Consider the following 48297-nt stretch of genomic DNA (forward strand, 5'->3'; position numbering starts at 1 on the left):
GCGGGAATAGCTCAGTTGGTAGAGCACGACCTTGCCAAGGTCGGGGTCGCGAGTTCGAGTCTCGTTTCCCGCTCCAAAATGTTTCATTCAATTTTGTCTTAATTATCCATAGCCCAATCATACGCTGCACCTCACCTCACCTCACCTCACTTCACATACATTGTATTAACTTCTTCAACAGAGTTATCCACAGATTCTGCTGTTTTTATATTCAGTTCATAAATTAACCACTTTAATTCCCTGCTTTATAACCATCTGATTTATTTGCATATATTTTTATGTGAAAACGTTATGTCGATCACTTGTGCTTTTTTTTGCACTTGATTGCCAAGGTGTTTTTATTTTTATACACAGGAAAAGTCTGGGTTTATTCATAATAAAAATAGTTGAAAAAAACTCTGCTTAATATTATGGCAATATTAGGCAAAAGCGGCATCAGGCATCTCGTGGCAGGCCTTTTTCAATCGCTCTCACCAGCCGTTTTTTCTGCGGCGATTGAACATCCCCAATCAGTGTAGACCGTCTTTTTAATTGTTGTGAAATTGCCCACTCAATATGTTCATCTAACATCGGATCAATGCCGCGGCGCGCTTCCAGTGCCAAAACAATATTATCGAGATAGGGCGCATTACCCAATGCTACCGAGATATTACGCAACCAGCGCAGGTGACCAATTCGCCGAATAGCAGAGCCTTCGGTTATCCGTAAAAACTTCTCTTCATTCCAGCTAAATAAATCCAGCAACTGTGGGGTGTGCAGCACTGCGCGAGGGCTGAAATCTTCTTCGTCAGTTAATTGGGAAAAGCGGTTCCACGGGCAGATAAGTTGGCAATCATCACAACCATAAATACGATTGCCCATCAGGGGACGAAACTCTTCCGGTATTGCGCCCTCCAACTCAATAGTCAGATAGGAAATGCAACGGCGGGCATCAACCGTATAGGGCGCGACGATAGCGCCGGTCGGGCAGGTGGTCATGCAAGCAACACAACGCCCGCATTGTTCTTCTTGGGGTTTATCGACCGGCAGCGGCAGATCAATGAGCAACTCACCCAAGAAGAACCAGGAACCGGCCTCACGATTTAAAATCAGTGAGTGCTTACCAACCCAGCCAATCCCGGCTTTAGCCGCCAGTGAACGCTCCATTATCGGGGCGGAATCGACAAACGGGCGGAAATTGATTTCCTGACCCGCAGGCTGCCCTGATTGGGTTTGCTGTTCGAGGCAATAACTTTGGATCTGGTCACCCAATTTCTTCAGACGTTGGCGTAATAATTTATGATAGTCGCGACCTAATGCATAACGGCTGACATAGCCGAGCTCTGAATTTTTTAATGTGCTGGCAAATGCGGCTTTGGCGGGCAGATAATTCATCCGTACGCTAATCACCCGCAAAGTGCCGGGTAATAATTCATGGGGCCGCGCGCGCAGCATACCGTGGCGGGCCATCCAGGCCATTTCGCCATGATATTGTTTATCAAGCCAAGCCTGTAACCGCGGTTCTTCCGCTGACAAATCTGTATCGCAGATACCGACTTGCTGGAAACCTAGCGATTGCCCCCATTGCTTGATATGTTGGGCTAATTGATTCAGATCGAGGGGGTGTGCCATGACGGACCATAGTAAGAAACAAATCGGTATCAGTTTACCACACTCTGTTTTTTCTGCGGACTGGGTGCGCCAGAATGAGGCGATTGCCGCAGCACACTTCTCTCTGAGCTTATTTGACCTGATGGTGAGAGCAGGAAATGCCGCATTTGAACTGGCGCGAAAACAATACCCCGCCGCGCGCCACTGGATGATTTTATGCGGTCACGGTAATAATGGTGGCGATGGCTACATTGTTGCCAGCCGGGCATTGGCCGCGGGTCTGAATGTTACACTGATTGCTTGCCCCGGCAATCGGCCCCTGCCCGCAGAAGCCCATCAGGCGCAATCTCAATGGCTGGCAGCGGGCGGCATGATTAATCAACCTGATATCTTATGGCCACAACATATCGATTTAATTATTGATGGTTTGCTCGGTATTGGCCTGCGCGCCGCGCCGCAAGGCGTTTATGCTACGCTGATTGACACAGCAAACCGCCACCGTGCAGCAAAAGTCGCCTTGGATATCCCGTCTGGGCTGAGCGCTGATAGCGGCGCGGCTCCTGGCTCAGTCATTCGCGCGGATCACACTTTAACTTTTGTCACCCTAAAGCCTGGTTTACTCACTGGGCAAGCCCGTGATTGGGTGGGGCATTTACACTGCAATGATTTAGGATTGACACCATGGCTGGCTGCTCAACCGGTCCAAATTGAGCGCCTGACCGCCGGTAATTTGCCGCAATGGCTGAAACCGCGTCGCCCTTGCGCCCATAAAGGTGAGCATGGGCGGTTATTGCTGGTGGGAGGCGATAAAGGGTTTGGCGGCGCGATTCGCATGGCGGGAGAAGCTGCGCTGCGTAGCGGCGCTGGGCTGGTGCGAGTACTCACTCACATTGAGCATGTGGCCCCGATTTTAGCTGCTCGTCCAGAGCTAATGGTGCAGGAGTTAACCGCTGAAACCTTGGCGCAAAGTATGAGTTGGGCTGATGTATTGGTGGTCGGGCCGGGGTTAGGGCAATCTGATTGGGGTCGAAATGCTCTGAATTTATTGCAACAAAGTGATAAACCAGCATTATGGGATGCTGATGCACTCAACTTGCTGGCATTAAATCCGCTGAAGCGTCAGAATCGGGTATTAACTCCTCATCCTGGCGAAGCTGCCCGCCTGCTCGGTTGTCGCGTTGCTGATATTGAGAGTGACCGCTTACTTTCTGCCCGTAACATCGTTAAACAATATGGTGGTGTGGTGGTCTTGAAAGGGGCTGGTACTCTTATTGCCAGTGAACAGGGCGAGATGGCGATTGCTGATGTCGGCAATGCGGGTATGGCCTCCGGCGGTATGGGGGATATTCTGTCCGGCATTATTGGGAGTTTGATAGCACAAAAGCTGGTGCTGTATGATGCCGCCTGTGCAGGTTGTGTTGTGCATGGCGTTGCCGCAGACAAACTGGCTGAAGTTCAAGGCACCCGGGGTTTACTGGCTACAGATTTGCTGTCAGTTATTCCGAAGTACGTTAATCCTGAGTTAGCAAAATAGATATCACAGAATGAAAGAACTCGTTTTACCTCTGCCTGATGAGGCAGCGACCGTTGCATTGGGGGGCACTTTGGCTCATGCCTTCGAGGGTGCCAGCGTTATTTATCTGTTCGGTGACTTAGGTGCCGGAAAAACAACTTTTAGCCGCGGTTTTCTTCAGGCCCTTGGCCATTCAGGGCATGTTAAAAGCCCGACTTATACCTTGGTTGAACCTTATGCGCTAGCCCCAAGGCCGGTTTACCATTTTGACCTGTACCGTCTGGCTGACCCCGAGGAGCTGGAGTTTATGGGCATTCGTGATTACTTTGATAAGCAGGCAATTTGTTTGGTGGAATGGCCACAACAAGGGGCTGGGTTCTTACCTCAAGCGGATGTCGAGCTGCATTTGGCTTATCAGGACGAGGGGCGCGAAGCCCACCTGGTGGCCCTTTCTGATGCCGGTGCGGATGTATTGCGCCGTTTAGCTGCTGTGCAAGGATAATTTGATAATGATGCATAGCTTTACGCGACTAATAAATAGCATTATGCGATTTAATTGCTTAACGCGACCAGGTTGTTGGACGAGAAAGACTTTCTGGCAACCATCATTGGCTGCCGTCATGCTGATTATGGCGAGTTTATTGGCTCTGCCTTCCGCATTTGCCGCCAAACTTACCGACATTAAGGTCAACAATGGCCCGACTGAAAGCAAAGTGACACTCAGTTTTGATGGTCAGCCGGTGTATGCTTTCTTTTCTTTAAATTCACCTGAGCGGGTGGTGCTTGATGTCCGTCAAAGCGGCAATCTTTCCGGATTACCCCTGGAATTCAGTGGGCAGAATCTGCTGAAAAGAATTCGCTCCAGTACCCCGAAAGATGAACAAAGCACCCGTTTGGTGCTGGAACTGACACAAAAAGTCAAAACTCGCGCGGTGACTCAGCAGTCGGGCAACAATTACACCGTGGTGATCACCATGACTGCGGCGGCGAGTGCGCCGGTGCGGCAAACGCAGCCCACATTAAGCCAAAATAATGCGCCGCTGAACCAAACCAATACGCCGAGCCCCAACGCCGGGCGGTTAACTGCACCGGCGACGAATGCGAATGCGGAATCACGGATCACCAGCGCTAATACCACGTCAGTAGCTAAAAATCCGTTTAACAACAAGCCGACTGTGGTGGTGAGCAGCGAGAACATCACGACGAACACTGCCCGGCCAATCAAAACCGCCCGCCAGACCAACACCGCCAGTGCGGCGAACAGCTCCCGTGTGGTGGTGGCGATTGATGCCGGTCACGGTGGTCAGGACCCCGGCGCTATTGGGCAAAATGGCTTGCAAGAGAAGAATGTCACTATCGCCATCGCCCGTCGGCTTGAAGCACTGCTTAACAGTGACCCGATGTTTAAACCGGTGTTGACCCGCAATGGCGATTATTTCATTTCGGTAATGGGCCGCTCTGATGTGGCGCGTAAGCAGGGCGCTAACGTGCTGGTCTCCGTCCATGCTGATGCGGCACCTAACCGCAGCGCAACCGGGGCGTCGGTGTGGGTATTGTCGAATCGCCGCGCCAACAGTGAAATGGGTAATTGGCTGGAGCAGCATGAGAAACAATCCGAACTGCTTGGTGGGGCCGGTGATGTGTTGGCCAACACCGCCTCTGACCCTTATTTAAGTCAGGCAGTGCTGGATTTACAATTCGGTCACTCACAGCGGGTAGGTTATGACGTCGCCACTAAGGTACTGAATGAGTTGCAAAGAGTGGGCGATATTCATAAACGTCGGCCGGAACACGCCAGTCTTGGGGTGTTACGTTCACCGGATATTCCGTCATTGTTAGTGGAAACCGGCTTTATCAGTAATAGTACGGAGGAGCGGCTGCTTGGCAGTAGCGCGTATCAGGAGAAAATTGCTCAAGCCATTTATAAAGGTTTGCGCAGTTATTTCCTCGCGCATCCGCTACAAGCCGACCCAAAGGTCGAAAACCGCCCGCTAATTGAAACAGCGGCGGTTGACTCTTCTTCACAGCGCTCAAGCGTTAGCCAGCCAGATCCGGTGGTCAGCAACATAGCAAATAGCCGCGGGTCATCTGCCGCCAAGCCGGTTGCGGCAGGTGCCGTTACGAAAAATAGAAGCCAGATTCATAAAGTCCAACGCGGTGAAACTTTATCCGGCATTGCCAGTCAATATGGCGTCAGCATGGCGGTGTTGCGGCAAAACAATACACTGAAAAATGATGTGGTCTGGGTGGGGCAGCGCTTGAAAGTCCCCGCCTCGGGCACCGCTGCGGCAGCCGCGCCAAAAGCAGTGGCGAAAGCCAAGCCGAGCAAAAGCCAGCAGGTTAAGCATCAGCCGGTTAAACATGAGGTAAAACGCGGCGATACGCTGTCGGCTATTGCGGCCCGATATGGTGTGTCGATGAGTGAGATTGAGCGGGCGAATAAGATAAAATCAGGCAATGTCCAACTGGGGCAAACCCTCACTATTCCACAGTCGTAAGCGAAAGGAACTGCTATGCCAATTCAGATTCTACCACCACAGCTTGCTAACCAAATTGCCGCCGGTGAAGTGGTAGAGCGGCCTGCGTCGGTGGTGAAAGAGTTGGTGGAAAATAGTTTGGATGCGGGTGCGACACGGATTGATATTGATATCGAACGTGGTGGCGCAAAACTGATTCGCATCCGTGATAATGGCTGCGGCATTGGTAAAGACGATTTGGCATTGGCATTAGCGCGCCATGCCACCAGTAAGATAAGCTCGCTGGAAGATTTGGAAGCCATCCTCAGTATGGGGTTTCGTGGCGAAGCATTAGCCAGTATCAGTTCAGTCTCGCGTCTGATGCTGACATCGCGCACAGCTGAACAAAATGAAGCCTGGCAGGCGTATGCTGAAGGCCGCGATATGGCGGTGACCATCAAACCTGCGGCTCATCCGGTCGGCAGCACCCTTGAAGTGCTGGATTTGTTTTATAATACGCCGGCCCGCCGCAAATTTATGCGCACCGAAAAAACCGAGTTTGGCCATATTGATGAAGTGGTGCGGCGCATTGCGCTGGCGCGCTTTGATGTGGCGATTAATCTCAGCCATAACGGTAAGTTAATGCGCCAGTATCGCGCCGCGCCTGACCCTTCCCAACATGAGCGCCGTCTGGCGAGTATCTGTGGCCCGGCATTTTTGCAGCATGCGCTGGCGATTTCCTGGCAGCACGGTGATTTGACGATTCGCGGTTGGGTAGCAGATCCGGCCGCCAGCCGCACACTGAGTGAAATGCAATATTGCTACGTCAATAACCGCATGATGCGCGACCGGCTGATTAACCACGCGATCCGCCAGGCTTATCAAGATTTGCTGAAAGACGACCAGCAACCCGCCTATGTATTGTATCTGGATATTGACCCACATCAGGTGGATGTCAATGTGCATCCAGCGAAACACGAAGTGCGTTTCCATCAAGCACGGCTGGTGCATGATTTTATTTATCAAGCGGTTACCACGGTTTTACAGCAAGCCGCAACCCCGGTTCTGAACATCAATGAAGAGGGTGAAGAAATCGACGCCCCGCGCTGGCAACCAGAAAATCGCGTGGCGGCAGGGGGGAATAAATATGCTCAACCGGAGCCGGCGAAAACTGCGCCAGTAACACGAGTTTCTTCTCCGGAGCGGGCCGCCACGACTGCGCGGCCAGTAGCTCGTGAACCCGCCCCGACTTATAACGCCGGCCAACCCTATCAAAAGCAACAAGGTGAATTATATCGCCAACTGGTACAGCCAGCCGTAGTGAATAAACCGGCTGTAGTGAGCCAACCTCCGGCCGCGCCTGCGCCAGTACCGCGTCAGAGACTTAATGACGAGCCACTGCACGGCGATAATTACAGTTTTGGCCGGGTACTCACCGTGTTTCCGCCTTGCTATGCTCTTATTGAATATAAACAGGGCGTGGCATTACTGGAATTAACCGTTGCTGAGCGTTGGTTAAAGCAAGCTCAGTTGAATCCGCCCGCAGAAGGGTTGCGCCCTCAGCCGCTATTAATCCCCTTAAAACTGACATTGGATAAAAATGAAGCGGCCGCGTGCCAGCGCCATCAGAAATTGTTAGTGACCATGGGAATAGAATTGGCCGTGGAACACGAAAAGGCGACTTTACGCGCAGTATCTTTACCATTACGCCAACAAAATTTACAAAAACTGATACCGGAACTGTTAGGCTATCTGTCGCAGCATGAAGAGATATCGCCAGATGCTCTCGCCACATGGATTTCTCGCCATCTTGGCAGTGAACATGAGGTATGGAATGTGTCTCAAGCGATACAGTTATTGGCAGATGTTGAACGTCTTTGTCCACAGCTGGTAAAATCACCGCCAGCTGGGCTATTACAACCTATTGATATAAAGGCTGCACTGGCAACCCTGAAACATGAATGATATTGAAAATCTAGACCGGCCACCGGCAATCTTTATTATGGGGCCAACTGCCTCGGGTAAAACGGCGCTCTCCATTGCGCTGAGACAGCGGCTACCTGTGGAGCTAATCAGTGTCGATTCTGCTCTGATTTATCGCGGTATGGATATCGGCACCGCGAAACCCAGCGCAGAAGAGTTGGCATTAGCACCACATCGGCTGATTGATATCCGCGATCCCGCGCAAGCATACTCCGCCGCTGATTTCCGTAAAGATGCATTAAAAGAAATGGCCGAGATTACCGCCGCTGGGCGTATTCCGCTGCTGGTGGGCGGCACTATGTTGTACTTTAAAGCGCTGTTGGATGGATTATCGCCATTGCCGAGTGCAGACCCGCAAGTGCGCCAGCGTATTGAACAGCAGGCAGCGGAACTGGGCTGGGAAGTATTACATCAACAATTGGCTGAAATCGATCCCGTCGCTGCGGCGCGAATTCATCCTAATGATCCCCAACGGCTCTCCAGAGCACTGGAAGTTTTTTTTATTTCAGGTAAAACTCTAACAGAACTGACTAAAATTTCGGGTGAAACCTTACCTTATCGGGTTCACCAATTTGCGATTGCGCCTGTTAGCCGGGAACTGTTGCACCAGCGGATTGAATTACGTTTTCGTCAGATGCTGGATGCAGGGTTTGAAACCGAGGCTAGGGCGCTTTTTGACCGCGGTGATTTGCATACGGATATGCCAGCCATTCGTTGTGTAGGATACCGGCAGATGTGGTCTTATCTGTCCGGTGAGATTGATTACGACGATATGGTTTACCGCGGAATCTGTGCGACACGTCAACTGGCAAAGCGCCAAATGACCTGGTTGCGGGGCTGGGGTTCAGTCCAGTGGCTTGACAGCGATAAGCCGGGAGAGGCTTTAGACTCTGTAATACAGGTTGTTAGTGCATAGGTTGAATGATTGTGTACAATTGATTAGTACTCAACGCGCGGATTTTTTTACGTAGTTTATTTTCGAGCCAATAGGTTCTTAGTTAATAACAACAAGCAAATAAGGAAAATACAGAATGGCTAAGGGGCAATCTTTGCAAGATCCGTTCCTGAACGCATTGCGTCGTGAACGGGTTCCGGTTTCTATTTATTTAGTGAATGGCATTAAACTGCAGGGCCAAGTTGAGTCTTTTGATCAGTTTGTCATTCTGTTAAAAAATACAGTCAGCCAGATGGTTTATAAACACGCCATCTCTACTGTTGTGCCTTCTCGCCCGGTTTCGCATCACAGCAATAACCCGAGTGGTAGCACTAATAATTATCATGGTAGTAATCCATCTGCGCCGCAACAGCCGCAGCAGGATAGCGATGACGCTGAATAAAGCGCATTGCTGGTCAACCATGACGGGGAACATAAGCAACGGATTCGGGTTTATGTTCTCCGCACTAGCGGTTTTGATCCGTTTGAGAGGTTGCACGTTTGTTTGACCGTTATGAAGGCGGTGAGCAGGCCGTACTGGTTCATATCTATTTCTCGCAAGACAAAAACTCAGAGGATCTGCGTGAGTTCGAAGCGCTGGTATCTTCTGCGGGCGTAGAAGCTTTGCAAATTGTGACGGGTAGTCGCAAAGCTCCGCATCCTAAGTTTTTTGTGGGCGAGGGAAAGGCAGTAGAAATTGCTGACGCAGTGAAAGCCAGTGGTGCGTCTGTTGTCTTGTTTGATCATGCCCTTTCCGCAGCGCAGGAGCGAAATCTTGAGCGTTTGTGTGAGTGTCGGGTTATTGATCGTACTGGGCTGATTTTAGATATTTTTGCCCAACGGGCCCGTACCCATGAAGGTAAATTGCAGGTCGAATTAGCGCAATTGCGTCATATTGCGACCCGCTTGGTACGTGGTTGGACGCATCTTGAGCGTCAAAAGGGGGGCATCGGCCTAAGAGGGCCTGGTGAAACCCAGTTGGAGACCGACCGCCGTTTGCTACGTGACCGCATCAGCTTGATTTTGAGCCGTTTGGAGCGAGTTGCAAAGCAGCGTGAGCAGGGGCGGCGCGCACGCACCCGTGCTGATATTCCGACAGTCTCTTTGGTGGGATATACCAACGCCGGTAAATCTAGCCTGTTTAACAAAATTACGGCAGCTGATGTTTACGCGGCTGACCAACTATTTGCTACGCTGGATCCAACTTTACGCCGTATTACTGTGGCTGATGTGGGCGATACAGTGTTGGCGGATACGGTAGGCTTTATCCGGCATTTGCCGCACGATCTGGTTGCTGCTTTTAAAGCGACATTACAAGAAACGCGGCAAGCCTCATTACTGCTACACATTATTGACGCAGCTGATCCTCGGGTGGCCGAGAATATGGCCGCAGTCGATTCTGTATTGGCAGAAATCGAGGCGGATGAAATCCCTACATTATTAGTAATGAATAAAATTGATTTGTTGGATGATTTCGTCCCGCGAATTGATCGCAACGAAGACAATCTGCCAGTCAGAGTTTGGCTTTCGGCCCAAACTGGCGCAGGTATCCCGTTGCTCTTTCAAGCGTTAACGGAGCGTCTTTCAGGTGAGATCGCACACTTTGAATTGCGTTTGCCGCCTCAGGCAGGCCGTTTACGCAGCCGTTTTTACCAGCTTCAGGCAATTGAAAAAGAGTGGATAGACGAGGACGGGAACGTCGGTATGGTGGTAAGAATGCCTATCGTTGATTGGCGTCGTCTCTGTAAGCAAGAGCAAGATTTGGTCAGTTATATTACTAATGAGCCAGTACGGCTTATTAATTGATTATCTGATTGATTTTGCGAGATTAAGAGCCAGCTTCTTTGGCGTGTGCTCTTGGCCTGAAGAAAACCAATCATAGAAGAATGGAGCTAAAACATGGCGTGGAATCAGCCCGGTAATAACGGACAGGACCGCGATCCGTGGGGGAGCAGCAATAATAATGGCGGCAACTCTGGCGGAAATAACAATAACAATAATAATAAAGGTGGCCGTGACCAAGGGCCGCCCGATCTGGATGATATCTTCCGGAAACTGAGCAAAAAGCTAAGTAGCCTCACAGGCAAAGGTGGCGGCAACGGCAATGGCAATAATGGCGCGACACAAGGCCCTGCTTTCAGTGGGCGTATTGTGGGTATCGCTGTGGTTGCGGTTGTGGTTATCTGGGCGGCAAGTGGTTTCTATACAATTAAAGAAGCCGAGCGTGGTGTTGTGACTCGCTTGGGTAAATTAAGCCACATTGTACAGCCTGGTTTGAACTGGAAACCGACCTTTATTGATGAAGTGACTCCGGTTAACGTCGAATCTGTACGTGAATTGGCGGCTTCAGGTGTCATGTTGACCTCTGATGAAAACGTCGTTCGCATCGAAATGAACGTTCAGTACCGCGTAACTGACCCGGCCGCTTATCTGTTTAGCGTGACAAACCCGGATGACAGCTTGCGTCAGGCCACTGACAGCGCAGTGCGTGGTGTTATTGGTAAATACACCATGGACAAAATCCTCACCGAAGGCCGTACCATCGTGCGTAGCGATACTCAGCGTGTACTGGAAGAAACTATTCGTCCATACAAAATGGGTATCACTCTGCTGGACGTTAACTTCCAGGCAGCGCGTCCGCCGGAAGAAGTTAAAGCGGCGTTTGATGATGCGATTGCTGCCCGTGAAAACGAACAACAATATATTCGTGAAGCAGAAGCTTACACCAACGAAGTTCAGCCTCGTGCTAATGGTCAGGCGCAGCGTCTGTTAGAAGATGCTCGTGCATATGCCGCACGTAAAGTATTGGAAGCGCAAGGTGAAGTTGCTGGTTTTGCTAAGTTGTTGCCTGAGTATAAGGCTGCACCGGAAATTACCCGTGAGCGTCTGTATATCGAAACCATGGAGAAAGTCCTCGGTCATACTCGCAAAGTACTGGCGAATGACAAAGGTAATAGTCTGATGGTGCTGCCGTTGGATCAACTGCTGCGTGGACAAGGTGCTACAGAGAAAACGGATGGCAACAAAGACACCAGTCTGATTCGTTTGAATCCGCCTTCCTCTGCTAATAGCAGCCAACAATCTGGTGCAAGTAACTCGAATACCAGTTCAACCAGTGGCTCTATCATGGATCAGCGCCGGGCGAATGCTCAGCGTGATACTTCCACTCGCGTAGGGAGAGAATAACCAATGCGTAAGTCTATTTTACTTATCGTCGTTGTGGTGTTAGTCGCACTCTACGCTTCGCTGTTTGTGGTACAAGAAGGTCAACGCGGTATTGTACTGCGCTTTGGCAAGGTATTACGTGATAGTGATAACAAGCCGCTGGTGTACGCGCCGGGCCTGCACTTCAAAATACCCTTTATCGAAACAGTGAAGACGTTGGATGCCCGTATTCAAACCATGGACAACCAGGCCGACCGTTTCGTGACCAACGAGAAAAAAGACCTGATTGTTGACTCATACCTGAAATGGCGTATCAGCGATTTCAGCCGTTATTATCTGGCCACCGGTGGTGGAGATGTATCTCAGGCTGAAGTGCTGTTGAAACGTAAATTCAGTGACCGTTTGCGTTCTGAAATTGGTCGCCTGAATGTGCGCGACATCGTAACAGATTCACGCGGCCGTCTGACTTCAGATGTGCGTGATGCGCTGAATACCGGTAGTGTGGGCGATGAAGCCATTACCACTGAAGCGGATGATGCTATTGCCTCTGCGGCAGCGCGTGTTGAACAGGAAACCCGTGGCAAACAGCCAGCGGTTAACCCGAACAGCATGGCGGCTCTGGGGATTGAAGTGGTTGACGTGCGTATCAAGCAAATCAACTTACCGGCAGAAGTCTCTGACGCTATCTTCCAGCGTATGCGTGCTGAACGTGAAGCGGTAGCCCGTCGTCACCGTTCGCAAGGTCAGGAAGAAGCCGAGAAGTTGCGTGCAACAGCTGACTATGAAGTGACGCGTACTCTGGCAGAAGCAGAGCGTCAGGCGCGTATTACGCGTGGTGGCGGTGATGCAGAAGCGGCTCGTCTATTTGCTGACGCATTCAGTAAAGATCCAGACTTCTATGCTTTCATTCGTAGCTTGCGCGCGTATGAAAATAGCTTCAGCAGCGGCAACGATGTGATGGTGCTTAGCCCTGAAAGTGATTTCTTCCGCTACATGAAATCGCCGGATAACTCTAGCAAACGTCCATAACGACTGCCGTGACAGCCCGTTTTTGGCAGTAACAGTAAGGCCCGTTAACGCGGGCCTTTTCTATTTTAGGCCGCCTTTTCCATTTGATTGAGACAGAAAATGAATTCAACCATCTTGTTAGCATTGGGTTTGGTTTTGGTGCTGGAAGGGCTTGGCCCGATGCTTTACCCCAAAGCCTGGCGCAAAATGATTCAGGCAATGACCGAATTACCTGATGCCACTTTACGTCGTTTTGGCGGAGGATTAGTGGTTGCCGGCATCGTGATCTACTACATGTTGCGTAGCCGCATGGGTGGCTAAATGTAAGCACAAAAATTGTTCAGTTATGTGTTAAAAAGTACTGAAAGCAGCCGAATGAGATGTTAGAATCCTTTTTTAAGCAACCTGGTGATTTTTGAGATGGGTAAGAACGTCGTCGTACTGGGCACCCAATGGGGTGACGAAGGTAAGGGCAAGGTCGTTGACCTGCTGACTGAACGGGCTAAATATGTTGTGCGCTATCAAGGTGGTCACAACGCTGGCCATACTTTGGTTATTAACGGTGAGAAAACCGTTCTTCATTTAATTCCCTCAGGTATTCTGCGTGAAAACGTAATCAGCATCATCGGCAACGGTGTTGTACTGGCACCTGACGCTTTAATGAAAGAGATGACAGAACTTGAAGCGCGCGGTGTGCCTGTACGTGAGCGACTGTTACTCTCCGAAGCATGTCCATTAATCCTGCCTTATCATGTGGCTCTGGATAATGCGCGTGAAAAAGCACGTGGTGCAAAAGCTATCGGTACTACCGGCCGTGGTATCGGGCCTGCCTATGAAGATAAAGTAGCTCGCCGCGGTCTGCGTGTAGGCGATTTATTCAACAAAGAAACTTTCGCGATCAAACTGAAAGAAATGGTGGATTACCACAACTTCCAGTTGGTGCATTACTACAAAGAAGAAGCGGTTGACTACCAGAAAGTGCTGGATGACGTATTGGCTATCGCCGATATTCTGACCGCAATGGTCGTTGATGTTTCTGAATTGCTGGACAGCGCCCGCAAACGTGGCGATTTCATGATGTTTGAAGGCGCACAAGGCACCTTGCTGGACATCGACCACGGTACTTATCCGTATGTGACTTCATCTAACACCACCGCAGGTGGCGTAGCGACAGGTTCTGGCCTGGGTCCACGTTATGTTGATTATGTACTGGGTATCGTTAAAGCTTATTCCACTCGTGTCGGTGCAGGTCCATTCCCGACTGAACTGAATGACGAGACCGGCGAATTCCTGCGCAAGCAAGGCAACGAATATGGCGCGACCACAGGCCGTAGCCGTCGTACCGGCTGGTTGGATATCGTTGCTGTGCGCCGTGCGGTGCAGATCAACTCCTTGTCTGGCTTCTGCATGACTAAACTGGACGTGCTGGATGGCCTGAAAGAAGTTAAGCTTTGTGTTGGCTACCGCATGCCAGATGGTCGCGAAGTGACTACCACTCCGCTGGCTGCTGAAGGTTGGGAAGGTATTGAGCCAATCTACGAAACCATGCCGGGCTGGTCAGACGTTACTTTTGGCGTGAAAGAACACAGCAAGTTGCCACAGGCAGCCCTGAACTACATCAAACGTGTAGAAGAGCTGACAGGTGTTCCGGTTGATATTATTTCTACCGGCCCAGATCGTGAAGAAACCATGATCCTGCGCGACCCATTTGATGCATGATTAATTAGCTGATAGCTAAATAATCAGAATTCAGATTCTAATAAACCGGGCTTACGTCCGGTTTATTGTTTATACCTTTCTTACTTGATGTTGCCGTGTTGTGAGTTGCAAAACTAAGATCTTTGGGTATAACTGTGTGCAGAAGTGACCTCGGATAAGCCGTTTTACATCAAAAGACTCGCCCTCCACCTAAAAGATTAGCCGCAAGCTTTATGGCTGGTTTATCATTCAAACTATAAGTTTCTAAATAGCACTTAGAATCGCACTTATAATCTATCCAAAACGTGTCATCTTAGATGGGTTTAAGCCGAGTAAACTGATACTCAGGGGTATACGTGCAGTTAACAAGTTTTACCGATTATGGTTTGCGGGCGCTGACTTATATGGCCTCGCTACCTGAAGGCCAAATGACCAGCATTTCTCAGGTAACTGAGGTCTATGGCGTGTCTCGCAATCATATGGTTAAAATAATCAATCAGTTGAGCCGTGTCGGGCTAGTCACTGCAGTGCGGGGGAAAAACGGCGGCATACGGTTAGGTAAACCGGCTGACCAGATTAGAATTGGCGACGTTGTGCGCCAGTTAGAACCACTTTCTTTGGTGAATTGCAGTAGTGATTTTTGCCACATAACACCCGCTTGCCGTCTGAAACAAGTGCTTAATCAGGCGGTACAGAGTTTCCTTAATGAGCTGGATAACTATACTTTGGCTGACATGGTCAAAGATAACTCCCCGCTCTACAAGCTATTACTTGTTGAGTAGTTATTTATAATAGAACGAGTATAGCTGCTGACAACGGAGGAACCGCAATGTCACAAGATCCATTCTTGGAACGAGAAGCAGAGAAATATGAGTCACCGATCCCTAGCCGGGAATTCATTTTGGCTCATCTCGCGAAGCGCGAAACACCTGCCAGCCGTGAAGAGCTGGCCAATGAACTTAATTTATCGGGTGAAGAACAGCTAGAGGCGCTGCGCCGCCGCCTGCGCGCCATGGAGCGTGATGGGCAATTGATCTTCACCCGCCGTCAGTGCTATGCCTTGCCAGAGCGTCTGGACTTATTGCGCGGGACTGTTATTGGCCACCGTGATGGTTTCGGCTTTTTACGGGTTGAAGGCAGTAAAGACGATCTGTATCTCTCCGCAGAACAGATGAAAACCGCGATTCATGGTGATGTGGTCTTGGCCCAGCCAGTTGGCGCTGACCGCAAAGGCCGCCGTGAAGCACGTATCGTGCGCGTATTAGTCCCGAAAACCAGCCAGATTGTCGGCCGTTACTTTACTGATGCCGGTACCGGTTTTGTGGTGCCAGATGACGGCCGCTTGAGTTTTGACATTCTGATCCCACCTGATGCTATCTGCGGTGCGCGGATGGGCTATATGGTGGTGGTTGAGTTAACCCAGCGCCCGACTCGCCGTTCTAAAGCGGTGGGTAAGATTGTCGAAGTGCTCGGCGAGAACATGGGCACCAGCATGGCGGTAGATATCGCGCTGCGCACCCATGAGATCCCGCATACCTGGCCGCCACAAGTTGAAAAGCAAGTGGCTGATCTGAAAGAGCAAGTACCGGAAGAAGCGAAAAAAGGGCGGGTGGATTTACGCAACTTACCTTTGGTCACTATTGATGGTGAAGATGCCCGCGACTTCGATGATGCGGTGTATTGTGAGAAAAAACGCGGTGGTGGCTGGCGCTTGTGGGTGGCGATTGCTGATGTCAGCTATTATGTGCGCCCGCGCACTGCGCTGGATGATGAAGCTCGCAGCCGTGGTAACTCGGTTTACTTCCCGTCGCAAGTTGTTCCGATGCTGCCGGAAGTGCTGTCCAACGGCCTTTGCTCCCTGAATCCGCAGGTAGACCGCCTGTGTATGGTGTGTGAGATGACCATCTCCGCACAGGGTAAGTTATCGTCGTATAAGTTTTATGAAGCAGTGATGAGCTCCCACGCACGTCTGACCTACACCAAAGTGTGGCGGATTATTGATGGTGAAGAGTCGCTGCGTGAGCAATATAAGCCGCTGGTACCGCATTTATTAGAGCTGCACACCATGTACAAGGCGCTGGATCAGGCCCGTGCCGAGCGCGGCGGTATTGCCTTTGAAACTGAAGAAGCCAAGTTTATCTTCAATGCCGAACGGCGCATTGAGCGTATTGAATCGACCGTGCGTAATGACGCGCATAAGTTGATTGAAGAGTGCATGATTTTGGCGAACATTGCTGCGGCGCGTTTTGTGGAAAAACACAACGAACCGGCGCTGTTCCGTGTGCATGACCGCCCAAGTGATGACCATATCTCCGCCCTGCGCAGTGTGCTGGGTGAGCTGGGCCTGACCCTCGGCGGCGGTTTGAAACCAGAGCCGAAAGATTATGCGGTGCTGATGGATGAAGTTGCAGATCGCCCGGATCATGAAATGCTGCAAACCATGTTGCTACGCTCGATGAAACAGGCGATTTACGATCCGGAAAACCGGGGTCACTTTGGCTTGGCATTAGCGTCTTATGGGCATTTTACCTCGCCAATTCGCCGTTATCCCGATTTAGCCATGCATCGGGCTATCAAGTATCAGCTTGCCAAAGAGCATGGCAATGTGAAAGAGCGCTGGACACCCACCGGTGGCTGGCACAGTGAATACGACGAGATGCTGCAATTGGGCGAACATTGCTCAATGACCGAACGCCGTGCTGATGAAGCTACCCGTAACGTAGCTGACTGGCTGAAGTGTGACTTTATGCAGGATCAGGTCGGTAAAGTCTTTACCGGGATTATTGCCAGCGTCACCGGCTTTGGTTTCTTCGTGCGCCTTGATGACTTGTTTATTGATGGTCTGGTGCATGTTTCCAGCCTGGATAATGATTACTACCGCTACGACAACATCGGCCAGCGCTTGATCGGCGAGTCCTCCGGTGTGACCTACCGGCTGGGCGATACCGTGGAGATCCGGGTTGAAGCTGTCCATATGGATGAGCGCAAAATTGATTTTGCACTGGTCTCCAGCACCCGTAAACCGCGTGGTGAAGGCAAAACGGCGCGTGATAAAGCCAAAAAAGCCGATGGACAGCGCTCGCTGCGCGATACCTCCACGGGTCGTGGTGGACGCGGTGCTTCATCTGGAGCACCGCGCCGTGATGGCGCGCCAGCAGGAAGTGGGCAGAAACGCCCTCGTCGTGCTAAAAAACCGGCAAACTTTGAGCCGGATAGTGCTTTCCGTCCGGTAGATGCAGCCGCTAAGTTAGATGAAAAAGCGCTGGCTGAGAAAAAGGCTAAAGCGAAAGCGAAAAGAGCATCCGCCAAGACTAAGAAAATTGCCGCAGCCACCAAGGCCAAGCGTGCAAAGAAAAAAACCAGCAGCGACCAATAATGGCCTGTTGATTGTCGGGCGGCCCTGGTCGCCCGCATTCATTTATATTTAATCATTTATAAAAGAGCATCATGAGCGAAATTATTTACGGCATTCACTCCGTCAAAGCCTTGTTAGACAATGATCCACAACGGTTTTTGGAAGTCTTTATTCTGAAAGGTCGTGACGATCGTCGCTTACAGCCCTTGATTGCTGAACTGGAAGCTGCCGGTTTGGTCATTCAGGTTGCCAGCCGCCAGTGGTTGGATTCACAAGTTGAGGGCGGTGTCCATCAAGGTATCGTGGCGCGAGTCCGTGAAGGGCGTCAATATCAGGAAAATGATTTGCCAGCATTACTGGAAAGTGTAGAAACGCCTTTCCTGTTGGTGCTGGATGGCGTCACTGACCCCCATAATCTGGGCGCGTGTTTGCGCAGTGCGGATGCTGCGGGAGTACACGCGGTTATCGTGCCGCGGGATCGCTCGGCGCAGCTTAATGCCATTGCCAAGAAAGTCGCCAGTGGTGCTGCTGAAAACGTGCCATTGATTAAAGTGACGAATTTGGCGCGCACACTGCGGGTTTTACAAGAGCACAATGTCTGGATTGTCGGCACCGCCGGTGAAGCTGACCACACTTTATATCAGAGCAAAATGACCGGCCCGATGGCGCTGGTGATGGGGGCCGAAGGTGAGGGTATGCGCCGCTTGACCCGCGAACACTGCGACGAGCTGATCAGCATCCCGATGGCGGGGAGTGTTTCTTCACTCAACGTATCGGTTGCTACAGGGGTGTGTTTGTTTGAAGCGGTACGTCAGCGAGCACTGAAAGCTTAATATTCATTTCATCCCTGCATGTCAAAAAGGCCAACATTTTCGGATGTTGGCTTTTTGTTTTTCAGATAGGGGAATTTTTCACCATTATCAGTCATATAGAGTAGATTAATCTCTGTTTGTGATAAGCCCGCCAGCAAAAAGCTTCGTCTGCACCATACTTAACCCTGATTTATGAATGACAGTTTCATAATGAATATGGGAATGGAGGAAGGTATGGAGTGGCAGACTCACTTGGTTTTCAATCAGCCAGAGCCATTGTCGAACAGTAATTTATTTCTGTCTGATATGGCCCTGCGGGAAGCGGTGCTGCGGGAACATGCGGACTGGGATGGAGAAGATCTCTCTCGGATTGGACTGCAACTGGGTTCGCAGGAATCACTTGAACTAGGGCGGCTGGCCAATGCCAATCCGCCAGAATTATTGCGCTACGATGCCGCTGGGCAGCGCTTGGGTCAGGTGCGATTTCATCCGGCCTGGTATGTGTTAATGCAAGAGTTGGTCAGCCACCGGGTGCATAATTTGCCGTGGCAAGAAGATGCCCGCAGAGGTTCTTTTGTCGCCCGTGCGGCGCGCTTTATCCTGCATGCTCAGGTGGAGGCAGGGACGTTATGCCCGATAACCATGACATTTGGCGCGATCCCGCTGCTGCAACAAACACTTCCGCCACTATTCCAAAATTGGCTACCGCCATTGCTTTCAGACCGCTATGACTCACATCAAACCGTCGGTAGCCAAAAGCGGGGTTTATTGATTGGCATGGGCATGACGGAAAAACAGGGCGGCTCTGATGTATTAAGTAACTCTACCAGAGCCGAGCCGCTGGCAGTGCGTGGCCATGGAGAAGCTTATCGGCTGGTCGGGCACAAATGGTTTTTCTCGGTGCCACAAAGTGACGCGCATCTGGTGCTGGCACAAGCTGAGGGCGGTTTATCTTGCTTCTTCCTGCCGAAAATATTGCCGGACGGCACTTACAACGCCATCCGCTTAGAGCGCTTGAAAGAGAAACTCGGCAACCGCTCTAATGCCAGCAGCGAGGTCGAATTTGATCACGCCACCGCCTGGTTATTGGGGGAGGAGGGCGACGGCATTCGCCAAATTCTAAAAATGGGCGGATATACTCGTTTTGATTGCGCGCTCGGTAGCCATGGTCTGATGAGGCGCGCTTTTTCCGTCGCGTTATACCATGCCTGGCAGCGGCAAGCTTTTGGTAAGGCATTGGTTGAGCAACCTTTGATGCGACAAGTCTTAAGCCGCATGGCATTGCGTTTAGAGGGCCACACCGCGCTATTGATGCGCTTAGCCAGCGCATGGGAAAAAACCGGCGAAATTCATGAGCAGATATTCAGCCGATTGCTGACACCGGCGGCAAAATACCGCGTCTGTGGGCTGGGTAGCGGGTTTGTTGCGGAGGCGATGGAGGTGCTCGGTGGGATTGGCTATTGCGAGCAAAGTGAGTTGCCGCGGATTTATCGGGAAATGCCGGTCAACAGTATTTGGGAAGGCTCCGGCAATATTATGTGTCTTGATGTGCTGCGCACTTTCCGCAAGCTCCCCTCTGCGATAGACATGCTTCAGCAAGAGTTTTATCCAGTGCGAGGGCAAAATCGGTTATTTGATCGGGCATGGCGGCAATTACAGCAGCGGCTAAAAAATCCTAAGGAAGAACAAGGGCGGGCGATAACCCAGCAACTGTTTGATTTGTGCTGCGCATCGCAATTACTGCGGTTTGCTTCACCGCCGTTAGCCGATGCCTGGTGCCGCATGACACTCGACCACCGGGATCAATATATCTTGCCGGAAGCGGTTTGTGCGCGGTTGTTGAGCCGCGCCACCGGGATTGCGGGATGACAAAGCAACAATTTACTTATACAAATAATTTACTTATACAACAGGGCATTGGCATACCAAATACCCGGATAAACACTGTCGGACATCATGATAATTAAATAATAGGGTGCGCCGCGGGCTGTCGCCCTACGTTTAATTTCAGCTTCAATATCCATCGGGCTGCCAAATACTTGAGCAGAAACGGTGCCCACTTTTTGTAAATTAAGGCTCTGTGCGCGGGTAATTTCCTGAGCATAGGGCTGAGCCACTGGCGGCGGGGCAGGGGTGACGTGAAAAGCACTGCAAGCCGAAAGCCCCAGAGTGATCAGTAAGAACACCATTGTGCGTTTTATCTTCATTTTTGCCTCTTTGTCAGCAGGGCAGTCACCGCCTCGCCCATTATTTCTCAAGTGTAACGCTCAAGCTCAAAGATGAGGGAATATCTTGGAAGAAATTAGTTTAAGACTTTATACCCGCCATACTTCAAACTGCATTAAGTTTTTAAGTCTATAAATCGGTTTTTCGTATTGATGCTGTGCTTGATAAATAAAGGATTCTCGCCATGATTGAGATGTCGCAGGAAAACATTAATGGGATTGAGGTCATCCATGCGGCCCCTGCGGGTAAGCGCCAGCAGCCGCTACCGACCATTTTCTTTTATCACGGCTACACCTCGTCAAAAGAGGTTTATTCCTATTTTGCTTATGCTTTCGCCCAAGCGGGTTTTCGCACTATCGTGCCGGATGCGGACATGCATGGCGCGCGTTTTGAGGGTAATGAAACTCGGCGACTCTCTCATTTTTGGGAGATCCTGAAAGCGAATATTGATGAGCTGCCCGCAATTAAACAACATTATCAACAGGCGGGATTGATTGAGGGAGAGCGGATTGGTATTGCGGGGGCATCAATGGGCGGGATGACGGCGTTGGGCGCGTTTGCCCGCTATCCGTGGGTCAGTGTCGCCGCCGATTTTATGGGGTCGGGTTATTTTACATCGCTGGCGCACACTCTGTACCCTCCCTTGGAGGGCGGGCGCGAGGTCAGCGCGGCAGAGTTTGAGCGCCGTCTGGCACCTCTGACAGATTATGAGCTTACCCATCAGTTAGAAAAAATTGCTGATCGGCCATTATTGGTTTGGCACGGTGAAGCGGATGACGTGGTGCCGGCGGCAGAGAGTGCGCGGTTGGTTCAAGCTCTGCAAATCAGTGGGCGCGATAAGCACCTAACCTATCTCACAGAAGCGGGGATTGGGCATAAAATAACCCCAACCGCCCTGGCTGCGGGGACGCTTTTCTTTAGTCAAAATCTATAAAAAGCTTCAGTCAATATCTATAAAAACCCCCCGACAAGCGGGGGGAATGAGTCTGTGGGCAATCTTTTTCTTTCTCGGTGTTTCCAGGCATTTCTCTGGTGTTGTATTTATCTATCGCTTGAATCTTAGCGATAGAGAACGGCATTAACGTGTATGGAACTGTTATCGCCGGGTTCATGCATAGCAATTATCTGATAAGAACTGGCTCCGCGTTCATCGGCTAATTGACTGATTTGCGCCGTGGCATCATCAGGAGAAACCACATTGTGGCCCAGTGACAGTGCGCCGATACTGACGCGCTGTTGCTGCATAGCTTGTTGGGCGGTTATTTCTGTGGCAGCGAAAGCGCTGGTTGATAATACCAAGCCGAGTACGGCTGCGATGGTGAGTGTATGTTTCATAGGTGACTCCAAAATCTTATACCCGTCATACTTCAAGCCGCAGACGCGTTGGCTGCGCTCACGCATCCCAGTCACTGACTTATGTCAGCTCCTGGGGATTTGCTCAGTTGCCGCCTTCCTGCAACTCGAATTATTTAGGGTATGTTTATTTACTTTGAATAACTTTTCTTTGCGCGGTACCGCTTTAAATGCGGTGGATGTAAATAATTCTAGTCGCTTTTGTTAATTTAAAAATACGCGATAATTGATTCACTTGGTCAAAAAAAATGAATGATATATGCAGAACTAATGATTTTATTGAAATATTTAGCTGACTAATGGATTAACATCCATAGGTTCTGTCATGAACAAAAAGTGCGGTTTTAGCAGAGTAATGGTTAGAACAAGAATAAATCCCCGCCAGTCCTTGAGTTTCAAACCGCCCGCAAGTATAGTTACGCGTCATTTTTCAGCCGCACACAAACACGTTCCTTGCCTCCATGGGCCGCGGTTGACCCTATCAGGAGGCTGAATAATCCGTAAGGAGCAATAATCGATGCGTCATTACGAAATCGTTTTTATGGTCCATCCTGACCAAAGCGAACAGGTTCCGGGCATGATCGAGCGCTATAGTGCAACAATCACTAATGCTGCTGGCACGATCCACCGTCTGGAAGACTGGGGCCGCCGTCAACTGGCTTACCCGATCAATAAACTGCACAAAGCTCACTACGTTCTGCTGAACGTAGAAGCCCCGCAGGAAGCGATCGATGAGCTGGAAACAAACTTCCGCTTCAACGACGCCGTTATCCGTAGCATGGTTATGCGCGTTAAACACGCGGTAACTGAAGCATCACCAATGGTTAAAGCGAAAGACGAACGCCGTGAGCGTCACGACTTCGCGTCAGAAGCCAATGATGATTCTGAAGCTGGGGATTCTGAAGAGTAATTGCCGTGGTGACCACTAATCGTCTGGTACTCTCTGGCACTGTGTGCAAGACACCGGTTCGAAAAGTCAGTCCTTCTGGCATTCCGCATTGTCAATTTGTGCTTGAGCACCGATCAACACAGCAGGAAGCCGGATTCAGCCGACAAACATGGTGCAGAATGCCTGTTATTGTCAGCGGACAAAAGTCACAAGCATTAACTCACAGCATAACGGTCGGCAGTCAGTTAACCGTTGAAGGCTTCATTAGCTGCCATCAAGGTCGCAATGGGCTGAACAAATTGGTTCTGCATGCCGAGCAGATTGAATTTATAGATTCTGGAGACTAGCCAAATGGCACGTTATTTCCGTCGTCGCAAGTTCTGCCGTTTTACCGCGGAAGGCGTTGTAGAGATTGATTATAAAGATATCGCTACGCTGAAAAATTATGTCACTGAAAGTGGCAAAATTGTCCCGAGCCGTATTACCGGTACTCGCGCAAAATACCAGCGTCAGCTCGCCCGTTGTATCAAGCGCGCACGCTACCTGTCTTTGTTGCCGTACACTGATCGTCATCAGTAATCGGCCACTGTCCATTAACGACTTTGAGAGGATAAGGTAATGCAAGTTATTCTGCTTGATAAAGTAGCAAACCTGGGCAGCCTGGGTGACCAAGTGAATGTTAAAGCGGGCTACGCTCGTAACTTCCTGGTTCCACAAGGTAAAGCTGTTCCGGCAACTAAGAAAAACGTAGAGTTCTTTGAAGCACGCCGTGCAGAATTGGAAGCCAAATTGGCTGGCGTTCTGGCTGCTGCTGAAGCTCGCGCTGCTAAAATTAACGAACTGGTTAGCGTTACTATCGCTTCTAAATCTGGCGATGAAGGCAAACTGTTCGGCTCTATCGGTACTCGCGACATCGCAGACGCTGTAACTGCGGCTGGCGTTGAAGTGGCCAAGAGCGAAGTTCGTTTGCCGAATGGCGTTCTGCGTACCACTGGTGAGCATGAAGTTCACTTCCAGGTACACAGCGACGTATTCGCTAAACTGAACGTGATTGTGGTTGCAGAAGCGTAAGTTACGCTACTGTTAACCTGCTAAAACGCCAGCCTCGTGCTGGCGTTTTGCTTTCTGGCGGTGTTTTGTTTTCCGGTAAAGAGAAAATAGCCGTCAGGATGCCGATTCCGATGGCAAAATATCAAACTGACATTCCTCAGCCGCCACTTCCGAACAGTGGTAAATTTCAAGAAAAGCCGTCTGCTGATACTGCCAATGAGGTTTACCACTGATGGATGCCGGCCAGGTTTTATTCCCGTAATACATATCTAACTGCCAACCCTCGGCCTGCAAGTTATAAGTACATTTTTGAAACTTCCCCTGATGGACGCTATTACCCTCCTCGTTTTCACTGTCGATAATTAACAGTGCCTCACTGAAATCTTTAATCGCGGTTTTGTTCTGCGGTATAGATCCTTGCAAGGAGCCTATCCATTTCTCATCACCGCCGGTTTCGGCGGAATAAAATAACCCTATTTGTTGGATTGTATTAATCGCTGGACAGTGCTGAGCCACTGCGCTTAATGGGGCGCAAAGTAGCCATAAAACAGGTGATTTATATTTCATAATCGCTCCCTTATGAGTATTTTCTGGTGTTATGGATGGTGTGAACCATCCAGAAACAACCTACTTCGGGAGCGGCGGGATAACACTATCAAAGAAAATAAGGCGGTAAACAGAAGTGATTAGGGGCGGCTGGGATTAACGTTCGCGACGATAACTGCCATCGTTTTGCCGGGTAAACAGCGCTTCCGGACTATTGGCGGATTCAATGGCCAGAGCCGCGACCACGCCTTCTGCATCCAGCATGATTTTAACTTCTTGCCCGGCTTTGAGGTTACTGAGTGGTTTATCATTCCCTTCAACTTGCGCCATCGCAAAAACTTCATTCACGGGCAAATTATTATCGCGAAACAGCTGCGCCAGTGTTTTCCCTGATTGAATTTGATAACTCTGCCAGTTCCCTTGTAACGGGGGTATCTGTGGAGACGCCACCGTTGGAGGTGGCGGAGCATCAAGATTACCTTGTAATTGGGCCTGTAGCGGCACGTCAGTGGACGGCGTACTCACCGGGAAGGTGTTATTGGTATTATCACGGGAAACCGGCCACAGCAGTGCCAGCAGTAATACCGTGGTCGCAATAATGACCCAACGGCGGTGAAAGAGAGGCAAAGGCTCCATCCACTCAAAACTGTCCGGTAAATGCCAGATTTTCAGTAACAGCCCTTTAATCCCTTTTTCCTGTGCAGCTGTTGCGACAGTTTCCGGGGACACATTATTTTCAGCCGAGGCGATATCCTCAGCAGGAGAAATGTGTTCAGACGCACTGACTTCTGACATCAGATTTTGATCATCAGCATTTTTAGTCTCCGGCAATACCCTCTGCCGGAAACTCAGCCAGGTGCGCAGCAATGGCTGATAAACTCGAGTGCTTTTCCTTCTCCTGGGCGCGATTCTGCCCATGGTGACCTCTCTTCAACAACATAAAATAACAAAAGGGCAATTTACCCATAGGCTTCTAAGTATAACCTTTCTTGCTTGAAGCATGACGAGTATAAACGGGGATGTTCCCCATTAGCCTGCTACCATTGTTTCTTTTTCTACGATAAAAGTCATCATTCACGAAGCAAGATTTTACCGCGCTCCCCTGCTGCTGTTATGCTGGCGGCTTCGACATGATTAGCGACTAAAGGAAAATCCATGACAACCCCTTCTTTTGATAGCGTTGAAGCGCAAGCGAGCTACGGAATTGGTTTACAAATCGGGCAGCAATTGCAAGAGTCCGGGCTGGAAGGTTTATTGCCAGAGGCATTGTTGGCAGGTTTGCGTGACGCGATGGAAGGGAATACACCGACTGTCCCTGTTGATGTAATACATCGCGCATTGCAAGAAGTGCATGAAAAAGCTGATAAAGTTCGCGTTGAACGCCAACAGGCTTTGGTAGAAGAAGGGAAAACATTCCTGGAAGAAAATGCCAAGCGTGATGATGTCACCACCACCGAGTCCGGCTTACAATTCTCTGTATTACAGGCGGGTGATGGCCCAATTCCATCTCGCCAAGACCGCGTGCGCGTGCACTATACTGGCCGCCTGGTTGACGGCACGGTATTTGATAGCTCAGTTGAGCGCGGCCAACCAGCAGAGTTCCCAGTCAGCGGCGTTATTCCCGGCTGGATTGAAGCTTTGTCCATGATGCCAGTTGGGTCTAAGTGGAAGCTGTATATCCCGCATAACCTGGCTTATGGCGAGCGTGGTGCTGGTGCGACTATCCCACCATTCAGCGCATTGATGTTTGAAGTGGAACTGCTGGAAATTCTGTAATTTCGGTAAAGAATGGCATGAGAAAGGGCGACATTATGTCGCCCTTTTTGCGTTTATTGACCAGTTCAATAATCTACAGTGAGGTTATTCGCCATCCAGTGCGCGGGGAAACAGCAAATTATTTTCCAGATGAATATGTTCCATCAGGTCAGTTATGAATTCATTGATACCGGTATAAAGCGCCCGCCAAGTGTTACAGGCACCTTCCGGTGGCGTCATATTTTGTGTCAGTTGTTTAACCACTTCCAACTGTTGCCCTACCGCATCATGCTCAGCTTCCATCACCAATATGGGCCCACCCGCCTGTGACCCCATGCCGCGTTTGATCATCGGGAACAGAATTTGCTCCTCTTTGTACATATGCTGGGTAAGCTCTTCTAAAATAGCCATAAGTTCGGTCGCCAGCCCTCGAGGGCATGCTGGTTTTTCGCCATGAACGCGCTCAACCTTTTCAGCCATTAGAATCAATTCTGGCAGTTGCTCGCGATGGCGGTTGTGATAGCGGCTGATAATAAAATCAATGATGTTCGCCAGTGGTTGTTGTTGCCAATCTTCAGATGATTGCGGCTCGGTTTGTAAGGCGCTCAACTGCGCCTCTAGCGTGTCAATATCCAGATTTAGCTTAGTGGCTGCTCGTAACAGTGTTTGCTTGCCACCACAGCAGAAATCCAACTGATTTTGACGAAATAATTTTGTTGCCCGTGGAATGGCGATAGCCAAAGCACCCAGAGACTGATTGCGGTAATCCATGATGACACCTCATTGAGTAATTAAATATCTATAAGATGCATAATAAATGCATGTTATTAATCGCGATATAGCTCTAAAGAGGTAGTAGGAGTAACAACAGCGCTCCGTAAAGCGCTGTTGTTAGCGGTTATTTCTTATGTAAATCAATTTGATACACTTCAAAACCAATCTCGTCAGTCCCCATTGCTTTCATTGGGTATTGTGCTTTTTGCTTAATAAATTCAGCGGCTTTGGCACTTGGCGAGGTTTCAAAGCGGATATCCAGCGGATGCTGACTCTCAAGAGTCGCCAGACGCCAATTGTTATCTGCTTGCGGGGTCACTTGCCCCTGTTTTTTGGTTTCCGCACTGATATACGCTGACAGAACCGCGCGGTTTTCATCCGGTGAGGCGAATGCAATATGGCTATCACCGGTACCGGCAAACTTACCGCTATAGGCGCGGTAATTGTTGGTCGCAATCAGGAATGTCGCTTTTGGATCAATAGGTTTTCCGTTGAAAGTCAGATTTTTGATGCGCTCAGCTTTGTCATTAATCAGCGCACACTCGCCGTCATAGCGAGCAGGTTGGCTGACATCAATTTCATAATTAACGCCGTCGATAACATCGAAATTATAAGTGCGGAAACCATCCCAATTAATCAGCGACTGCGGCTTGCTGCTGTTGACATCAATTTGATTAAATTGCGCGGCAGAGCACTCCAGCCACTGCTTGACGTCCGCACCACTGGCTTTGACCACCACTAAAGTGTTCGGGTAAAGGTACAAATCAGCGGCATTGCGGAAGGTCAGCTCGCCTTTTTCCACTTCGACAAAACTGGCTGGGTCATTCTTACGGCCACCGGCTTTAAAGGGCGCGGCGGCAGAAAGCACCGGTAAATCAGCTAAATCAGGATCGCCCTGAATAAAGTGTTCGGTATAGGCGCGCTGGGCATTATTGACAATTTGTATGGTCGGATCGTCTTGGATCAGTGACAAATAGCTGTACATATTATCCGAGGCTGTGCCAATCGGCTGGCTGACAAAATCGCGGGTACCTTGGTGATCGGCAGCTAACACCTTGACCAATTTGGTATTTTCGGCGGCTAATGATTTTTGTGTGGTTTTATCAAAGATAGGGCGAGCTTCGGCTTTAGCTTGAGTCACCCGCCAGGAACCTTGGTCATTATTCAACACAAAATCAACCACGCCAAGATGGTCACCCCACTGGCCGGGCATCACTGCCGGAATACCGTTGAGTGTCCCCTGCGCGATATCCGCTCCTTTGATAGCGGCAAAATCTTTGCTTGGGAACACAGCATGGGCATGACCAAACATAATGGCATCAATTCCCGGAACCTGGCTGAGGTAATAAACCGAGTTTTCCGCCATGGTTTTATAGGGGTCACTGGAGAGGCCGGAGTGGGGGATGGCGACCACTAAATCGGCACCTTGCTGGCGCATTTCCGGCACCCACTTTTTGGCCGTTTCGGTGATGTCATCGACGGTGACTTTGCCGGTGAGATTGGCTTTATCCCATATCATGACTTGCGGCGGCACAAAGCCAATATAGCCGATACGCAGATTATGGTTTTTTCCATCGCGATCTTTGACCGGAGTGTCGACAATTAAATAGGGCTGAAACAGCGGCTTACCGGTTTTGACATCAATAACGTTGGCATTCACATAGGGGAATTTGGCCCCCGCCAGTGATTTTTTCAGGTAATCCAGACCATAATTAAATTCATGGTTGCCGATGTTACCCACGGCATAGTCCAGTGTATTCATCGCCTTATAAACAGGGTGAATCTCACCGGCTTTTAGCCCTTTGGCGGCCATATAATCGCCCAGCGGGCTACCTTGAATGAGATCGCCATTATCCACCAGCACACTGTTAGTGGCTTGTTGGCGAGCGGCTTCAATAAGGCTCGCGGTGCGAACCAGACCAAACTTCTCAGTAGGTTTATCTTTGTAGTAATCGAAATCCATCATATTGCTGTGCAGATCGGTGGTTTCCAGCACTCGCAGATCAACAGTAGCGGCTTGCGCGGTTGAGGTTGCGACAGCAATCAGGCTGGCAAGGAGGGATAACGTCAGCGGGCGCTTAAACATGGCTTTCTCCATTGTGTCTTTTCCATTAACAAAACAATTCGACCTGTATCGCAAAAGAATATGTAAATTTAATAGGTCGTCATAGCAAAGTGTGAAGTTTGGCAGAAAATGGTTGCGGATAACGCCGAGATGCTCACAGTTGCAGCAGGTTAATTCCCCTGATTTCATTGGGCCTTATCCCACAAAGGTGGCTATTTGGCTGGAAAATTATTAGTCTGCCAAAGGGATGTTCGGCTTTGTAATGATTAATTTTTATTTTAGTTTTACGTTCTAAAATGAATATAGAGTGAGTGAGACCTGACAGGAACCCTTATTGATTTAAGCATCACTATCAATATTCGACATACTCATAATACCAAGGGGTGGATGATGTTAGAGCAAATTTGCCAACTGGCCCGCGAAGCAGGCGTGGCGATTATGGCGGTCTATCAGGGCGAGAAGCCCCTTGATGTGGCCCATAAAAAGGATGATTCGCCGGTCACGGCGGCGGATCTAGCGGCTCACCAGATTATCAAAGCTGGGTTAGCAGCATTGACCCCCGATATCCCGCTGTTATCGGAAGAAGATCCTCCTACTTGGGCGGTGCGGCAGCACTGGCAGCGCTATTGGCTGGTTGATCCACTGGATGGTACCAAGGAATTCCTAAACCGTAATGGCGAGTTTACTGTCAATATCGCCCTGATTGACCAAGGGGTGCCGGTGTTGGGGGTGGTTTACACCCCGGTGACCGAGGTGATGTACAGCGCGGAAAACGGTCAGGCGTGGAAAGAAGAGTGTGGTCGGCGCATGCAGATTGAGGTGCGTGATGCCGTCCCGCCGCTGGTGGTGGTCAGCCGCTCCCACAGTGATGCTGAACTGGAAGATTATTTGGCGCAATTGGGCGAGCATCAGACGGTAGCAGTTGGCTCATCACTCAAGTTTTGTTTGGTCGCCGAAGGAAAAGCACAGTTATACCCCCGCTTTGGGCCAACGAATATATGGGATACGGCGGCCGGGCATGCTGTTGCTATGGCGGCTGGGGCGCAGGTTCACGATTGGCAGGGTAAACCACTGTCTTACACCCCCCGTGAATCTTTCCTGAACCCCGGCTTTCGGGTGTCTATATTCTAATTCTATTGTTTCACGAGCTGGTGCAGTTGGTCGATGACCTGCTGCACTTCTGCGGGGGTCAGCGCGCCGTCTTTGAAAAATTTAACATTTCCTTGCTGATCCAGAACCACAATAGCCGAGCCTTTCTCCGCTAAACCCCAAGCCTTTTTGACATTCCCGGTGCTGTCTACCACAAACTGCGACCAAGGGAATTCCCGCTTATTGGTTTCAATGCTATTACGCACAAACACCGCGGTGCCGAAGATAGCGTCATCGGTATTGACGATTGTCGTCGTTTGGTAATGTTGGTGTGGCAGATTAGCGTGCTTGATAGCTTCCACTAGCGGTGCATTCAGTTCTTTTGCTGCTGTGCGGCCCGCAATATGCTGGACAACTCGCACTTTTCCCGGCAATTGTGCGCTATTCCAGTTTTTGTAGCTAAACTGATCACTAGCCTTATCGTAATTTAATTCGCCTTTATCACTGACACCTACCGGCGGCACTCGCTGGTCAACTTGAATGGTGAGAGCGCTGGCCATTAATGGGGTGAAAAGCAGCGATAGTATAAGCAGGCTATTTTTTATCATGGGATGTCCTTTTGGATCTTATGGCTATTATGAGTCATGTCGGTACTTATTCCTGTAAACAGGCAAGTTTCCCAATAATAGGTGCAGATCAGAGGTCTGTCCTGTTTGTCTAAAAGAATTATTTCTGACAGTAACTAGATGGTTATTCTGTTACAAACTCTCATTTTCTCTCAATAATACTGTAATATTGTGTAAATGCAGCATCAATGACTGGTTTTGTAGGAACTTAACCCCATACTCTAGGTCTATTACTCTGCAATTATCTTACGCCACCTGCTCACTTGGTCGCTAAGGTGCCAAAGGGTGCGTATCAGTGCTAAGGGAGGAAAGTAAAACAATGAGGATCTTCCAACGTTACAACCCGGCAAAAATCGCGATGTATGTCAAAACACTGTTTCGCGGCCGGTTGTATATCAAGGATATGGGGGCTTTTGAGTTTGATAAGGGCAAAATTTTAATCCCGAAAGTTAGGGATAAGCGCCACTTTGAGGTGATGTCGGAAGTTAACCGGCAAGTGATGCGGCTACAAACAGAAGTCTAGCGACATCTCCGAACAGAATTAATCGCGGCCCCTAATTAGGGGCCGCTAATGTTTTCAGCAATCACGATTTCGGTTAGCTGGCCGGCTATGCATCACTGCTTTCATGCGGCGCTTTCGGCAATATTGGGGTCGGCTGGTCACTGAATCTGGTCACCAATAACTGATCGATTTTGTAGCTATCAATGTCCACCACTTCAAACTTGTAACCGGCATACTTGACGAAATCGGTGCGCTTGGGAATTTTGCGCAGCATATACATCATAAAGCCGCCGATGGTTTCATAATTGCCGGATTGCGGGAATTCATCAATATGCAGAACGCGCATGACATCTTCAATTGGGGTGCCGCCCTCAATCAGCCACGAGTTTTCATCACGGGCCACAATCTGTTCTTCTTGCCCTTGGCCGACTAAATCGCCCATCAGCGTGGTCATCACGTCATTCAGGGTAATTATCCCCACGACCAAAGCGTATTCGTTAAGAATAACTGCGAAGTCTTCACCCGCCGTTTTAAAGCTTTCCAGGGCTTCAGAGAGGGTCAGAGTGTCCGGCACGATCAACGCCGAGCGGATTTGCACTCCACTGCTGAGCACCAAACTTTGGTTGCCCAACACCCGGTTCAGCAAGTCTTTGGAGTCAACATAACCCACCACTTGATCAATATGACCATCACAGACCAAAAATTTTGAATGCGGATGGGTCGAAATCTTTTCTTTGATGCTGTCTTCACTTTCCCGTAGATCAAAATAAATCACACTTTCGCGGGATGTCATGGAAGAGGGGACGGTGCGAGATTCCAGCTCAAAGACGTTTTCAATCAGTTCGTGCTCTTGTTTGCGTAATACCCCCGCCAATGCACCTGCCTCTACCACGGCGTAGATATCATCTGATGTGATGTCGTCATTGCGAACCATTGGCAGTTTGAATAGGCGGAAGATCAGATTCGCCATCCCATTGAAGAACCAAACTAATGGGCGACAAATCATTATGCAGAAGCGCATCGGGTTGACGATACGAACGGCAACCGCTTCAGGTGAAATCATACCGATGCGCTTCGGGGTTAAATCTGCAAACAAGATAAATAAGCTGGTTACCAGCGCAAACGAGCAAATGAAGCTGACTTGATCAGCAAGCTCCGGCGACATAATGCGTTCGAATATCACTTTGAAAGAAGGGGAGAATGCGGCATCACCGACAATACCGCCGAGGATAGCAACGGCATTCAGCCCAATCTGTACCACGGTGAAGAAAATCCCCGGAGTTTCTTGTAATTTAAGTACCCGTAAGGCGTTGATATCGCCTTCATCCGCCAGAAGTTTTAATTTAATTTTTCGCGATGCTGCCAGTGAAATCTCGGATAACGAGAAAAAGGCACTCACTGCGATTAAAAATAGAATCAGTAAAATACTGTTTAACATAATCTGTCCGTGTCGTACCGACGATAGCGCCGGCGCTCGTAAGGAAGGGCCATACTGTTTTATTGGGTTAACTCAATGAGTTCAATGTTGAATTCAAGATGACGGCAGAAAGCCGCTATCGGGCTGAGTAAACAGCCCGAAGTAGTATAGCAGTAGCGGCGAGAGCGCCGCCAGCCTTACAAATTAGGTGGCATACAAACGCCAATGCCGCCCAGGCCGCAATATCCCTGCGGGTTTTTGTATAAATACTGCTGATGGTCATCTTCAGCATAGTAAAACGGCAGGGCGACAGTGATGTCACTGGTAATCATCCGGCGGTCACCGGCTTTTTCCATGGCTTGCTGGAACAGTGCTTTGCTCTCTTGCGCTTGCGCTTCCTGCTCGGGTGTCAGCACGTAAATGGCTGAACGATATTGAGTTCCGACATCTCCCCCCTGGCGCATGCCTTGAGCGGGATCGTGATTTTCCCAGAAAATCTGTAATAGTTGTTTATAGCTAATCATGGCGGGGTCAAAAACCACGCGCACCACTTCGGCATGGGCGGTGCGCCCGCTGCACACTTCATGATAGGTTGGATTTGGGGTATATCCACCACTGTAGCCCGCGGCGGTACTATAAACGCCCGGTTGCTGCCAAAATAGGCGCTCGACACCCCAGAAACAGCCCATGGCGAAGATAGCAACTTCCCTATTTTCAGGTACATGCGTCATGGAATGCCCATTAACCACATGGAGAGTTGCTACTGGCATCGGTGTCAGTCGCCCCGGTAAAGCATTCGCCACATCAATGACGGTAGTTTTATCAAAATTTTGCACCACAATAGACTCCGATGTTTACAGTTAATCCTAAGTTTACAGTAAATAACTAACAAGATGTTTACAGTGAATGGTTATAGATAGTTGTATCTGATTGCGAGTTTGCACACAATAAGACCCATTCCACGTTAATGTAGCGGCTTAAGGTGGAGTTTTAGGGGTAATAGGCTTAGATCGGTCTTTGTACGCGGGATAATATACTCGTCATACTTCAAGCTGCATGTGCGTTGGCTACGTTCAATCACCCGAATCACTTACAAAACAGTAAGCTCATCGGGTTTCTCTCGCTTGCCGCCTTCCTGCAACTCGAATTATTTAGAGTATAGTGTGTTTGATTGGACTTTTTTTTCACACATGCCCGTAAGATCGTTTTTTTATAGGACAGTACAATTCACCAGGAGCGCGCGTGCCACGATACCCTATTCTATGTTTTTTGTGTGTATTGCTCGCCACACCCATTGCCTATGCGGCCAATGTTCGGTTGCAGGTAGAGGGCCTTAGCGGGGATTTAGAGAGAAACGTCAGGGCGCGTTTATCAACAATTGGCACTGATGAAATCACGGCTGATGGGCGCTTTCGCTCGCGGGTGGATGAAGCCATTCGCCAGGGGCTACGGGCTTTGGGTTATTACGACCCCACCATCACTTTTGATTTACAGGAGCGCCCAGCGCCCGCGCGCTCAGTTTTAGTCGCCAAAGTGGTTCCCGGAGAGCCAGTCTTAATTGCTGGTGTGGATATTGTGCTGCAAGGCGGGGCGAAAACAGATCCCGCTTATCAGGCACTGGTGCGCCGCGATACGCCCAAAATTGGCTCGGTGCTTAATCATGGCGATTTTGATAATTTCAAAAGTTCATTGACCGGCCTGGCATTACGCCGGGGTTATTTCGATGCCAATATGATCAAAAGCCAGTTAGGTGTTGCCGCAGAACTGCGCCAAGCTTTCTGGGATATTGATTTCGACAGCGGCGAGCGCTATCGCTTCGGTAAAGTTATCTTCCAGGGCGCGCAAATCCGTGAGGATTTTTTGCAAAATTTAGTGCCATTTCATGAGGGGCAATTGTACTCCGCCGATGATCTGGCTGAACTGAACCGCCGTCTTTCTGCGACTAACTGGTTTAACTCGGTGGTCGTCTCACCCGATTTCCGCGATGCGAAAAAAACCAGAATCCTGCCGCTCGATGCAGTGGTGACGCCACGAACAGAAAATACAGTGGAACTGGGGGGCGGCTATGCTACCGATGTCGGCCCGCGTTTGACCGCCAGTTGGCGTAAACCTTGGGTGAACTCCTACGGCCACAGTCTCACCACCAGCACCAGCCTCTCGGCACCTGAGCAGACGCTGGATTTCAGCTATCGCATTCCGCTGTTAAAAAACCCGCTTGAACAATATTACCTGTTGCAGGGCGGGTTTAAACGCACGGATCTGAATGACACCAAATCAGATACCACCACCCTTAACGTCGCCCGTTTCTGGGATTTATCCAGCGGTTGGCAGCGGGCAATCAACCTGCGCTGGAGTCTGGATCACTTTACTCAGGGCAGCGTGACGGACACCACCATGCTGCTGTATCCAGGGGTGAGTATTAACCGCACCCGCCAGCGCGGTGGGGCAATGCCGGTCTGGGGTGATAGCCAGCGCTATTCCATTGATTGGTCTGATACCACTTGGGGGTCCGATGTTGATTTCGGCATCTTCCAGGCGCAAAACGTGTGGATACGCACCTTGGGTGAGAAAAACCGTTTTGTCGCGCGCGGCAATTTGGGCTGGATTGAAACCAATAACTTTGACCGCGTGCCGCCGTCACTGCGCTTCTTCGCCGGTGGGGACCGCAGCATTCGCGGTTATAAATTTCGTGATGTTTCTCCGCGCGACAGTGAAGGTAAGTTAACCGGTGCCTCTAAATTAGCCACCGGCTCCCTCGAATATCAATATAACGTCACTGGCCGATGGTGGGGCGCGGTATTCGTCGATACCGGTGAAGCGGTAAATGATATTCGCAAGAGTGATTTAAAAACCGGTGCCGGGGTCGGGGTGCGTTGGGCTTCCCCGGTTGGCCCGATTAAGCTGGATATCGCGAAACCTATTGGTGACAACGAAGCACGTGGCGTGCAATTTTATATCGGTTTGGGGCCTGAACTATGACTCACATAAAAGAACCGACGCAAATAGAGGAACAGATGCCGGTAAAAAAACCGATGCCGGTAAAGAAACTAAGGTGGGTAAAGAGACTCAGTATTGCGTTTCTGCTCATTATCCTGCTGTTGGTCGGAACTCTGGCGGGCTTACTCGGCACCACCAGCGGTTTGCATTTTTTGATCAACAGTGCCGCGCGTTGGGTGCCTGGCCTGGATATAGCCAGTGTCAGCGGGGGCTGGCGTGACATGACACTCAAAGGTATTCAGTACCAAATGCCGGGTGTCAGTGTCAAAGCCGGGCAGTTTCATCTGTCTTTACAGCTTTCATGCTTGAAACGCAGTGAACTGTGCGTCAACGCGCTGACCGCCCAAGATGTGGATGTGGTGGTGGATACCAAAGCCATGGAGCCTGCGGCAGAAACCCCGGCCAGCACTGAGCCGATGGGCGAACTGAGCACCCCGTATCCCATTACTTTACGTTTGCTGTCGCTGAATAATGTCAAAGTGACTATTGATGACACCGCGATTTCACTGGATGAATTCCGCACAGGCGCTCATTGGCAGCAGCGGGCGTTAGACTTGATGCCGACTAAAATCAGTGGGTTATTGATAGCATTGCCGAAAACCGTGCCCGCTATCGTCCCTGATGCCGCTAAACCTGCGGTTGAAACCGCCATCGCCGTCAAAGAAGCAGTTGAGCAACAGGCCGCAGCTCCCGCACCACCTGAAACCCCGCTGGGGGAAACCTTAAAAGAACTGTTTGCCAAGCCGTTATTGCCCGATTTGCCGGACTTCCGGCTGCCACTGGATTTACAGATTAAAGAAATTTCAGGGCAACAACTCCGGCTGACCGGTGATACCGATGTGCTTATCAGCAGTGTTTTACTGCAAGCCAGTACCCAAGAAAACCGCATCACACTGAATACGCTCGATATAAAATCGCCGCAGGGGACATTGTCCGCCCAGGGTGAGGCAACACTGGCGGATAAGTGGCCGCTGAGTATCACCATCAATAGTGGGTTGAACATTGAGCCACTGAAAGGCGAGAAAGTGAAGCTGACTGTGGGCGGCGCACTACGTGAGCAGCTCAAGGTCGCGCTTAATTTGTCTGGCCCGGTCAGTGCGCAACTGGAGGCTGAAACCGCGTTGTCACAGGCGGGTTTGCCAATGGCACTCACTCTGCAAAGCAAACAATTGCATTGGCCACTGAGCGGCGAACCTCAGTTTCAACTCGATAATCTTAGAATGCGCTTCAATGGGGCGGCGACAGATTATGCGCTCTCCATTCGCTCGGATGTTAAAGGAACCGACTTGCCGCCCGCGATTTTCACTTTGGATGGCAAAGGGAATGTCGAGCAATTCAATCTGACGCGCCTACGTCTGGCGGCGCTGCAAGGTAATACTGACCTGACCGGGGTGGTGGATTGGAGTAAAGCAATCAGCTGGAACTCGGTATTAACCCTATCGGGCATTAATACCGCCAAACAGTGGCCGGAATGGCCAGCAAAACTGGATGGCAAGATTGTGACTCGCGGCAGTCTCCACGGCGGTAGCTGGCAATTACAGGTGCCGGAGCTAACACTGGACGGCAATGTAAAACAAAATCGCGTCACTGCGCGCGGTTCATTGACCGGCAATGCAGCGGGTCAGTGGCATATTCCGGGCATCAATCTGGCATTAGGGCGCAATAAGCTGGATGTCAAAGGCGACCTGAATGATAACTGGCTGCTTGATGCCAATGTCGATGCGCCGCAACTGGACGGCGCGTTGCCGGGGTTGGGCGGTGTCGTCAAAGGGACACTGAAATTACGCGGGAACCTAAAAGCGCCACAGTTATTGGCGGATCTCACCGCGAATCGTCTGCAATGGCAAGAATTGACCATTAACCGGGTCAAAATTGATGGCGATGTTCGCTCGACAGATCAAATTCAGGGCCAGTTGGCCATCAGAGTCGAGCAGCTCAAGCAAGCTGACTTGCTGGTCAGCCTCCTGACATTGGATGCCCGTGGCAGTGAAAAACAGCATCAGTTACGCCTCAACATGCAGGGCGAGCCGGTTTCCGGCCAGTTGGCGTTAGAGGGAAGCTTCGACCGGCAGCAAGAGCGCTGGCGCGGAACGCTGAATAACACGCGCTTTGATACGCCGGTTGGTGAATGGCGCTTAAGCCGTGCCATTGCATTGGATTACCAAAATACCCTCGAGCGGGTCACCATCGGGCCACATTGTTGGCTTAACCCGAATGCCGAGCTTTGTGTGCCGCGCGCGATTGAAGCCGGCCCGAGTGGGCAGGCGGCGGTGATACTGAATCGCTTTGATTTAGCGATGATAAAACCTTTTCTTGGCCCAGATACCACCATGAGTGGCGTGTTCAGCGGGCGGGCTGATGTGAGTTGGAAGGCCGGTGGCAGCTTGCCGGATGTGCGGGTGTCACTCAGTGGTAATGGCGTCAAAGTCCAGCAAATGGTGCAGGGCAACCCGCTGCCGATTGCCTTTGAAACCCTGAATCTGAATGGTGGCATAGCGAATGGGCAGGTTCGGGCCGACTGGTTGATTAAGTTGGTGAATAATGGTCAATTCTCCGGGCAGGTGCAGGTGGCTGACCCGGAAGGGCGGCGTAATTTATCCGGTAACATTGCCATCAGTAATTTCTCGCTAGCAATGATTAACCCGATTCTGAGTGACGGTGAAAAAGCCGCTGGGACATTAAACGCCAACCTCCGTTTGGGCGGCAATGCGAAAAGCCCATTAGTCTTTGGGCGGTTAGCGCTGGATAATGTGGATGTCGATGGTAGCTGGATGCCATTTGATATCACCGAAGGGCGTCTGGCGATGAATTTCGACGGGATGACCTCGACACTGGAGGGGCTGATTCGCACCTCTCAGGGGCAGCTTAATCTCTCCGGCGATGCTGACTGGCGTGATATTAATGCCTGGCGGGCCAGAATTGCGGCGAAAGGCAATAAGTTGCGAGTGACTGTCCCGCCGATGGTGCGGATTGATGTTTCGCCGGACATTGTTTTTGAAGCCACGCCGCAACTGTTTACCCTTAATGGCTCGGTCGATATCCCGTGGGCGCGCATTACCGTGCAAGAAGTGCCAGAAAGCGCGGTCGGCGTCTCGCCTGATGAAGTGATGCTCAATAATGATTTGAAGCCCATTTCACCGCGTTCAGCCAGCATCCCGATTAACAGTAATCTGGTGATTCGGGTGGGTAATGATGTTCGCCTGAATGCATTTGGCCTGAAAGCGCGCTTACAAGGCAATTTGAAAATGGTGCAGGATCAGCGCGGGTTAGGGCTGAATGGGCAGATTAATATCCCATCCGGCAGCTTCCGCGCTTATGGTCAGGACTTGATTGTTAACAAAGGAATATTGCTGTTCTCCGGGCCACCGGATCAGCCGTTACTCAATATTGAGGCCATCCGCAACCCTGATGCGACCGCCAATGGCGTGACGGCGGGCGTGCGGGTGACCGGCATGGCGGACTCACCACGGCTGGAAATATTCTCAGACCCGGCGATGTCGCAGCAAGAAGCATTATCCTATCTGTTACGTGGGCAGGGCTTGGGCAATTCCGGGGCTGACAGCGGCATGATGACCTCAATGCTGGTCGGTATGGGCGTGGCGCAAAGTGGTAAGCTGGTGGGTAAAATCGGCGAGGCATTTGGTGTCAGTAATTTGGCGCTGGATACTCAAGGAGTTGGCGATAGCTCACAAGTGGTGGTGAGTGGCTATGTCACCAAAGACCTACAAATCAAATACGGTGTCGGTATATTTGATTCGCTGGCTACGTTAACATTACGTTATCGGTTGATGCCAAGGTTGTATCTGGAAGCGGTGTCTGGTATTGATCAGGCATTAGATGTGCTTTATCAGTTTGAGTTCTAACAATGCGAATTATTGTCTACGGTAGTTTACGGCGCAAGCAAGGTAATAGTCACTGGATGACGGACGCCCAGTTGTTGGGCGAACATGACCTTGAAGGCTTTGATATGTACAATTTAGGTCACTATCCGGCAGTTGTTCCCGGAGACGGCACTGTGCATTGTGAAGTTTATCGGATTAACTCGTCTATTATGAATGAGTTAGATGAACTAAAAAGTAATACCAAGGATTATCGCCGTGAGTTGATCCAAACGCCATACGGCAGTGCCTGGATATATCTTTATCGTTTACCGATTGAAGGGTTACCGCGCATTTATAGTGGTGATTGGCTCAAGCGCAATGAAGAAAATGAAAAGCCACAAACTTAGACATCTACATAAAGAAAAATAAAAACACCGCGCAATGGCGGTGTTTTTGCTGTTCATTCAAAAAGCACTTCTTCAGGAAGTGCTTTTTGTTATGTTATTTTTTCAATATAAAACAGAGAGTTACTTCTTCGCGCGCTCGAAAGAAGACAAGATCTCAGCTTTAGCTGCGGCGGCATCTTCCCAACCGTCAACTTTCACCCACTTGCCAGTTTCCAGATCTTTGTAATGCTCAAAGAAATGTTTGATCTGAGCTTTCAGCAGCTCTGGCAGATCCTGCACGTCTTTAACGTGGTCATATTCTTTGGTCAGTTTGCTGTGCGGAACCGCAACCAGTTTGGCATCTTCGCCAGCTTCGTCAGTCATCTTCAACACGCCAACTGGGCGGCAACGAATAACTGCACCTGGCTGCAACGGATACGGCGTTGGCACCAGCACATCAACCGGGTCCCCATCTAATGACAAGGTGTTGTTGATGTAACCGTAGTTGCACGGATAAAACATGGCAGTAGACATGAAGCGGTCTACAAACAGAGAGCCAGTCTCTTTATCGATTTCATATTTGATCGGATCTGCATTGGCAGGGATTTCGATCACAACATAGATATCTTCTGGCAGGTCTTTACCTGCAGGTACGTCGTTCAAGCTCATGTCGGTTTCCTTTTATCAAACCAGAAATGGAGTGCTGGCTATTATAGCCAAGTCTTATCTGAATTCCTGTCCTTTTCATTGCTTGATGGCGGTGAGATTGCCTGAATCAGGGCTATTTCATTGAGATAAAATCCCGTCATTAGCTAAATGTATCTATTTTAAGCTGTTTTCCCGGTGATAGTTCAAGACGACTCTGTGACAGCCGATAACTTAATCAAGCAATAAGACCGCCCGCTGTACTGCTAACACTTTGTAATCTTAACCATTTGCACACAACCGGAAAAAACCGATGTTAAAAAAGATTACCATTAAAAATGGGCTTATTGCTCAATTAAGCCTTATGTCATTGATTTTATTAGTTGTTAGTATCATTGGCGTAAATTCAATTCAAGAAAGCTCACGTGCATTACAAGTTATCAATCAAATCCAGGGAGAGGAACTGGGGTCGTTATCGAATAGCTTCAATGCCACATTAAGCGCCAGAACTGAAGCCGCGCTGGCAATCCATCAGTTAGAAATTGGGCTGATTGATGAATCATTAGAAACAGCAAGGCAGGCCGAAGAGTCATTGGCATTGTCACAAAAAGAGATGGCCCATTTTATTCGCGCGGTATCTGAGCGGGGAGACGGACAGACACTGGCGACTAATATCCAAAAAAGCTATAAAGATTATGTGGATAAGGGTGTGACTCCCATGCTGGTTGCTATTAAAGCGGGCTATGCGGATGAGTATTATGAGGTGCTGGAAAAGAGCATTACTGCTATCAGTAAAGCTTTTAATAATGATGTCGTGGCTTTTCGCAGTTATGCGCAGAATGCTGGCCATCTACAAATTGATAAAGCCAATAGTGCCGCCAATATCAAACTGACGATCATTGTGGTTGCGGGGATAATTACCTTAACTTCTGCGGTGTTGGCTTGGTTTGCGCTTAAATACATTATCTTGCGGCCATTGGAGCAATCAATTCATCAGTTGGAATATATAGCCGCTGGTGATTTAACCCGCAGTATTAACAGTGAAGGCAACACGGAATTGGCTCGGCTAGCAAGAGCACTGGAAACCATGCAGCAATCTCTGGTGGTGTCGGTCAGTCATGTTCGTGATGTTGGTGGGCAAATTGGGGTGGGTTCGCGGGAGTTAGCCGCAGGTAACACCCATTTAGCTGAACGAACGGAAGAATCGGCATCTTCATTAGAACAGACTGCGGCCAGTATGGAGCAGTTGACCTCGACAGTGAAAATGAATGCTGAAAACTCAGATCAGGCTAATCGCCTGGCGATGAGTGTGTCGGACATCGCCAATAAAGGCAGCAAAGTTGTCAGCCATGTGGTTGATAAAATGCAGGCAATTACCACCAGTTCGCGCCGCATCTCCGATATTATTGCAGTCATTGACGGCATTGCGTTTCAGACTAACATTCTGGCGCTTAACGCCGCAGTTGAAGCAGCCAGAGCCGGTGAGCAGGGCCGTGGTTTTGCGGTGGTCGCGGGTGAAGTTCGTAACCTGGCACAGCGCAGCGCGCAATCAGCAAAAGAAATTAAAAATTTGATTATGGAGTCGCAAAGTCGTGTGCGGGAAGGTGCGGATATGGCTGAATCCGCAGGGAAAACTATGCATGAGATTGCTGATGAAGTCAGTCGCGTGACTGCATTGATGCGCGAGATATCAGCAGCTTCTTATGAGCAAAGTAGCGGTATTGAACAAGTGAATGTGGCAATTGCTCAAATGGATCAGGTTGCGCAGCAGAACGCGACACTGGTCGAACAGGCCGCTGCGGCGACGCGTTCATTGGAGGAGCAAGCTGATGCATTGTCAGCCAGTATGGCGGTATTTAAATTACAGGGTGATGAGCTGGCGATTGTGGCATAAAAAACAGCGGCTTAGTGGCCGCTGTTCTCGGATACAAAACGTCAATATCAAGCCACTCAATAGGTGGCTTTTATGATATTACTGAGCTTCTTCATCCGGGAATTTGGCGATAAAGCCTTCGGCATCTTCCACCATGGATTTAGTCCCGACGAAGAAAGGTGCGCGCTGATGCAGTTTCTCCGGCACGATATCCAGAATGCGGTTAACCCCATCAGTGGCTTTCCCGCCAGCTTGTTCTGCCAGGAACGCCATTGGATTGCATTCGTACAGCAAACGCAGTTTCCCTTGCGGATGGCTGGCGGTACTTGGATAAATATAAATCCCGCCTTTCAATAGGTTACGATGGAAGTCAGCCACCAATGAGCCAATATAGCGCGAGGTATAAGGGCGGTGAGTGGCTTCATCCTGCTCCTGGCAATACTTAATGTATTTCTTCACACCCAGAGGGAATTTAATGTAGTTCCCTTCGTTGATGGAATACATGCAACCGGTTGCGGGATAACGCACTTTTTCGCCGGATAAACAGAAAACACCCAGTGACGGATCATAAGTGAAAGTATGGACGCCATAACCCGTGGTATACACCAACATGGTTGAAGAACCGTACACCACGTAACCTGCGGCAACTTGTTTGGTGCCAGGTTGCAGGAAGTCAGCTTCAGTAATCGGTGTACCAAATGGGGTGATGCGACGATAGATGGAGAAAATAGTACCGACGGACACATTCACGTCAATATTTGAAGAACCATCCAGTGGGTCCATCAGAACCACATATTTGGCATTTTCTGCGCGGCCACCATCAAAGATAACAATGTCATCTTCTTCTTCGGAAGCGATACCGGCCACTTCGCCACGCGCTTTTAGGGCTGCTTTCAATTTTTCATTGGCAAACAAGTCCAGTTTCATCTGGTCTTCGCCCTGAATATTTGAAACACCGCTCGCACCTAAAATATCAACCAGACCTGCTTTGTTGATGTCGCGATGAATGATTTTTGCGCCGAGTTTGATTGCTGAAAGTAATGCAGTTAATTCGCCGGTGGCGTGAGAGAAATCTAGCTGCTTCTCAACGATGAATTCGCCTAACGTTTTCATGACACAATCCCTGAATCTACGGTTAAATATCGATTTATTAACGAACAACTCACTTAATGGCAGCAGTGTAGCCCAAAGGTGAGAATGATTCATAGGCAATTCCATTTCTTCTCTTTGATTCTGAGCGGTAGAATGGTGACAAACTCGAAGCTTATTAATACGGAAAATTTATGCGCATTCACATATTAGGTATCTGCGGCACTTTTATGGGCGGCCTGGCTATGCTTGCTCGCTCATTAGGTCATGAAGTGACGGGATCGGATGCTAACGTGTATCCACCGATGAGCACATTGCTGGAGAATCAAGGGATCAACTTGATCCAGGGATATTCTCCGGCTCAACTGGATCCCGCTCCAGATCTCGTCATCATCGGCAATGCCATGACTCGCGGAAATCCCTGTGTTGAAGCGGTATTGGAACGCGGCATTCCTTATACTTCTGGCCCACAATGGCTGCATGATCATGTGTTGCCAGAGCGCTGGGTATTGGCCATCGCCGGTACCCACGGTAAAACCACCACTGCCGGGATGGTGACCTGGATACTGGAAGCTTGCGGCTATGAGCCCGGTTTTGTCATTGGTGGCGTGCCGGGTAATTTCGATGTCTCCGCCCGTTTAGGTCATAGCCCATTCTTTGTTATTGAAGCGGATGAATATGATTGCGCCTTCTTTGATAAACGCTCTAAATTTGTTCACTACAGCCCAAGAACTTTGGTCATGAATAACCTCGAGTTCGATCATGCTGATATCTTTGATGATCTTAAGGCGATCCAGAAGCAATTCCATCATTTGGTGCGCTTAGTTCCAGGAACAGGCAAAATTATCGTGCCGGATAATGACAATCATTTGAAACAAGTGATGACAATGGGCTGCTGGAGTGAACAAGAACTGGTGGGCGAAACGGGCAGTTGGTTTGCCCGTAAAGTTGCGGTAGATGCCAGTGTCTATGAAGTGTTCCTCGACAATGAGTTAGTGGGCGAGGTCAGCTGGTCATTGGTGGGCGAGCATAATATGCATAATGGTTTGATGGCCATTGCCGCCGCCCGTCATGTCGGCGTGTTACCGGCAGATGCTTGTCGGGCACTGGGTGATTTTATTAATGCGCGTCGCCGGTTGGAATTACGCGGTGAAGCTCATGGTGTTACGGTTTACGATGATTTTGCTCATCACCCCACGGCAATTCTCGCAACACTGGCGGCCCTGCGCAGCAAAGTGGGCGGAACCGCACGCATTCTGGCTGTACTAGAACCGCGTTCTAACACCATGAAGTTAGGTATGTGTAAAAATGAACTCGCGCCGTCATTGGGCCGTGCTGATGAAGTATTCCTGTTCCAGCCGCAGCATATTCCTTGGCAAGTCGTCGAAGTTGCCGAAGCCTGTATTCAGCCAGCGCATTGGAGTGCTGATATTGATACGTTAGTTGATATGGTTATCAAAACAGCGCAACCAGGGGATCACATTCTGGTGATGAGTAATGGCGGTTTTGGCGGGATTCACGACAAGTTATTGAATGAATTGAGTAAAAAAGAAGAGCACGAAGCGCAATCTCAGGAATAAGTCGGATAAAAAAATCCCCCGCATAGCGGGGGTAAAAGGGTTCGTCGGATAGACGACGAGGGATTATTCTGTTGCAGTGCTGATTTAATTCGCCAACTTGTTTCAATCGATACTCTATTCAATATGCTGGAAATGAATGTTTCAATAGATTGAATAAACCATCATGCTGGAAAGTATGCCCCTACGAGCGGGGCATTTACTTTCATGCTTAGCGCATAATCTTATTTGTAAATCTTAGCTGTTGCGTGCCAATTATTTTCTTCACGAGCTTCAATCACTTTGTAAGCTTTAGCGCCCATGGCATCGGCTTTCTCAGACAGCGCCTGACGAATATCAGAAGGTGCGCCATTCAGGCCACTGACGGTAATAGTGCCCATCGGCTGTAAGTTCGTGGCTTGGTTTTCGCTGATTGAATCAGCTGCAAAAACACCAAATGACAGTGCAGATAGAATGCTCATGGTCGCGATAGTAGTTTTAACTTTCATATTATTGCCTCTATTTATTCTTTTATCACTTCACAGGAAGTGTGATTTACGTCACGAAAATGAGTATACATCTAGTAACTGAGAATATTAATAGTCCGCTAATAATATTTAGCGTCACTTTACCCTTGGTTATTACTTTTTAAGAACTAAAAGGAATAAAAAATGATTAAAAAACAGCAAGTTTGTTAAAAAAGATATTGATTTCAATGAAATGAGTGTTTTTGACTAAAAGTGCGAAAGAGTCTGGTGGGTTTGACCATTGATAAGAGGAAAACAGAATTATTTTGTGGCGCAGAGAGAAGTAGGGAGTCGGATACCCTGGTTAAGAGTTAAAGGGGCAGATGATAAAGAGAATAGAGGAACAGGCTCAAAAACATAATGCGGCGCATCACGCCGCACCAGATAAAGTGCCGAGTTAAAGCTCTTGCTCGAACAAGCGGAGGATAGCCTCATGTAACTGTTCGACAGTGAAACCTCTGGCCGGCGTGGTGAAGATGGTGTCGTCACCGGCAATGCTACCTAAAATACCTTCCGCTTTACCTAATGAGTCCAGCATGCGGGCAATCAATTGGGCTGCTCCTGGGCTGGTATTAATCACGACTACCGAATCGTTATAATCGACATCTAATACCAAGTTCTTTAGCGGGCTGCTGGTGGTCGGAACCCCTAATTCAGCCGGTAAACAATAAACCATTTCCATTTTTGCATTACGCGTTCTGACCGCACCAAATTTGGTCAACATACGCGAAACTTTGGACTGGTTAATATTTTCGAAACCTTCTTCCTGCAAGGCTAAAACGATTTCACCTTGAGAACTGAATTTCTCTTCTTTCAATAACGCTTTAAACGCCTTGATAAGATCTTCTTGTTTGGCGGGGTTACGCATAGTTTATGCCCTGAACAGTCAATCGTGAATAGGATTATTATGCATATAAATGAATTTTTATGCAACATGACTATGGAGTATTGGCGATAAAAGCCCTGATATCAAGGTGCGCTGGAATGTTAACATCATCTTACTGTTACAATTATGCTAAATATGCTTTTATTAACATTTGGTTTGAGTAGCTAAAATGTTATTAAAATGATGTTGTTTTGATGTGAAAAAAGGGTGTAATGTAACCGCCGATTAACCTGTCATGAATACTGCGAGGAATTTTAGAATAATGTGCGCTATATCATTAATGAATAAGCGATTTACTCTAAAATATACAAACCTTATGCGCCTTTTTGATGCGTGATATCTCAATCTGACTGTTAATAGATTGTGTTTAAAATCGCAATAAATTAAGGTTCGTAACTAGATGAATTCACGGCAAATTTAAATTAAATATAATAAGGAGTATAGGATGAAAGTTGCAGTTCTCGGTGCCGCTGGTGGTATCGGCCAGGCCCTCGCTCTTCTACTCAAGACCCAGCTTCCTTCAGGTTCAGACCTCTCATTATATGATATCGCGCCAGTGACTCCTGGTGTTGCGGTTGATCTGAGCCATATCCCGACTGCTGTTAATATTAAAGGCTTCAGCGGTGAAGATGCTACCCCAGCCCTGGAAGGGGCAGATATTGTTCTGATCTCTGCGGGTGTAGCACGTAAACCTGGTATGGATCGTTCAGATCTGTTCAATGTTAACGCCGGTATCGTACGTAATCTGGTTGAGCAAATCGCGCGTACTTGCCCGAAAGCATTAATCGGTATCATTACTAACCCAGTGAATACCACGGTGGCTATCGCAGCTGAAGTGCTGAAAAAAGCCGGTGTTTACGACAAAAACAAATTATTCGGTATTACTACGCTGGATGCCATCCGCTCAAACACCTTTGTGGCTGAACTGAAAGGCAAACAACCTCAGGATATCGAAGTGCCAGTTATTGGTGGCCACTCAGGTGTGACCATCCTGCCATTACTTTCACAAATTCCAGGTATCAGCTTCACAGAACAAGAAGTTATTGATCTGACAAAGCGTATCCAGAATGCAGGTACTGAAGTGGTTGAAGCAAAAGCCGGTGGCGGGTCAGCGACTCTGTCTATGGGGCAAGCTGCTGCACGCTTTGGTCTTTCTTTGGTTCGCGCTCTGCAAGGCGAAAGCAATGTTGTGGAATGTTCTTACGTTGAAGGCGATGGCAAATATGCCCGCTTCTTCGCTCAGCCAATTCTATTGGGCAAAAACGGCGTAGCAGAACGTAAAGATATCGGCAAACTGAGTGCTTTTGAACAACAAGCGCTGGAAAGCATGCTAGATGTCCTGCACAAAGATATTGAGTTAGGCGAGCAGTTCGTCAAATAACTCGGTGTAGCAGGGGCTAAAGTCGCCCCTGAAATGACACCATCAACCGCCGAAGCAGTTTATCGGCGGTTTAATGAGATGGTCACCCCCACCCTGTGAGCGGTAAGCTGACAGGGTTTTCTTTTGGAGGGATCATCATGCAAAACGTTACGCTCATCGGTATCGATCTTGGTAAGAATTCATTCCATATTCCTTGCCAGGAAAAACACGGCAACCCATTATTACGCAAGAAGTTTTCCCGTACTCAACTCACCCAGTCACTGCCAGCCTGCTGGCGACCAAATTGGGGGACGGTAAAAACTATGCCAGCAGCCGGGATTTTGCGGCATC

43 protein-coding genes, 1 tRNA gene and 1 pseudogene are annotated in these 48297 nt (G+C 49.4%); 31 read left to right on the plus strand and 14 right to left on the minus strand.

The genetic code is table 11. From position 1 onward, the window contains the following. A tRNA-Gly gene (locus tag FTA91_RS06530) sits at positions 1–76 on the plus strand. 359 nt (positions 77–435) lie between these two features. Here FTA91_RS06530 and queG read toward each other — a convergent pair. After that, positions 436–1611, minus strand: a complete 1176-nt coding sequence (gene queG / locus FTA91_RS06535; protein WP_050115027.1) for a tRNA epoxyqueuosine(34) reductase QueG — start codon at positions 1609–1611, stop codon at positions 436–438. Here queG and nnr point away from each other — a divergent pair. The 15 genes from nnr to FTA91_RS06610 all read left to right on the plus strand — a co-directional run bounded on the left by nnr (position 1610) and on the right by FTA91_RS06610 (position 20383). Continuing rightward, positions 1610–3124: a bifunctional ADP-dependent NAD(P)H-hydrate dehydratase/NAD(P)H-hydrate epimerase gene (nnr, locus tag FTA91_RS06540; RefSeq protein WP_050115029.1), complete on the plus strand. Its 1515-nt coding sequence runs from the start codon at positions 1610–1612 to the stop codon at positions 3122–3124. The two genes, queG and nnr, sit on opposite strands and share 2 nt — an antisense overlap. A gap of 10 nt (positions 3125–3134) precedes the next feature. Beyond that, positions 3135–3605, plus strand: a complete 471-nt coding sequence (gene tsaE, locus FTA91_RS06545) for a tRNA (adenosine(37)-N6)-threonylcarbamoyltransferase complex ATPase subunit type 1 TsaE (protein ID WP_050115030.1) — start codon at positions 3135–3137, stop codon at positions 3603–3605. A gap of 118 nt (positions 3606–3723) precedes the next feature. Next, entirely contained in the window at positions 3724–5601 is a 1878-nt protein-coding gene (gene amiB, locus FTA91_RS06550; protein WP_186377349.1) for an N-acetylmuramoyl-L-alanine amidase AmiB, read from the plus strand. A 15-nt stretch (positions 5602–5616) separates the two neighbouring features. Beyond that, positions 5617–7524 carry a DNA mismatch repair endonuclease MutL gene (mutL, locus tag FTA91_RS06555; RefSeq protein ID WP_050115034.1) on the plus strand — a complete coding sequence of 636 codons (1908 nt, stop codon included), beginning with the start codon at positions 5617–5619 and terminating at the stop codon, positions 7522–7524. Further along, entirely contained in the window at positions 7517–8458 is a 942-nt protein-coding gene (miaA, locus tag FTA91_RS06560) for a tRNA (adenosine(37)-N6)-dimethylallyltransferase MiaA (protein ID WP_145534381.1), read from the plus strand. The genes mutL and miaA overlap by 8 nt, the downstream gene beginning before the upstream one ends. Positions 8459–8573: 115 nt before the next feature. Then, positions 8574–8879, plus strand: a complete 306-nt coding sequence (gene hfq / locus FTA91_RS06565; RefSeq protein ID WP_004392473.1) for an RNA chaperone Hfq — start codon at positions 8574–8576, stop codon at positions 8877–8879. 98 nt (positions 8880–8977) lie between these two features. Beyond that, entirely contained in the window at positions 8978–10282 is a 1305-nt protein-coding gene (gene hflX / locus FTA91_RS06570; RefSeq protein ID WP_038636933.1) for a ribosome rescue GTPase HflX, read from the plus strand. Positions 10283–10375: 93 nt separating this feature from the next. Beyond that, positions 10376–11662 (plus strand): FtsH protease activity modulator HflK, encoded by a 1287-nt coding sequence (hflK, locus tag FTA91_RS06575; protein WP_050115039.1) that lies wholly within the window; start codon positions 10376–10378, stop codon positions 11660–11662. A gap of 3 nt (positions 11663–11665) precedes the next feature. Further along, positions 11666–12670 carry a protease modulator HflC gene (hflC, locus tag FTA91_RS06580; protein ID WP_050115040.1) on the plus strand — a complete coding sequence of 335 codons (1005 nt, stop codon included), beginning with the start codon at positions 11666–11668 and terminating at the stop codon, positions 12668–12670. A gap of 99 nt (positions 12671–12769) precedes the next feature. Further along, positions 12770–12970, plus strand: a complete 201-nt coding sequence (locus tag FTA91_RS06585) for a DUF2065 domain-containing protein (protein WP_145583092.1) — start codon at positions 12770–12772, stop codon at positions 12968–12970. A gap of 99 nt (positions 12971–13069) precedes the next feature. Next, positions 13070–14368, plus strand: a complete 1299-nt coding sequence (locus FTA91_RS06590; RefSeq protein ID WP_145583093.1) for an adenylosuccinate synthase — start codon at positions 13070–13072, stop codon at positions 14366–14368. 335 nt (positions 14369–14703) lie between these two features. Beyond that, complete coding sequence (gene nsrR, locus FTA91_RS06595; RefSeq protein WP_050115046.1) at positions 14704–15129, plus strand: nitric oxide-sensing transcriptional repressor NsrR; 426 nt, start codon at positions 14704–14706, stop codon at positions 15127–15129. Positions 15130–15176: 47 nt separating this feature from the next. Beyond that, positions 15177–17723 (plus strand): ribonuclease R, encoded by a 2547-nt coding sequence (gene rnr, locus FTA91_RS06600; protein ID WP_145583095.1) that lies wholly within the window; start codon positions 15177–15179, stop codon positions 17721–17723. Between the two features lie 71 nt (positions 17724–17794). Continuing rightward, positions 17795–18535 carry a 23S rRNA (guanosine(2251)-2'-O)-methyltransferase RlmB gene (gene rlmB / locus FTA91_RS06605; RefSeq protein ID WP_011815427.1) on the plus strand — a complete coding sequence of 247 codons (741 nt, stop codon included), beginning with the start codon at positions 17795–17797 and terminating at the stop codon, positions 18533–18535. Between the two features lie 201 nt (positions 18536–18736). Continuing rightward, positions 18737–20383 (plus strand): isovaleryl-CoA dehydrogenase, encoded by a 1647-nt coding sequence (locus FTA91_RS06610; protein WP_145534400.1) that lies wholly within the window; start codon positions 18737–18739, stop codon positions 20381–20383. A 29-nt stretch (positions 20384–20412) separates the two neighbouring features. On the opposite strand, the gene bsmA is transcribed toward FTA91_RS06610, so the two are convergent. Continuing rightward, positions 20413–20721, minus strand: coding sequence for a biofilm peroxide resistance protein BsmA (gene bsmA, locus FTA91_RS06615; RefSeq protein ID WP_145534388.1), 309 nt, complete (start codon positions 20719–20721; stop codon positions 20413–20415). 203 nt (positions 20722–20924) lie between these two features. Between bsmA and yjfP the strand changes: the two genes are divergently transcribed. Next, the gene (gene yjfP, locus FTA91_RS06620) at positions 20925–21674 is read left to right on the plus strand and encodes an esterase (protein ID WP_050115053.1); all 750 of its coding nucleotides are present in this window, start codon (positions 20925–20927) and stop codon (positions 21672–21674) included. 125 nt (positions 21675–21799) lie between these two features. On the opposite strand, the gene FTA91_RS06625 is transcribed toward yjfP, so the two are convergent. Then, positions 21800–22075, minus strand: coding sequence for a YdgH/BhsA/McbA family protein (locus FTA91_RS06625; RefSeq protein ID WP_050115092.1), 276 nt, complete (start codon positions 22073–22075; stop codon positions 21800–21802). Positions 22076–22610: 535 nt separating this feature from the next. Between FTA91_RS06625 and rpsF the strand changes: the two genes are divergently transcribed. The 4 genes from rpsF to rplI are packed head-to-tail and all read left to right on the plus strand — an operon-like array spanning position 22611 to position 24053. Beyond that, the gene (gene rpsF / locus FTA91_RS06635; RefSeq protein ID WP_002210153.1) at positions 22611–23003 is read left to right on the plus strand and encodes a 30S ribosomal protein S6; all 393 of its coding nucleotides are present in this window, start codon (positions 22611–22613) and stop codon (positions 23001–23003) included. A gap of 5 nt (positions 23004–23008) precedes the next feature. Beyond that, the gene (gene priB, locus FTA91_RS06640; protein WP_049613473.1) at positions 23009–23329 is read left to right on the plus strand and encodes a primosomal replication protein N; all 321 of its coding nucleotides are present in this window, start codon (positions 23009–23011) and stop codon (positions 23327–23329) included. Positions 23330–23333: 4 nt separating this feature from the next. After that, positions 23334–23561 carry a 30S ribosomal protein S18 gene (gene rpsR, locus FTA91_RS06645; protein ID WP_004392491.1) on the plus strand — a complete coding sequence of 76 codons (228 nt, stop codon included), beginning with the start codon at positions 23334–23336 and terminating at the stop codon, positions 23559–23561. A 39-nt stretch (positions 23562–23600) separates the two neighbouring features. Next, a complete protein-coding gene (rplI, locus tag FTA91_RS06650) occupies positions 23601–24053 on the plus strand; it encodes a 50S ribosomal protein L9 (protein ID WP_038636905.1) in 453 nt (150 codons plus the stop codon). A 93-nt stretch (positions 24054–24146) separates the two neighbouring features. On the opposite strand, the gene FTA91_RS06655 is transcribed toward rplI, so the two are convergent. Beyond that, positions 24147–24599, minus strand: a complete 453-nt coding sequence (locus FTA91_RS06655) for a DUF3757 domain-containing protein (RefSeq protein WP_050115054.1) — start codon at positions 24597–24599, stop codon at positions 24147–24149. A 135-nt stretch (positions 24600–24734) separates the two neighbouring features. Then, the gene (locus FTA91_RS06660) at positions 24735–25496 is read right to left on the minus strand and encodes an OapA family protein (protein ID WP_050115056.1); all 762 of its coding nucleotides are present in this window, start codon (positions 25494–25496) and stop codon (positions 24735–24737) included. A gap of 237 nt (positions 25497–25733) precedes the next feature. Between FTA91_RS06660 and FTA91_RS06665 the strand changes: the two genes are divergently transcribed. Continuing rightward, complete coding sequence (locus FTA91_RS06665; protein ID WP_004875448.1) at positions 25734–26354, plus strand: peptidylprolyl isomerase; 621 nt, start codon at positions 25734–25736, stop codon at positions 26352–26354. Between the two features lie 84 nt (positions 26355–26438). Here the strand turns inward: FTA91_RS06665 and ytfE are convergent, their stop codons facing one another. After that, entirely contained in the window at positions 26439–27104 is a 666-nt protein-coding gene (ytfE, locus tag FTA91_RS06670; protein WP_050115058.1) for an iron-sulfur cluster repair protein YtfE, read from the minus strand. 127 nt (positions 27105–27231) lie between these two features. Further along, positions 27232–29205 carry a bifunctional 2',3'-cyclic-nucleotide 2'-phosphodiesterase/3'-nucleotidase gene (locus FTA91_RS06675; RefSeq protein WP_050115060.1) on the minus strand — a complete coding sequence of 658 codons (1974 nt, stop codon included), beginning with the start codon at positions 29203–29205 and terminating at the stop codon, positions 27232–27234. 357 nt (positions 29206–29562) lie between these two features. Between FTA91_RS06675 and cysQ the strand changes: the two genes are divergently transcribed. Continuing rightward, positions 29563–30303, plus strand: coding sequence for a 3'(2'),5'-bisphosphate nucleotidase CysQ (gene cysQ, locus FTA91_RS06680; RefSeq protein WP_050115062.1), 741 nt, complete (start codon positions 29563–29565; stop codon positions 30301–30303). A 2-nt stretch (positions 30304–30305) separates the two neighbouring features. Here cysQ and FTA91_RS06685 read toward each other — a convergent pair whose 3' ends face one another. After that, positions 30306–30869 (minus strand): YtfJ family protein, encoded by a 564-nt coding sequence (locus FTA91_RS06685; RefSeq protein WP_050115063.1) that lies wholly within the window; start codon positions 30867–30869, stop codon positions 30306–30308. A 337-nt stretch (positions 30870–31206) separates the two neighbouring features. Here FTA91_RS06685 and FTA91_RS06690 point away from each other — a divergent pair, with 337 nt between their 5' ends. Continuing rightward, entirely contained in the window at positions 31207–31410 is a 204-nt protein-coding gene (locus FTA91_RS06690; protein WP_005156335.1) for a DUF1107 domain-containing protein, read from the plus strand. A gap of 85 nt (positions 31411–31495) precedes the next feature. Here FTA91_RS06690 and paeA read toward each other — a convergent pair whose 3' ends face one another. Continuing rightward, positions 31496–32827 carry a polyamine export protein PaeA gene (gene paeA / locus FTA91_RS06695; protein WP_145534391.1) on the minus strand — a complete coding sequence of 444 codons (1332 nt, stop codon included), beginning with the start codon at positions 32825–32827 and terminating at the stop codon, positions 31496–31498. Between the two features lie 176 nt (positions 32828–33003). Next, complete coding sequence (gene msrA, locus FTA91_RS06700) at positions 33004–33642, minus strand: peptide-methionine (S)-S-oxide reductase MsrA (RefSeq protein ID WP_072082652.1); 639 nt, start codon at positions 33640–33642, stop codon at positions 33004–33006. A gap of 406 nt (positions 33643–34048) precedes the next feature. Here msrA and tamA point away from each other — a divergent pair, with 406 nt between their 5' ends. Genes tamA through FTA91_RS06715 form a run of 3 tightly spaced genes read left to right on the plus strand, consistent with a single transcriptional unit; the run spans position 34049 to position 40031 of the window. After that, entirely contained in the window at positions 34049–35785 is a 1737-nt protein-coding gene (gene tamA / locus FTA91_RS06705) for an autotransporter assembly complex protein TamA (RefSeq protein ID WP_050115069.1), read from the plus strand. A 53-nt stretch (positions 35786–35838) separates the two neighbouring features. Further along, positions 35839–39666 (plus strand): autotransporter assembly complex protein TamB, encoded by a 3828-nt coding sequence (gene tamB / locus FTA91_RS06710; protein WP_222423114.1) that lies wholly within the window; start codon positions 35839–35841, stop codon positions 39664–39666. A 2-nt stretch (positions 39667–39668) separates the two neighbouring features. Beyond that, complete coding sequence (locus FTA91_RS06715) at positions 39669–40031, plus strand: gamma-glutamylcyclotransferase family protein (protein WP_050115074.1); 363 nt, start codon at positions 39669–39671, stop codon at positions 40029–40031. 120 nt (positions 40032–40151) lie between these two features. Here the strand turns inward: FTA91_RS06715 and ppa are convergent, their stop codons facing one another. Continuing rightward, positions 40152–40679: an inorganic diphosphatase gene (gene ppa, locus FTA91_RS06720; RefSeq protein WP_004875436.1), complete on the minus strand. Its 528-nt coding sequence runs from the start codon at positions 40677–40679 to the stop codon at positions 40152–40154. 289 nt (positions 40680–40968) lie between these two features. Between ppa and FTA91_RS06725 the strand changes: the two genes are divergently transcribed. Next, positions 40969–42549: a methyl-accepting chemotaxis protein gene (locus tag FTA91_RS06725; protein WP_145534394.1), complete on the plus strand. Its 1581-nt coding sequence runs from the start codon at positions 40969–40971 to the stop codon at positions 42547–42549. 78 nt (positions 42550–42627) lie between these two features. On the opposite strand, the gene fbp is transcribed toward FTA91_RS06725, so the two are convergent. Then, positions 42628–43641 (minus strand): class 1 fructose-bisphosphatase, encoded by a 1014-nt coding sequence (gene fbp, locus FTA91_RS06730; RefSeq protein ID WP_004389206.1) that lies wholly within the window; start codon positions 43639–43641, stop codon positions 42628–42630. 170 nt (positions 43642–43811) lie between these two features. Between fbp and mpl the strand changes: the two genes are divergently transcribed. Beyond that, on the plus strand, positions 43812–45197 hold the full coding sequence (mpl, locus tag FTA91_RS06735) for a UDP-N-acetylmuramate:L-alanyl-gamma-D-glutamyl-meso-diaminopimelate ligase (protein ID WP_050115078.1): 1386 nt from the start codon (positions 43812–43814) through the stop codon (positions 45195–45197). A gap of 221 nt (positions 45198–45418) precedes the next feature. Here mpl and yhcN read toward each other — a convergent pair whose 3' ends face one another. Together yhcN and argR are read right to left on the minus strand one after the other, a co-directional pair. Then, positions 45419–45682 carry a peroxide/acid stress response protein YhcN gene (gene yhcN / locus FTA91_RS06740; RefSeq protein WP_050115079.1) on the minus strand — a complete coding sequence of 88 codons (264 nt, stop codon included), beginning with the start codon at positions 45680–45682 and terminating at the stop codon, positions 45419–45421. 415 nt (positions 45683–46097) lie between these two features. Continuing rightward, the gene (gene argR, locus FTA91_RS06745; protein WP_050115081.1) at positions 46098–46568 is read right to left on the minus strand and encodes a transcriptional regulator ArgR; all 471 of its coding nucleotides are present in this window, start codon (positions 46566–46568) and stop codon (positions 46098–46100) included. Positions 46569–47031: 463 nt separating this feature from the next. Here argR and mdh point away from each other — a divergent pair, with 463 nt between their 5' ends. Both mdh and FTA91_RS20295 read left to right on the plus strand, forming a co-directional pair. Then, positions 47032–47967: a malate dehydrogenase gene (mdh, locus tag FTA91_RS06750; protein ID WP_038636841.1), complete on the plus strand. Its 936-nt coding sequence runs from the start codon at positions 47032–47034 to the stop codon at positions 47965–47967. A 137-nt stretch (positions 47968–48104) separates the two neighbouring features. Further along, positions 48105–48297: pseudogene (locus FTA91_RS20295) on the plus strand (hypothetical protein); the annotation flags it as partial.

The sequence above is a fragment of the Yersinia thracica genome (genome assembly GCF_902170565.1).
Lineage (GTDB): Bacteria > Pseudomonadota > Gammaproteobacteria > Enterobacterales > Enterobacteriaceae > Yersinia > Yersinia thracica.

Bases quoted from the DNA above. Each gene is read 5' to 3' on its own strand.
- FTA91_RS06590 (WP_145583093.1), top strand. From the start codon at position 13,070: ATGGGTAAGAACGTCGTCGTACTGGGCACCCAATGGGGTGACGAAGGT.
- FTA91_RS06585 (WP_145583092.1), top strand. From the start codon at position 12,770: ATGAATTCAACCATCTTGTTAGCATTGGGTTTGGTTTTGGTGCTGGAA.
- yhcN (WP_050115079.1), bottom strand. From the start codon at position 45,682: ATGAAAGTTAAAACTACTATCGCGACCATGAGCATTCTATCTGCACTG.
- paeA (WP_145534391.1), bottom strand. From the start codon at position 32,827: ATGTTAAACAGTATTTTACTGATTCTATTTTTAATCGCAGTGAGTGCC.
- fbp (WP_004389206.1), bottom strand. From the start codon at position 43,641: ATGAAAACGTTAGGCGAATTCATCGTTGAGAAGCAGCTAGATTTCTCT.
- hfq (WP_004392473.1), top strand. From the start codon at position 8,574: ATGGCTAAGGGGCAATCTTTGCAAGATCCGTTCCTGAACGCATTGCGT.
- FTA91_RS06660 (WP_050115056.1), bottom strand. From the start codon at position 25,496: ATGGGCAGAATCGCGCCCAGGAGAAGGAAAAGCACTCGAGTTTATCAG.
- FTA91_RS06715 (WP_050115074.1), top strand. From the start codon at position 39,669: ATGCGAATTATTGTCTACGGTAGTTTACGGCGCAAGCAAGGTAATAGT.
- tsaE (WP_050115030.1), top strand. From the start codon at position 3,135: ATGAAAGAACTCGTTTTACCTCTGCCTGATGAGGCAGCGACCGTTGCA.
- rpsR (WP_004392491.1), top strand. From the start codon at position 23,334: ATGGCACGTTATTTCCGTCGTCGCAAGTTCTGCCGTTTTACCGCGGAA.
- FTA91_RS06655 (WP_050115054.1), bottom strand. From the start codon at position 24,599: ATGAAATATAAATCACCTGTTTTATGGCTACTTTGCGCCCCATTAAGC.
- FTA91_RS06610 (WP_145534400.1), top strand. From the start codon at position 18,737: ATGGAGGAAGGTATGGAGTGGCAGACTCACTTGGTTTTCAATCAGCCA.
- yjfP (WP_050115053.1), top strand. From the start codon at position 20,925: ATGATTGAGATGTCGCAGGAAAACATTAATGGGATTGAGGTCATCCAT.
- FTA91_RS06665 (WP_004875448.1), top strand. From the start codon at position 25,734: ATGACAACCCCTTCTTTTGATAGCGTTGAAGCGCAAGCGAGCTACGGA.
- amiB (WP_186377349.1), top strand. From the start codon at position 3,724: ATGCTGATTATGGCGAGTTTATTGGCTCTGCCTTCCGCATTTGCCGCC.
- mdh (WP_038636841.1), top strand. From the start codon at position 47,032: ATGAAAGTTGCAGTTCTCGGTGCCGCTGGTGGTATCGGCCAGGCCCTC.
- nnr (WP_050115029.1), top strand. From the start codon at position 1,610: ATGACGGACCATAGTAAGAAACAAATCGGTATCAGTTTACCACACTCT.
- bsmA (WP_145534388.1), bottom strand. From the start codon at position 20,721: ATGAAGATAAAACGCACAATGGTGTTCTTACTGATCACTCTGGGGCTT.
- miaA (WP_145534381.1), top strand. From the start codon at position 7,517: ATGAATGATATTGAAAATCTAGACCGGCCACCGGCAATCTTTATTATG.
- hflK (WP_050115039.1), top strand. From the start codon at position 10,376: ATGGCGTGGAATCAGCCCGGTAATAACGGACAGGACCGCGATCCGTGG.
- queG (WP_050115027.1), bottom strand. From the start codon at position 1,611: ATGGCACACCCCCTCGATCTGAATCAATTAGCCCAACATATCAAGCAA.
- tamB (WP_222423114.1), top strand. From the start codon at position 35,839: ATGCCGGTAAAGAAACTAAGGTGGGTAAAGAGACTCAGTATTGCGTTT.
- rnr (WP_145583095.1), top strand. From the start codon at position 15,177: ATGTCACAAGATCCATTCTTGGAACGAGAAGCAGAGAAATATGAGTCA.
- FTA91_RS06685 (WP_050115063.1), bottom strand. From the start codon at position 30,869: ATGATAAAAAATAGCCTGCTTATACTATCGCTGCTTTTCACCCCATTA.
- mpl (WP_050115078.1), top strand. From the start codon at position 43,812: ATGCGCATTCACATATTAGGTATCTGCGGCACTTTTATGGGCGGCCTG.
- ytfE (WP_050115058.1), bottom strand. From the start codon at position 27,104: ATGGATTACCGCAATCAGTCTCTGGGTGCTTTGGCTATCGCCATTCCA.
- argR (WP_050115081.1), bottom strand. From the start codon at position 46,568: ATGCGTAACCCCGCCAAACAAGAAGATCTTATCAAGGCGTTTAAAGCG.
- FTA91_RS06725 (WP_145534394.1), top strand. From the start codon at position 40,969: ATGTTAAAAAAGATTACCATTAAAAATGGGCTTATTGCTCAATTAAGC.
- cysQ (WP_050115062.1), top strand. From the start codon at position 29,563: ATGTTAGAGCAAATTTGCCAACTGGCCCGCGAAGCAGGCGTGGCGATT.
- ppa (WP_004875436.1), bottom strand. From the start codon at position 40,679: ATGAGCTTGAACGACGTACCTGCAGGTAAAGACCTGCCAGAAGATATC.
- FTA91_RS06690 (WP_005156335.1), top strand. From the start codon at position 31,207: ATGAGGATCTTCCAACGTTACAACCCGGCAAAAATCGCGATGTATGTC.
- FTA91_RS06675 (WP_050115060.1), bottom strand. From the start codon at position 29,205: ATGGAGAAAGCCATGTTTAAGCGCCCGCTGACGTTATCCCTCCTTGCC.
- hflC (WP_050115040.1), top strand. From the start codon at position 11,666: ATGCGTAAGTCTATTTTACTTATCGTCGTTGTGGTGTTAGTCGCACTC.
- rplI (WP_038636905.1), top strand. From the start codon at position 23,601: ATGCAAGTTATTCTGCTTGATAAAGTAGCAAACCTGGGCAGCCTGGGT.
- rlmB (WP_011815427.1), top strand. From the start codon at position 17,795: ATGAGCGAAATTATTTACGGCATTCACTCCGTCAAAGCCTTGTTAGAC.
- rpsF (WP_002210153.1), top strand. From the start codon at position 22,611: ATGCGTCATTACGAAATCGTTTTTATGGTCCATCCTGACCAAAGCGAA.
- FTA91_RS06625 (WP_050115092.1), bottom strand. From the start codon at position 22,075: ATGAAACATACACTCACCATCGCAGCCGTACTCGGCTTGGTATTATCA.
- mutL (WP_050115034.1), top strand. From the start codon at position 5,617: ATGCCAATTCAGATTCTACCACCACAGCTTGCTAACCAAATTGCCGCC.